The following is a 54215-nucleotide window of genomic DNA, read 5'->3' on the forward strand; positions in this document are numbered from 1 at the left end:
GGGATCGGCGGTGTCCCCCGGGGCCCAGCCGCTGCCCTGGCCCCGGGTGTCCATCACGAAGTGGGCCATGCCGGCCGAGGCCCAGAGCAGGTGGGCGTGGGGCAGGCTGCGTCCGCCGCCGTACCCGATGAACTCCACGAGGACCGGGAGGGGTTCGGTGGTTCCCGCCGGTATGACGAACCAGCCCTTGACGGGGTGGCCGCCGAAGCCCGCGAACGTCACGTCGTACACGTCGACGGTGGTCAGACCCAGGTCGGCGCAGAGTTCGAAGCGGGCGTCCAGGTCGTGGGTCCTGGCCTCGTCGAGGGTGGCGGACCAGAACGCGTCGAAGTCCTCGGGCTCCACCGACCGGCTGCGGTAGGCGTGCAGTTCATCGAGGGGGAGATCGAACAGGGCCATGTGGGACCGCCTCATGTAGCGAGGGTGAATGAATGGTCACACCGTACGACGGTCAGCCCGAACGTCAACACGTGCTCACTCTGCGGGAAAACGCGTTGCCCGGGTGTCCGCCCGCTGTGAGACTCCGGGGATGTCGGATTCCGGACTTCGCGGCTCCCGCCAGGTAGCCGCACTCTTCTCCGGCGGGCGCCTGACGGCGATCCCGCGGAAGCCCGCCCGCCGCGAGCAGTTGCTGACGCATCTCGCGCAGACGCTCTTCGAGCGCGACCGCGTCTACACGGAGCGCGAGGTCAACGACGCGCTGCTCACGGTGCATGACGACTGCTCGGCTCTTCGCCGCTACCTGGTGGTCGCCGGGCTGCTGGAGCGGCCCCGGGACGGAAGCAGCTACCGGCGCGGGCGCTGACGGCACCTGGCCGGGGCCGATCCCGCGCCCGCGGGACATGCCGGGGCGGGCGCGGCGCACCTGCCCCGACAAGCCGACGGCCGGGGTCAGTTGAGGGTGTCGGGGTCCGGGCCGGTGCGCATGCCCCGGTCCAGTCCCGCGATCGCCTCCATGTCGTCCGCCGAGAGCTCGAAGTCGAAGACGTCGATGTTCTGCCGGATGCGCGCGGGCGTGACCGACTTCGGGATCACGACGTTGCCGAGCTGGAGGTGCCAGCGCAGAACCACCTGGGCCGGACTCTTCCCGTGGCGTCCGGCGAGCGAGGTGAGCACCTCGTCGTCCAGCAGCGCGCCCTGCGCCAGCGGGCTCCATGCCTCCGTGGCGATACCCGATCCGGCGTGCAGTGAGCGCAGTTCGCGCTGCTGGAGTCCGGGGTGCAGTTCGATCTGGTTGACCGCGGGGACGAGGGAGCTCTCCTCCCGCAGCCGGCGCAGGTGCGCGGGCTGGAAGTTGGAGACGCCGGCGGCTCGGATCCGGCCCTCGGCCAGCAGCTTCTCCAGGGCCCGCCAGGTGTCGGTGTAGAGGTCGCGGGCCGGGGTGGGCCAGTGGATGAGGTAAAGGTCCACGTGGTCCAGGCCGAGCTTGGCCAGGCTCGCGTCGAAGGCCGTGAGAGTGGCGTCGTACCCCTGGTCCGCGTTCCAGAGCTTCGTCGTCACGAACAGTTCCTCGCGGCCGAGCCCGGACTCGGCCAGAGCGCGGCCGACCCCTGTCTCGTTGCCGTAGACGGCGGCGGTGTCGATGGAGCGGTAGCCCGCTTCCAGCGCCGCGGTGACCGCGGCGGTGGTCTCGTCGTCGGGGACCTGGAAGACACCGAAGCCGAGCTGCGGGATCGTGACGCCGTTGTTGAGCGTGACGGTGGGGACCGTGGACATGGTGCTGCCTCTCGTGGTGCCGGACCGAAGGGATCCGCGTGCGATGGTTACGTGCGTCCACAATAATTGCACACGCGGGCTAAGTGCAAGCGGGGGTAATTCTCCGGTGGGCTCATACGGCGGAGGGCGTACACAGGCCGCGACCGGCCGGGGTGGGGCCGTGTGCTGAACTGTCCGGGAAGCACCGGATATCAGGAGTCGTCTTGAACAGCTATCGCCAGCCCGGCATCGTCCTCACCGACCGACGGTTCACGGTCCCGCTCGACCACGACGACCCCGGTGGCGAGACGATCGAGATCTTCGGACGCGAGGCGGTGGCCGCCGGCAGGCCGTCCGAGGGCCTGCCGTGGCTGGTCTATCTGGAGGGCGGACCGGGCTTCGGTGCCCGCCGCTTCGTCGGTGCGGAGGCGTGGCTCGGGCGGGCGGTGCGTGAGTTCCGGGTGCTGCTCCTTGACCAGCGCGGCACCGGCCTGTCCACCCCGGCCAACCGGCAGACGCTGCCGAAGCGCGGCGGGCCGCGCGAGCAGGCCGACTACCTCGCCCACTTCCGTTCCGACAGCATCGTCCGCGACTGCGAACTGATCCGTCCACGGCTCACCGGCGGCGCGCCCTGGACCGTGCTGGGGCAGTCATTCGGCGGATTCTGCGCCGTCCACTACCTGTCGGCCGCCCCGGAAGGGCTCGAAGCCGTCCTCATCACCGGCGGCCTGCCTTCGCTCGACGCGCACGCCGACGAGGTCTACCGGGCCGCTTATCCGCGGATCGAGCGGAAGGTGGCCGCCCACTACGCCCGCTACCCGCAGGACGTGGCCCGTGCCCGCGCCGTCGCCGCGTACCTGGCCGAGCACCGCCCCGACAGCGCCGGGCACACGCTCACGCCCGAGGGGTTCCAGTCCCTCGGCATCATGCTGGGAAGCGGGAGCGGGAGCCACCAGCTGCACTACCTCCTGGAGAACGCCTTCGTCGAAGGCCTTCACGGCGCCGAGCTGTCCGACACCTTCCAGGAGGCGATGCGCACCTCCACCTCGTTCGCCGGGCATCCGCTGTACGCCCTGATGCACGAGGCGATCTACGGCCAGGGCGCGATGCCCACCGACTGGTCCGCCGAACGCGTCCGCGCCGAGTTCCCGCAGTTCGACGCGACCGCCGCGCTGGCGGGCGACGGACCCGTCCTCTTCACCGGCGAGAGTATTCACCCCTGGCACTTCGCCGTCGACCCGGCGCTCCGCCCGCTGCGCGAGACGGCGGAGCTCCTCGCCGCCCGCACCGACTGGCCCGTCCTGTACGACGCCGAGCGGCTCGCGGCCAACGAGGTGCCCGTGGCAGCCGCCGTCTACCACGACGACATGTACGTGGACACCGGCCACGCGCTGCGCACCGCGTCCGCGATCCGTGGACTGCGGACCTGGGTCACCAGCGAGTACGAGCACGACGGCGTGCGCGCGGGCGGCCCTCATGTGCTGGACCGGCTGCTCGCGCTGGTCCGTGGCGAGGCCGACCGCTAGCGGTCAGCCCTGGAGGGCGTCCAGCGTGGCGTCCAGGCCGGCCGCCTGGTGGGGCGCGCGGTTGTGCGGGAGCCTCGCGAGGGCGGCCGCCATGCCGCAGGTGTTGGTCACGGCGGAGTAGACGAGGCCCGCGCCTATGCCCGCGGACAGCCAGCGCGCCGCCGGGAGGCGTCGGCCCGCCACCAGGCCGGCCACCACCAGTGAACCGGCGGCGAAGCGCACCTGGCGCTCCATCGGCCAGGTGGCCCGGGCGCCCGCCGGGCGCTCCAGTCCGTTCCCGTCGCCCTCCCAGGCGGACGTTCCGCCCGCCAGGGTCGCGGCGTCGATGTCCGCGTCGGCGAGGATCTCGCAGGCCCTGGTGGACCTGACACCGGAGGCGCACACCATCAGCAGCGAGCCGCGGGCGGAGGCCGACTTCAGGGCGGGTACGGCCTCGGGAAGCCGGTCGAGCGGGATGTTCAGGGCGCCGGGTACATGGCCGGAGGCGTACTCGCCGGGAGCTCGCACGTCGATGACGGTGAACTCCTCCAGGCGTGCGGCGGCCTCGAAGGGGGAGAGGGATGCGGGGCTGATCACGGACTGAATTCCTTTCGGTCGCCGGAGCGGGACGTTCCGGGAGGCTGCTCCAGGCAGCCCCGAATTTCAACGATACCCCAGGGGGTATTGAATCGGTCCGGCCCGGCCGGTCGGCGGCACGTCCGACCGGAGCAACTCCTCGGCCCCTGCCCCGAACCGCTCCCGGAATGCGCGCAACCGTCCCCGCGCGCTGGCTAGCCTGCCGTGCATGACGCAACAGCTTGAGCCCATGCCCACGGACTGGCGCCGCGCGCTGGCCGTGGTCGCCCATCCCGACGACCTGGAGTACGGATGTGCCGCGGCCGTGGCCGGCTGGACCGACGAGGGGCGTGAGGTCGCCTACCTCCTGGTGACCCGTGGCGAGGCCGGGATCGACACGATCGCACCGTCCGCGTGCGCGCCGCTCCGGGAGCGGGAGCAGCGTGCGAGTGCCGAAGCGGTCGGTGTGTCCTCCGTGGAGTTCCTCGACCACCGGGACGGTGTGATCGAGTACGGCACCGCCCTGCGCCGCGACATCGCCGCCGCGGTCCGCCGTCACCGGCCGGAGCTGCTCATCACCCTCAACCACCGGGACACCTGGGGCGCGGTCGCCTGGAACACTCCGGACCACCGTGCGGTCGGCCGGGCCACGCTCGACGCCGCGGGTGACGCGGGCAACCGCTGGATCTTCCCCGAGCTGGGGCTCGAACCCTGGGACGGAGTGCGCTGGGTCGCGGTGGCGGGTACCGACCGGCCCACGCACGCGGTCGACGCGACACCGGGGTTCGAGCGTTCCGTACGGTCGCTGCTGGCCCACCGCACCTACATCGAGGTGCTGACGGACGAGGACCCGGAGGCGTACTGCCGCACGTTCCTCGCCGGTACCACCGGGGCGGCCGCGGAGCGCTTCGGCGGCCGCCCGGCCGTCGCCTTCGAGGTCTTCCCGCGCTGACGAGCCCGGCGGCCCCGGGCCTCCGGCGCACATGCGAGGCGCTTTCCCGCGCCTGGACGGCGGGTGCCTGATTGACAAACGGGATTGCTGATTCTGCAATGGACTGCATGAAGGAACAGAACCAGGACGACCCCGGACTCGACGCCGTGCTGACCGGGGTCGGCCCACGTCTGCGCCGGCTGCGCAAGGACCGGGGTGTGACACTCGCGGCGCTCTCCGAGGCCACGGGGATCTCCGTGTCCACCCTGTCCCGGCTCGAATCCGGCGGTCGGCGTCCCAGTCTGGAGCTCCTGCTGCCCATCGCCAGGGCTCATGAGGTGCCGCTCGACGACCTCGTCGGGGCGCCGCCGGTGAGCGACCCGAGGGTCAGGGCGAAGCCCATCGTGCGCGGTTCGAGGACCTCCCTGCCGCTCACCTCCCGGCCGGGAGGCCTCCAGGCGTACAAGGTGGTGCAGAAGGCCCCCTGTACCGAAGTCCCCGAGCAGCGCACCCACGAGGGGTACGAGTGGCTCTACGTACTCAGCGGCCGGCTCAGGCTCAAGCTCGCCGAGCACGACCTGGTCCTGGGGCCCGGTGAGGCCGCCGAGTTCGACACGAGGCTCCCGCACTGGTTCGGTCCCGTGGGTGACGAGCCGGTCGAATTCCTCAGCCTGTTCGGGCCCCAGGGGGAGCGGATGCACGTCAGGGCCAAGCCGAAGCGCTCGTGAGCGGGGCATGGCCGGTACGGGCCGGGGTGTTCCCAGGTGAGCAAGCGACCGCTTAGTATGCGCCGGAGCAGTGGTAATGCCGACAGTGTTGTGGAGGCCCCTCATGCAGGCATGGCGAGTGCACCGGAACGGCGAGCCGAGCGAGGTGATGGAGCTCGAGCAGGCGGACCGGCCGACCCCCGGGGAAGGCCAGGTGCTGATCGCGGTACGCGCGGCGAACATCAACTTCCCCGACGCGCTGCTCTGCCGCGGCCAGTACCAGGTGCGGCCACCGCTGCCCTTCACCCCCGGCGTCGAGATCTGCGGCGAGACGGCGGACGGACGCCGGGTGCTCGCCACCCCCGCCCTCCCGCACGGAGGCTTCGCCGAGTACGTCGTCGCCGACGAGGCGGCCCTGCTGCCTGCCCCCGAAGCCCTGGACGACGCCCAGGCGGCGGCCCTGCACATCGGCTACCAGACCGGCTGGTTCGGGCTGCACCGGCGCGCCCGTCTGCAGGCCGGTGAAACGCTGCTGGTCCACGCCGCCGCGGGCGGCGTCGGGAGCGCGGCCGTCCAGCTCGGCAAGGCAGCCGGTGCCACCGTCATCGGAGTCGTCGGAGGCCCCGAGAAGGCTGCCGTCGCCCGCGAGCTGGGATGCGACCTGGTGATCGACCGACACGGCGAGGACATCGTCGCGGCGGTCAAGGAGGCCACGGGAGGACGGGGCGCGGACGTCGTCTACGACCCGGTCGGCGGCGAGGCCTACGCCAAATCCGTCAAGTGCATCGCCTTCGAGGGCCGTGTCGTGGTCGTCGGCTTCGCGAGCGGCGCCATTCCCACCCCCGGCCTGAACCACGCCCTGGTGAAGAACTACTCGATCGTCGGACTCCACTGGGGCCTGTACAACACCAAGGACCCCGCCGCCGTCCGTGCCTGCCACGACGAGCTCACCGCGCTCGCGGCGAAGGGCGTCGTCAAGCCGCTGATCAGCGAGCGCGTGCCGATGGCCGACGCGGCACGCGCCGTCCAGCGGGTCGCCGACGGCACCAGCACCGGCCGTATCGTCGTCCTGCCGTCAGGAGGAACCCGATGAGTACCGCCGTCGACGCGGCGGGCATCCGCCGCCTCACCCAGCAACTGCTGGCGGACCGTCCGCCGGCAACCACCGACCGCACGGACTTCCTCGAGGCGCGCTTCGACGCCGGTCTGGCCTGGGTGCACTACCCCGTCGGGCTCGGCGGGCTCGACGCACCGCGCTCCCTGCAGCCCGTCGTGGACGCCGAACTCGCCGCGGCCGGAGCCCCCGACAACGATCCGCGCCGCATCGGCATCGGACTCGGCATGGCAGCGCCGACGATCCTCGGCTACGGCACCGAGGAGCAGAAGCGGCGTTTTCTCCGCCCGTTGTGGACCGGCGCCGAGGTGTGGTGCCAGCTCTTCAGCGAGCCCGGGGCCGGATCCGACCTCGCCGCGCTGGGCACGCGCGCGGTCAGGGACGGGGACGACTGGGTGGTCGACGGGCAGAAGGTCTGGACGTCCAGCGCCCATCTGGCACGCTGGGCGATCCTGATCGCCCGCACCGATCCCGACGTCCCCAAGCACCGGGGCATCAGCTACTTCATCTGCGACATGACCGACCCCGGCGTGGAGGTGCGGCCGCTGCGCCAGATCACCGGGGAGGCCGAGTTCAACGAGGTCTTCCTCACCGGCGTGCGCATCCCGGACAGCAGGCGACTCGGCCCCGTGGGCGACGGCTGGAAGGTCGCGCAGACCACCCTGATGAACGAGCGCGTCTCGATCGGCGGAGCCCGCATCCCCCGCGAGGGCGGCATGATCGGCACCGTCGCGAAGACCTGGCGCGAGCAGCCCGACCTGCGCACCCACGACCTCCACCAGCGGCTGCTCACGCTGTGGGTCGAGGCCGAGGTGGCCAGGCTCACCGGCGAGCGGCTGCGCCAGCAGCTCGTCGCGGGGCAGCCCGGCCCCGAGGGCTCCGGCATGAAACTCGCGTTCGCCCGTCTCAACCAGGAGATCAGCGGACTCGAGGTGGAACTCCTCGGCGACGAAGGCTTGTTGTACAGCGACTGGACCATGCGACGCCCGGAACTCGTCGACTTCACCGGGCGGGACGCCGGCTACCGCTATCTGCGGTCCAAAGGCAATTCCATCGAGGGCGGCACGAGCGAGGTCCTGCTCAACATCGTGGCCGAGCGCGTGCTCGGCCTGCCCGTCGAGCCGCGTAACGACAAGGACGTCGCCTGGAAGGATCTTGCCCGATGACCGTACAGACAGAAGCCGTCCAGGCGCCCGACCTGCTCTACTCGGAAGCGGAGGAGGACCTGCGGTCAGCCGTGCGCTCGCTGCTCGCCGACCGGGCCGACGCGCCGACAGTGATCGCCGGCATCGAGTCCGACACGCCGTACGACCTGCGGTTGTGGGAATCGCTGGCCGCGGGGATCGGGGCAGCGGGGCTGCTGGTCCCGGAGAAACTAGGCGGCCAGGGTGCCACCCATCGCGAGGCCGCCGTGGTCCTGGAGGAACTGGGGCGCAGCGTCGCCCCGGCGCCCTACCTGACGAGCGCCGTCGTCGCGACCGAGATCCTCCTCGCCCTGGGTGCCGACGGAGGGCCGGCCGCCGGCCTCCTCGCCGAGCTTGCCTCCGGCCGCAAGGTCGCCGTACTCGCCCTGCCGTTCTCCACACCGCCCGCCGACGCCGGCGCCGCGATGACCGGCACCCTGGAACGGACCGTGAGCGGAGTCGCGGAGGCCGCCGCGGCCGATGTGCTCCTGGTGCCCACGGCTGACGGCCTGTACGCGGTGGAGACCGCAGGGGACGGGGTCGACGTACGGGCCCTCGTCCCGCTCGACCTGACCCGTCCGCTCGCCACGGTCACCCTCGCCGGTGCGACCGGAACCCTGCTCGCGGACGCGGCCCCCGCTGCCGAGGCCGTGAGCAGGGGCCTGCTGGCCGGCGCCGGACTGCTCGCGTCCGAGCAGCTCGGACTGGCCGAGTGGTGCCTGACCGAGACCGTCCGGCACACCCGCGAACGCCACCAGTTCAACAGGCCCGTGGGCTCGTTCCAGTCGCTCAAGCACCGCATGGCCCAGCTCTGGCTGGAGGTCGTCTCCGCGCGCGCCGCCGCCCGCAACGCGGCCGACGCGCTGGCGGCCGGCAGCCCCGACGCCCCGCTCGCGGTGGCCGTGGCGCAGGCGTACTGCTCCGAGGTCGCCGTGCACGCGGCCGAGGAATGCGTCCAGTTGCACGGCGGGATCGGGATGACGTGGGAACACCCCGCGCATCTCTATCTGAAGCGGGCCAAGGCCGACTCCATCGCCTACGGCACCGCCGGCCGCCACCGTGAGGCCGTGGCCGCACTGGTGGAGCTGCCGGCTCCGTAGCGAGGTCATCGGCGGGGACACGTGCGCACACGTGTCCCCGCTCTGCCGTGCCGGGGCGGCGGAGCAGGGGAACAGCAGGCGCACCGCAGCCGACACGAGGGCGACAGCACGCTCAACTCTTGGCAGGTACCTGCCCCTGACGGGGGCGGCGCGCCCATACTCGTCGCGTCCCCCCGTCCGCTCTGCCCGCCCCCACGTCTCAGGGAGACCCCATGGCACACCTGACCCGCCGCAGAGTCGTCACCACCGCCCTCGCCACAGCGGCCGCGGGCGCGTTCGTGCCGGCCCAGGCCGCCGCCGCGGCACCGGCCGGCACCGTGCGCCCGCGCGGCCCCCACCCGCTGGCCCGTGCCCACGCGCACAACGACTACCTGCACCCGCGTCCTCTGCACGACGCACTCGCACACGGATTCACCAGCGTCGAGGCGGACATCTTCCTCGTCGACGGCGAGCTTCTCGTCGCCCACGAGGCCGGGAGCCTGGACCCCGCACGCACCCTCGTCTCGCTCTACCTGGACCCCCTGCTCGCCAGGGTCCGCGCCAACCACGGGTCCGTGCACGCCGGGCACCGTGACCCGCTGCAGCTGCTGATCGACATCAAGACCGAGGGGGCGGCGACCTACCTCGCACTCGACCAGGTGCTGCGCCGCTACCGGAAGATCCTCACCCGCTGCGACCGCGGGAGGGTCCGCCCCGGGGCGGTCACCCCCGTCATCTCGGGCGACCGGGCCGCCCGCGCCCCGATGGAGGCGCAGACCACCCGGTACGCCTTCTACGACGGACGCCCGGAGGACCTCGGCGGCGCGGCTCACGCCTCCTTCATCCCGCTCATCAGCGGCAACTGGACCACGAACTTCGGCTGGCCGGGAACGGGCCCCTTCCCCGCAGCCGAACGCACCAGGCTGCGCGCCTTCGTGTCGGCGGCCCACGCGAACGGACAACGGGTCCGCTTCTGGGCCACGCCCGACATCGCCGGCCCGGAACGTGACGCCGTGTGGAACGAACTCCTCGCCGCGGACGTCGACCACCTCAACACCGACGATCTGGGAGGCCTCGAAAGCTTCCTGCGCCGACGGGAGGACGGCGGCCGGCGCAGCGTCTGACCCCGGCCGGCGACCGGAAGCGCGGTCACCGAGAGTGAACCCCCGTTCGGCGGACACGCCAGTGCGCCGAACGGCCTCCCCGCTGCGCCACACTGGCGGCCGAATGCCGCAATTCCGGCGCGGCGGAGGAGGTTGGCCATGGCCATTTCGATCTCAGTGGTGCTGCTTCTGCTGGTCCTCGCAGCGATCTTCCTGCGAAACGGGGGACTCAAGATCTCGCACGCGATCGTGTGCGCCCTGCTGGGATTCCTCCTCGCGGGCACCAGCATGGCTCCCACCATCCACGAGGGGATCACCGCCACCGCGGACGTCGTCAGCGGCCTCCGGCCCTGACGCACACGTGTCCGGATCGCGGGAGAACGGCGACCCGATCGGGGTACACCGGCGCACATCACCCCACAGGGGCGTTACCGTCGTCAGGGGCCTTCGCGTGCCTCGTCGACATGGCGGGACCCCACCGGTCCTCGCCGCGCACCTGGAGAACGCACCAATGTCCTTCCCGCACCCCGGACGACAGTCGGGCGCCGCCCACCACGAGTACTGCAACAACGCCCTGTGCTGCCGCTGCCAGCAGCGGCAGTGGACGACGAAGCTCGGTGACGAACGCCTGTGCGGCCCCTGCGCGGCCTGCTGCCGGGACTGCGGGCGGGCGCCCGCACCCCATGTGGACGGACTCGACGACGGGCTCTGCGCGGAATGCCGTGGCCGATGCGGCCGGTGCCACAGCGCGCTGCCCGCCGAGGGCCCGTGTCCCTGCCGGAAGTGGCGCGAGCGCGCGGCCGGCGACCCCGTCGCATACATCCTCCAGGCCCTTCCGCAACCGCTGGTCCAGGCGCTCGGCCACCGACACCCCCGGACGGTCCACGACCTGATCCACCGCGAGCTCACCCGGCGCACCCCCGACCAGCTCCTCGAGCGGCTCGAACGCCGGTGGAACGTCCGCTGGTCACACGCCCTCCACGAGAAGGACGAGGACGGCCGGCGTCGCTGGGCACCCCAGGAGATCGCGGAAGCACTCGTGAGTCCCGGCAACTGCGGCGATCCCCAGTGCGAGGACGGCTACCTCCTCACCACCGACACGCCGTGCGGCCGGTGCCTGCGGCCCACCCACCGTTTCGTCACCTCGGTGGCCGACCGTACGGCGACCTCTGACCACGCCCGTGCCACCGCCGCGCAGATCCGGCGCGCCCTCGTGGAAGGCCGCTCCACCAAGCCGGGAAAGCGGCGGCCGACCAGCTGATCGCCCTCAGCCCTTGTCCAGAGCGCCCCGCACCAGCGCGGCGGCGAGCACGGCCGGGTCCTCGTCCCTCTCCAGCCGGGTGAGCGCGGCCGGCGTGCCGGGGAGCCCGAGTCGCTCCGCTCCCTGAAGCGCCTTCTTGTCGAGGTAGGGGGCCGTCTCCGGCCACACCGTCTGCACCTCACGCAGGAAGATGTCGGCGCCCGTGGGCCCGATCCCGGGAAAACGGCGTAGCCCGGAGCGGAGCGCGTGCACATCGCCGCCGGCCTCCCGGCGCAGACGCCGGAGGTCCCCGCCGAAGGCGTCGAGCAGCAGCAGGGCACCGTCCCCCAGCTGCGTCGCCGTACGCTCGTCGTACCTCCGGTAGCCACCCTCTCCCAGCGCGTCCACCCGCTCCTGCCAGGTGGCGTCGGCCATCCGGCGAGGGGTGCGCAGTCCGCGCGAGAACAGCGCCCGCGCGGCGGCCACCGCGATCCCGGCGCGTATCCGCGCGCTCAGCAGGTCGCTGAGGACGAGCAGCTGATACAAGGGCTGAGGCGTGTCACGCAGCCGGATGCCCGCCTCGGCCGCATACGTGGTGCCGTGCCGTTCCAGCAGCGCGTCCAGGGTCCGGCGACCGCTCACGCGAATCCGAAGATGCGGGCGATGAAGAACCCCGCGAAGACCACGGAGCCCAGCAGCACCAGACCGGCCCAGAAGGCAGGATGCTCCCAGATCCCGCCGTCGGGGCGTTCGACATGTGCTTCGCTTATGCAGCCCTCCGCCGGAGGTGTCTCTCCGGGGGGCGTGAGTGAGATAGCCATGTATCCACCATCACTCCAGGTGCCCGGCTTCGCGACAGCGGACGCCGATGGCGGCACGTGTACGTCCGTACGGAGTCCGGGCCGGGCCCCGAGCGGTGCCGGTGCCCCGGACGGGGCACCGTCTAGGAATGCCCGCAGTCGTCACACCCGAGCCCGTCGTCAAACTCGTCCAGCGCACCACCGAGCCCGCCGCGGCCCAGACCCTCAGATCGACGGCCGCCGCCGTCATCGCCTTCGCGGTGGCCCAGTCGGTCCTTCCTGAACCGCACCCGGCGCCGCTGACCGCCCCCCTCACCGCCCTCCTCGTGGTGCAGGTGACGCTCTACGCCACCCTCACCACCGGGATCCGGCGTGTGAACGCCGTTGTGGTCGGGGTGCTGATCGCCAGTGGATTCAGCTCACTGGTGGGGCTGAGCTGGTGGACCCTGGGGCTGACCATCTTCACCTCCCTCCTGATCGGACGGGTGGTGCGGGTCAACGAGTTCGTGCCCGAGGTGGCGATCAGCGCGATGCTCGTGCTCGGCGTCGCGCAGGTCGCCGACACGGCCTGGGAACGCGTACTGGAGACGCTGATCGGCGCCGGGGTGGGTCTGCTCTTCAACCTCCTGCTGGCACCGCCCGTCTGGGTCGAGTCGGCGGGTGTGTCGATCGGCGGCCTGGGGGAGCGGATGGGAAAGATGTTCCGCGCCCTGGGCGAGGAGATCGGCGGCAACCACCCGGTGCGGGAGGCAGCCGCACGCCTGCACGAGGCCCGCCGTCTGGACCACGACATCGTGGAGGTCGACGCGTCGCTGAGGCAGGCCGAGGAGAGCCTGATGCTCAACCCCCGCGTCAAGGAGGGTCTGCTCAACCGCGTCGTCCTGCGAACCGGACTCGACACGCTGGAGATCTGCGCCGTGGTGCTGCGTGTCCTGACCCGGACGCTGACCGATCTCGCCAAGGCGCGGACGGAGGAAGCGCTCTTCCCCGAGGACGTGGCCACGGACCTCCGGGAACTCTTCGGCCACATGTCGGACGCGATCGAGGGCTTCGCTCTGATGATCACCACACCGATGGCGCAGAGCGGCGAGGAGGCGGAGGAACGCCTGGCCGAAGCCCTCGTCCGCAGTCGCAGGACGCGTGACCACGTGGCCGACCTGCTGCTCGAGGACGTGCAGGAACACCCCAGGCAGTGGCAGCTGCACGGTGCGCTGCTGGCCGAGGTCGACCGCATCCTCGACGAACTCGACATCGACAAGCGCACGGAGCGACTGGCCGAGGAACTGGACCGCCGCTCGGCCGAGGCGCACGACCGCCACCCGAGGCTGCGGGCGATCTCCCGGCGGCTGCGCGGCGCCGCCCAGGCGCGGCGGAGGGAGGGTGGGTGAGGGACGTCAGCCGGTGTCCCGGCGGGACTTCTCGCCGGGCTGTGTGCGGCGCCGGTGACTGGTGTCGCACCACGGATACATCCGGCTCCTCCGGCACATGCACAGGGCGACGACGAACCGGTCGGAGACGGCCACGGTGCCGTCCGCGCACGTGACCTCCACGGGGCCTTCCACCAGGAGGGGACCGTCGTCACCGATCGTGATCCGGCAAGGGTGTTCAGAGCTGTTCGGCACGGATCACCACCAGTTCCTCCGCCGTGTCGCCCGCGCCCACCAGCCCCGTGTCCCGGAGCCATCGAAGCCGGGAACGCAGCACGGGCCCGAGGGGCACGAGCGCGCGGTCACTGACACGCGCACGCAGTCCCGCGTCGGAGAGCCGCCGCACGGTGATGTCGCTGTCGCACAGGCCGGAGTGCACGAGGAGGAGGCGGCCTCCCGGGCGCAGCGCCGCCGGGGCCGTCTCGCACATCCGGTCGAGGATCGCCCGGCCGTCACACCCCGCGTCCCAGGCCCGAGCAGCCCCGTGTCCCGGAATCCGGTCCAGGGGCGACGGCACATAGGGCGGGTTGCAGATCACCAGGTCGTAGGAACGTCCGGGCAGCGCCGACAGGAGGTCACTGCGCTGCACGGTGATGCGTCGGCGGTGCAGCAACGCGTTCAGCCGGGCCGTCGCCACGGCGCGCCGCGCGATGTCCACGGCCGTCACCCGCGCGCCCAGCCGTGCCGCGTGCAGGGCCAGGGCACCGCTGCCGGTACCGACGTCCAGAACCTCGGTCCCGGGGGTTATGCCCTCACGGTTCAGGGCGGCCACGAGCAGCCGCGTGTCGTGCTGGGGCGCGTACACGCCCGGCAGCGTCATCAAGGGAAGGGCGCGGGGGGCCTGGGCCAGATCTGCGGACATCTGTGACTCCGTTCGACGTTCCGGAGGGGAGGGTACGGACCCGGGTGGCGGTTCAGACCTTCCAGTCCGCCAGCATCCGGTCCCCGAGCCGTTCCTCGAGGTAGGAGGTGGCGGTGATGCCGAACGCGATGTCCGTCGCCATCGCGGGTTCGTCGTCGAGCAGACCGCCGATCACGTCGCGGCGCACGACCTGTTCGTGCACCGCGTCGGCCTCGACGTGCTCGGTGTAGAAGAACTCGGCCGCGGGGCCGGCGCCGTTGCGCTTCATGGCGTGGGCGAGGCGCCGCGAACCGGGGGACGAGGTGATCTCGACGGCGGCGAAGTGGCCCACCAGGGCCCCGCGCAGCCGGCGGTGCAGGCCGAACAGCGACATCACGTTCACCAGCGCCAGCATGGGGGCACAGCCCTGGTCCAGATAGCGGCCGTACGCGGTGTCGAGACCCAGATCGCTCATGAGACCGGCGAACAGCCCCGCGTGGACGCGGTCCGCGCGACCGGCGCCGAACTCGTCGTACTCGATCGCCGCCATCCCCGCCTTCGCCCGCCCGCTGAGCCGGGGCAGCACCCAGGCATGCGGGTCGGCCTCCTTGAGGTGGTACAGCGAACGCTGTATCGCGTACTCCCGCAGATGCCGCAGCTCGCCGAGGTCCTGGAGGAACCAGGAGACACCGGAACCGCGGATTGGTTCCACCAGGAGACCCTCCAGGACGCCGTCCAGCTCGTCGGTCGCGGGGACGTCGTGCCGCAGCGCCGTCAGGAAGCGGTCCTCGAGCGCGCCGCGAACCGTGAGCAGAGGAGGGTCCCACTCCAGCTCGGGACGGACACCGGCGAAGCCGCGGTAGTGCAGTTCGTAGCAGACGTACAGGGCGAGCTGCAGGTCGTCGCCGTAGGGATCGGCGTCCCGGGCGGCGCCGGGGTCCGGCAGGGCTCCGTCGTCCCGAAGGAAGGCGATCACCCCGGCGGAGAGCTCCCCGCGCGCTCGCGGGAGGGGAGGGCCTGCGCGGTGACGTGTCATGGTCCTCCTTCTGCCCCGGGTGTCCCGGAAGCCACATGGACAACCGCGATCGACTGTACGCCGAACCGCCGGGACCGGCCTGTGCTGGCTAGCTCCGTGCCGCCTTCCCACCGGTCCACTCCAGGAGGCGTTCCATGGTCCACGAGGTGACCACACGATCCACGGGGACGCCGCACTCCTCGGCCCGCGCGCAACCGTAGATCTGCCAGTCCAGCTGGCCCGGAGCGTGCGCGTCGGTGTCGATCGACAGAAGGGCACCCGACGCCACCGCCTGCCGGAGCAGGCCGCGCGGCGGATCGAGCCGTTCCGGGCGGCAGTTGATCTCCACGGCCGTCCCGGCCTCGGCGCACGCCGCGAAGACCCGTTCGGCGTCGAACAGCGACTGCGGCCTCTTCTTCCCGCCCAGGAGCCTCCCGGTGCAGTGCCCCAGGATGTCCGCGTGCGGATTGCGCACGGCCGCCAGCATGCGCGCGGTCATCGCCGCGGCGTCCATGCGCAGCTTCGAATGCACGGAGACGACCACCACGTCGAGCCGCCTCAGCACGTCCGGATCCTGGTCGAGCGAGCCGTCGTCCAGGATGTCGCACTCGATACCGGTGAGCAGACGGAAGGGCGCCCACCGCTCGTTCAGCTCCGCCACGACGGCCAGCTGATCGAGGAGCCGCTCGGTCGACAGCCCGTTGGCCACGGTCAGTCTGGGGGAGTGGTCGGTCAGCACCGCCCACTCGTGTCCCAACTCCTTCGCCGTCCGGCCCATATCGGCGATCGGGCTGCCCCCGTCGGACCAGTCGGAGTGCAGGTGGCAGTCGCCCCGGAGCGCGGCGAGGAGGGACTCACCGCCCGCGGCCAGGGGCGTCGACGCCTCCTCCTCCAACGCCTCGAGATACGCGGGCGTCGCGCCCTCCACGGCCTCACGGATCACCTTGGCCGTCTTCGGCCCGATGCCGCGCACGGACTCCAGCGAACCGCGCCTCACCCGGTCGTCGATCTCCTCACCGTCCATCGAACCGATCGCGTCCGCCGCCGTACGGAACGCCTTCACCCGGTACGTGGCCGCCTGGGACCGCTCCAGGAGGAACGCGATACGCCGCAGGGCGTCTGCCGGATCCACGGTCAGGGCCGAGCCGTGTGCTGCGGATGCCCACGCGTACGGCGGACCTCCTTCATCTGCGCCTCGTAGAGATGGCGCCGCCCTCCCACGAGTTCCTGCCGCACCCGCTCCTCGACCTCCACGAACGGCCGGTAGTACGTGTCGTCGTACGCCTCGACGAGCTGGAAGGTCCAGCAGCCCGGGATGACGTTGCGGCCCACGATCTCCCGCTCCACCAGGTCGGCGTGCTCCGGGTGGCCACCCATCCGCAGCAGTTCGACCGCTCTGTCCAGCGTCAGGTCCGCGCCGCCCATGAGCTGATGGAACCCGTAGAGCTGCCCCCGGGCACGCTCCACCTTCTCCAGGGCCTCGGACAGCGCTCCGAGCGCCTCGACGGTCGTGTCCCCCGTCCCGGGCGGCCGTACGTGCTCTTCATCGGGCCCACCGCTCTCACTCATGCATACGACTGTGCACGCGCAGCCCGCGGCACGTCGGTCCTGGACGCCGAAAGGGTGAGGGCCCTCCTGCCCCGGCCATCCTTCGAGATGCGCCGGAACCGAACCTGGCCAGACTGGATTCCATGGCAGAGAACAGGCCCGCCCGGTCGGGACAGACGGCGAAAAGGGCAGCGAAGAAGACAGCGAAGAGGGCGGCCCCCCGCTCGTCGGCCCGGCGCGGTCCCGAGGACGCTGCCCACGCCGCCTGCGAGAGCCTGGAACGGCTGATCTGCCACGCCGCGGAGGGCGTGTCCGCAGTGCGGCGGAAGGACGACGGATGGTGCGTCGTCGTCGACGTGCTGGAAGTCCCCCGCATCCCCGACACCACGAGCCTGCTCGCCTCCTACGAGGTGCAGATCGACGAGCGGGGCGAACTCATGGAGTACAGCAGGGTCCGCCGGTACCGGCGCGGCTCCGCAGACGAATGATCCGCTCGCCTCTCACCCGGAAGGACCCTTCATGACCACGACCATGTACGCCGACGAAGTCGCCCCGTGCCCGCCGAGGGCCGGCACGCTCTACGACGTTCTGGAACTCATCCTCGACCGCGGCATGGTCATCGACGTGTTCGTCCGGGTGTCGCTCGTGGGGATCGAGATCCTCAAGATAGACGCGCGCATCGTCGTCGCCAGTGTGGACACCTACCTGCGCTTCGCCGAGGCCTGCAACCGCCTCGACCTGGAGCGTGACTCGGGCAGCACCACCATTCCCGAACTGCTCGGCGGACGAGCCGCCAAGTCGGTCGGCAAGCGCAAGGTGCGCCAGGCGGCGGAGTCCGTCGGCGACACCGTGCGCAAGGCGGTGGGGGGCGACGACGACGAGGACGACGACGGGAACGAGCGGCCGAAGAAGCGCCGGGCCCCCGCACGCGACGGATCGAGCCGGCGCCGACGCGTGGAGGCATGATCCGTGTCCGGCAACGATGTGTACGTCTACGCGATCATTCCGGCGGGGCAGGCGCTCCCGCCCGGCGCGGTGGGGGTGGGAAGCCCGGCCGCCGCGCTGCGGCTGGTGGACGAGGGACGGGTCACCGCGGTGGTGAGCGCCGCCCCGCCACAACTGCGCGCCAGACGAAGAGATCTGATGGCGCACCAGGAGGTCCTGCAACGCCTCACGGACACGGGCCCCGTCCTGCCCATGCGCTTCGGGACGGTCGCACCGGACGACGAGTCGGTACGTGCCCAGCTGGCCCGATCGCAGGCGGAGCACCGCGCCACGCTGAGCCACCTGCGCGGCGGCGTCGAGTTCAACCTCAAGGCGCTCCCCGCCCAGGACGCGCTCGCCGCCGTCGTCGCCGAGGAGAAGAACGTGCGAAGGCTGCGCGAGGCGGTGCGCAGGCGTCCCGGGTACGAGGCGAACGTCAGGCTCGGTGAGGCCGTGTCCGCCGCCCTGTCCCGTCGTGCGGCCGAGGCCGGGAGGAAGATCCTCCACGAGCTCACCCCCCTCGCCCGTGAGACGGCCCCCGGTCCCGAGGTCCACGGGTGTGTACTCAACGTGTCCTTCCTCGTCGACCGGAGCCGCGGCGACTCCTTCCGGACCACGGTGCAGCGGTTCGCCGACAGACATCGCGACCACCTCGAACTCCGGGTGGCCGGGCCGCTGCCCTGCTACAGCTTCGTCTCCTCCCGTCCTCAGCGGACGCCTGTGGCGGGGGGCTGACATGGGACTGCTCTCCGGCGTGCTCCTGCTCCCGCTGGCGCCGGTCCGCGGCGTCATCTGGGTCGCGGAGAAGGTGGAGGACGTCGCCGACCGCGAACTCCACGACCCGGGCGTGATCCGGGCCCGGCTCGCCGAGCTGAACCAGGAGCTTGAGGACGGCAACGTCGGCCTGGAGGAGTTCGAACGGGAAGAGGAGGAGCTGCTCGACCGGCTCCATGCCGGAACGGTCCGCTCCTCACCGAACCATCGAAGGTGACTCACTCATGGAAGATCAGACCAAGGTGACGCTCGCGGCAGCCGTGGTGGGCGGATACGTACTGGGCCGCACGAAGAAGGGCCGTCTCGCGCTCTCCATCGCGACCTATCTGGCGGGCAGGCGCTTCGGCCTCGAACCGCGACAGATCGCCGCCGAAGGCGTGCGCCGACTGAGCGAAATGCCGCAGTTCGCCGAGCTGCAGGACCAGCTGAAGGGCGAAGTCCTCGAATCCGGCAGGAAGGCTCTGACGGCCGCGGCGGACCGCGGCATGAACTCGCTGGCTGACGCACTCAGCGACCGTACGGCCCGGCTCGGGGCGCCGGAGGAGGGGGAAGAGGAGGAGAACGAGGAGCACGAGGGCGAGTACGAGGACGAGGAGGAGCCCGAGGACGAGGAGGGCGACGAGTACGAGGAGGAGGACGAGGAACCGGAGGAACCCGAGGAGGAGGACGAGGAAGAAGAGCCCGAAGAGGAAGAGGAGGAGGAGTCCGAGGACGAAGAGCCGGAGGAGCCTCGACGGACCAAGTCCTCCGACGGGGCTTCGGGGCGCGGTGCCGGACCGAAGCCGGCCAAGAAGCAGCCGGCGGCCAAGAAGGCCCCGGCCAAGAAGGCGCCTGCGAAGAAGGCCGCGGCGGAGAAGCCGGCCGCGAAGAAATCGGCGCCTCCGAAGAAGACGGCAGCCAAGAAGTCCGCACCGGCGAAGAAGGCGGCGGCCAAGAAGGCGCCCGCGAAGAAGGCCGCGTCCGCTTCCAAGAAAACGGCAGCCAAGAAGTCCGCACCGGCGAGGAAGGCGGCGGCCAAGAAGGCGCCCGCGAAGAAGTCGGCGGCCCGGAAGGCCACTTCGGCCAAGAAGACGACGTCATCGAAGCGAACCGCGTCCAAGCGCGGCGAACGGCGGAGGTAGGCAGCCATGGCCAGGACGGACAAGGACGAACCCGAGGCGGGCGAGTCGGGTATCGACCGGCTTCGCGGGGAGTTCACGAATTTTCTGGGTGCGCAGACGGACAAACTCGCCCAGAAGGCAGGTGACAAGCTGACCGGTCTCACGGGTCAGCTGACCGACATCGCGGACAACGGCGGTTCGCTGCCGTCGATCGCGTCCCGCGTCATGCAGGGCGAATCCCCGGCCAAGGCCTTCGTCTCGGAGAAGGCCGGAAACGTCAAGGACAAAGTCGTGGACAAGGCGAAGGAAGCCTTCGGGGGCGGGAAGGGCAAGAGCCAGTCCGGCGGGGGCAAGTCCATGAACATCATCGAGGTCCTCGATGTGGGAGTGCCCCTCCGTGACGCGTACGACCACTGGACGCGGTACGACAAGTTCGGCAGTTTCACCAAGGGCGTCCAGAGCGTCTCCATGGACGAGGAGATGTCGAGCGACTGGAAGGTCAAGATCGGACCGTCCTCGCGCGGCTTCAAGGCGACGGTCCAGGAGCAGGTGCCCGACGACCGCATCGTGTGGACCTCCGAGGGCGCCAAGGGCTCGACGCGTGGCTGCGTCAGCTTCCACGAACTGGCGCCGAGCCTGACCCGGATCGTCCTGGTGATCGAGTACTACCCCTCCGGATTCTTCGAGAAGACGGGGAATCTGTGGCGTGTGCAGGGCCGTCGTATGCGGCTTGACTTCAAGCACTTCCAGCGCTTCGTGACGCTCACCGATGAGGAGCCCGAGGGCTGGCGTGGTGAGATCCGCGACGGTGAGGTCGTGGTGACGCACGAAGAGGCAATGGAGAAGGAGGAAGCCGAGAGCGAGGAGTCCGACGAGTCCGACGACTCCGAGGACTCCGAGGACGAGGAGTACGAGGACGAAGCGGGGCCGGAGGACGACGAAGACGAAGACGAGGAAGAGGAAGAGGAAGAGGAGGACTACGAGGACGAGGAAGAGGAAGAGCCCGACGAAGACACCGAGGAGGACTACGAGGACGAGGAGGACGAGGAGGAGGAACCGGAAGAGGAGGAAGAGGAAGAGGAAGAACCCGAGGAAGAGGACGAGGAAGAAGAGGAAGCCGCCCCCAGGAAGCGACGGGGCCGAAGGGCGTCAAGGTGACCGATCTCGACTTCGGGCCGGAGGCCTACCCCATTCCGGGGCCGCCGAACAGCAGCCTCGCCGACATCCTCGAACGCGTCCTCGACAAGGGCATCGTCATCGCCGGGGACATCAAGATCGACCTTCTCGACATCGAGTTGCTCACCATCCGCCTGCGTTTGTTCGTTGCGTCGGTCGACACCGCGAAGAAGGCCGGAATCGACTGGTGGGAGACGGATCCCGCGCTGAGTTCGCGCGCCGCCCAGAACTCCCTGCTGGACGAGAACCGCGCACTGCGTGAGCGTCTGGACGCGCTCGAGGCGAAGACCGGTGAGAAGGAAGAGACGTCGGACCGCACATGAACAAGGAGAATCGAGCCAGATGACGGACCGGGAAACCGAACAGGTCTCGGCTGAAAGCGCCCTCTACGTATTCGCGGTGTGCAGGCTGCCCGATCCGACGGCTTTCGCGGGCCTTCCGGGAGTCGCGGTGGGCGAGGCGCTGCGCCGGCTGCGGTTCGGTGAGCTGACCGCGATCGTCCAGACCGTCCGGGCGGCCGACTTCACGGACGAGGCGTGGCAGGCGCGTATGGCCGACCGGGGCGAGCTCGAACGGTACGCACGTGCGCACCACGACGTGGTCTCGGCAGCCGCCGCGTCCTGCCCCACGGTGCCGCTCCCCATGGCCACGCTCTACCACGGCGAGGAGCGGGCCCAGCAGGCGCTCCTTGCCGAGACCGAGCGCTTCCTGGCCGCTCTGCGGCGCACCGCTGATCACTCCGAGTGGGGGGTGAAGGTCTACACGGCCGCGCCCGCGGTATCGGTCCCGGCCCGGACCCGCCCGGCGACATCGCCCGGAAGTTCCCGCCCCACGCCGGGAGCGGGCCTCGCCTACCTGGAGCGAAAACGAGGAGCGCAGGCGCGGCGCGAACGGCGGCACGAGGACTCCCTCCGGCTCGCCGAGACGGTGGATGCCGCGTTCCAGGGCCTTGCCGCCGCAGGACGCAGACTGCGGCTCCACGTTCCTGAAACGACCGGAACGAGCCACGTCCAGGTGCTCAACGCTACGTACCTGGTGGCGGAGCACCGAGCGGCCGAACTCGGACCCCTCACCCGCGCGCTGCAGGAATCGACCGGTGCCCGGATCGACGTCTCGGGTCCCTGGGTGCCGTACTCCTTCGTCGGTGAGGTGTGATGGAACGCGAGGTGGTGCCCTGGGACAATCCCGAACCCTTGCGTGGCCCCGTCGGGGTCCCTCTGGTCGACCTGCTGGACCGGGTCCTGGCGACCGGGGTGGTGGTCAGCGGTGATCTGGTGATCGCGATCGCGGACGTGCCCCTCGTGCGGCTGTCGCTCCACGCCCTGCTCTCCTCGGTCAACGAGAGGGTTCCGGCCCCCTGGGCGGACGGAGGCCCGCTGTGACCGGCTCACGACTGGACGTCGACTCGGGCGAGCTGGGGCGTGACCTGGTGGCCCTGGTGCTGACGGTGGTGGAACTGCTGCGGCAGCTCATGGAGCGGCAGGCGATCCGCCGCATCGACCAGGGCGACCTCACCGACGGCCAGGTGGAGGAGATCGGTACGACGCTCATGATGCTGGACCAGCGGATGGCGGAGCTCTGCGAGCAGCACGGGGTGCGCCCCGAGGATCTCAACCTCGACCTCGGACCGCTCGGCTCACTGCTGCCCCGCGAGTGACGTACGCCGACCGGGCTGGCCCGACGGTGGGCCGCACGGCCGTGCGTGCAGCAGCGATCAGGGCATATGCTCATATATACGCACACTCTTCGCGCGCGGCATCGTGACCGGAGGCAGTCATGATCATCGTTGGGGCCATCCTTCTGATTCTCGGTCTGGTGACAGGACTCGGGGTCCTGTGGACCATCGGCATCATTCTTCTGGTGGTCGGGCTCGCCCTCTGGCTCCTCGGGGCTGTGGGGCATGCGGTCGGCGGCCGTCGCCACTACTGGTGATCCCGCCGGAGGCACGTTTGGGGCGGGGGTGACCGGGCATGGGGGGAGTGGTGCGGGAGCGCTCCCACACCGATCGACGAGTCCCCCCACCTCCACGAGAAGGAGATCACGGAATGAGGAAAAATTGTCATGAGCGCGTCAGTTTAGTCGGTTGGGCGCGGCGCGTCGGTGGCGTGTGCGTCGCCGCCGTCCTCTGTCTGCTCCCCTGGACGGGCACCGCGAGCGCCCACGGTTCCGTCGTCGACCCCGCTTCCCGCAACTACGGCTGCTGGCTGCGCTGGGGCGACGACTTCCAGAACCCGGCCATGGAGCAGGAGGACCCCATGTGCTGGCAGGCCTGGCAGGCCGACCCGAACGCCATGTGGAACTGGAACGGCCTGTACCGCAACGGCTCGGGCGGCGACTTCCCCGCGGCCGTGCCCGACGGGCAACTGTGCAGCGGTGGCCGCACGGAGAGCGGACGGTACGACTCGCTCGACTCCGTCGGTGCGTGGAAGACCACGGACATCACCGATGACTTCACCGTGAAGCTGTACGACCAGGCCAGTCACGGCGCGGACTACTTCCAGGTGTACGTCACCCGGCAGGGATTCGATCCTGCCGCGGAGGCGCTGACCTGGAGCGACCTCCAACTGGTCGCCGAGACCGGCCGCTACGCGCCGAGCCAGAACTACGAGATCCCCGTGACCACCTCGGGGCTCAGCGGCCGGCACGTGGTCTACACGATCTGGCAGGCGTCGCACATGGACCAGACGTACTTCCTGTGCAGTGACGTGAACTTCACCTGACCCGCCCCCGGCGCGTTGCCCCGCCGGCCGCTCCACGTCCGGCGGGGCGTACGACGACCCGCTGCACGAGCGCCCGCAGGTCCGCCAGATGATCGATTGGCGGTGCCGACGGGCCCGTCCTAACGTCGATGAGTGAGCTTTTCCGCTCACTCGTCGACGGTTTGGCATCGAGCACCATGACTGGATCCCGAGCTGAATCCGCGCAGGTCGCCGACTCCCCGGAACGGGGGCACGGCAAGGGGATCGCGCTGCTCATCATCGCGTCATGCCAGTTGATGGTGGTTCTCGACATCACCATCGTGAACATCGCCCTGCCGCACATCCAGTCCTCGCTCGGCTTCTCGACCGAGAACCTGTCGTGGGTGATCAACGCCTACACCCTGACGTTCGGCGGGCTGCTCCTTCTCGGCGGCCGGCTGGGCGACATACTCGGGCGCCGCAGGGTCTTCGTCTTCGGCGTGCTGCTGTTCGTCCTGGCCTCCCTGCTGGGCGGCCTCTCCCAGGAGTCCTGGCAACTGCTCGCCGCGCGTGCGCTGCAGGGCGTCGGTGGTGCGATCGCCTCACCGACCGCACTCTCCCTCATCACCACGACCTTCCGGGAAGGGCCCGAGCGCAACCGGGCGTTCGGGGTGTTCGCCGCCGTGTCCGCGGGCGGGAGCGCGATCGGCCTGCTCGCGGGCGGCGTGCTCGTGGAGTGGCTCGACTGGCGTTGGGTCTTCTTCGTCAACGTCCCCATCGGGCTGCTGATCGCTTTCGCGACGCCCCGGTTCATCAAGGAATCCCAGCGCCACCCCGGCCACTTCGACCTTCTGGGTGCCCTCACCTCCACACTGGGCATGGTGCTGCTCGTCTACGGTTTCATCCGGGCGTCCGAGGACGGGTGGACCGATGTCCTGACCATCGGTGCCTTCGCGGGCGCGGTGGTCTTCATGGCGGTCTTCCTGACCGTGGAGCGCCGGTCGAGGCAGCCCATCACGCCGCTGCACATGTTCCGTGACCGCAACCGGGCCGGGGCCTACGGGATGATGCTCAGCCTGGCCGCGGCGATGTTCGGCATGTTCTTCTTCCTGACGCTCTTCGTGCAGAACATCCTCGACTTCAGCCCGTTGCGGGCGGGGCTGGCCTTCCTGCCGGTCAGCGTGATCATCGCGATCAGCGCGGGACTCGCCTCACAACTGCTGCCCCGGTGGGGGCCCAAGCCTTTCATGGTCACGGGTGCGATCCTGGCCGCGGGAGGGCTCGCGTGGCTCACGCAGACCGATGTCAACAGCACCTACCTGGGCAGCATCCTCGGCCCCATCCTCGTGTTCGGTTCCGGTATGGGCATGCAGTTCGTGTCCCTGACGCTGATGGCCGTCTCCGGGGTCGAGCCCAGAGAGGCGGGGGCCGCGTCCGGCGTGCTCAACGCCACCCAGCAGGTGGGCGGTTCCCTGGGGCTGTCCATTCTGGTCACGGTCTTCGGAACGGCCAGCCGTAACGAGGCGATGGACCAGATACCCCGTTTCCTGGCCGAGGCCACCCCGGCTCAGCAGCTGCGGTTCCGTCGGACGGGCGAGCTGCCCGCGCCGTGGGGTGACCAGGTGCTGGCCTCGGGCGTCTCCACCGCCTTCGTCGTCGCCGCCGTGATCGCCGGCGTCGCGGCACTGATCGCTCTGTTCGTCATACAGGTGCGGTCCTCCGACCTGGAACGACTGCGCGGCGGAGGGGTTCCGGTGCCGGTGGACGAGCCGGAGGACGCCCTCGACGGCGCGGCGGGGGACCGCCCGGGGCACGGCGGTACGGACGGACCCCGGGGTCCCGCGGTCCCGCCCCACAATCGGGGCGGTTCCCCTCCGCCCGGATAGGGCCGGAGTCAGGCCAGGTTGACGAGACGGATGTAACGCACCCAGTCCCAGTTGACCCCGGGATCCGTGTGGTCGCTGCCCGGCACCTCGTGGTGGCCGATGATGTGCGCGCGGTCCTTGGTCAGACCGTGGCGGTCGCAGATGTCCGCCGTGAGCCTCGCCGAACGCTCGTACATCGCGTGCGTGAAGTACGACGGCTGATCGACCCAGCCCTCGTGCTCGATGCCGATGCTGCGGGTGTTGTAGTCCCAGTTGCCCGCGTGCCAGGCGATGTCCCGCTCCCGCACGCACTGCCCCACGAAACCGTCCCCCGAGCGCACCACGTAGTGGGCGGAGACCTGCTTGGCCGGATTCTGGAAGATGCCGATCGTCTCGGTGAACGTCTGCTGGGCGACATGGATGATCACGCGCTCGACCGGATAGGCCGAAGGCCGGCTCGACACCGTGTAGTTGGACGCGGAGGCGGGATACCACTGCGCCGAGGGGAAGTCCGTTCCCTCCGTCGGCGCGGCCACGGCGCGCACCGAGGCCGGCAGGAGCGCCGCGGCGGCGGTGACCGCGGCGCCCTGAAGAATCCGTCTGCGCTGCATCGGCACTCCCGGGTGTGAGGTGTGGTTCGGTCCACGGCACAACACGCACCGAACCACGGTACGGTTCCGGGCCGATGCGTACCCCCGGTTCTCAGGAGCCGGCCGGTGTCCCGGCCAGCGCGGCCGCCGGATCGTCCTCCGCCGGCCCGGCCGGCGTCCAGCGGCCGTGCTCCTTGACGAACGGCCACCACCGCCCGTCCCGCCCGTACCGCAGTTGCGCACCGGACCCGATCACGGTCCAGCGGTTGTCGGTGCCGCGCAGCCGCGGCCCCTCCCCGTCCTCCCACGCGGCGGCCAGCTGAGCCCTGGCCCGGGCGAGTTCGGCGGGGCCGGGCCGCCACTCCTCGTCGCACACCTCCAGCGCCGCCGTCCCGCCGTACCGCCAGGCCCGCACAGCGATGTCGAGGCCCGCCGGTGTACGTCCGGCGGCCGCCGCGAGGCGCGCCGTGAGACGTGGGTCGGGCCGGCCGTCGGCAGTGAGCCGTACCGCGTCCTGCTCCGGCGTCAGCCCGGCTGCCGGCGGCTGCCGTTCGTGACCCACGGCCATGGCCTCGGCCAGCATCGCGTACGCGCGTACGGCGCTGTCCGCCGCCAGGTACTCCAGGCCCGAGGCGTCGACACCCGCAGCCGGGGTGGTCCCGGTGTCAAGCGACGGCGGAAGGCCTGGTTCCGTGGGCAGGGGCGGGGGAGAGGGCAACGGCGGCAGGATGTCCCGTGCCGCGTACGCCTCGTCGGCCCGTACCCCTCGCGGTGCCGGGCCGACGGCCTGATCCTCCGCCGCCTCGGCCCCCGGTACACGGACGGCACGTGCCGCGCTGCGTACCTGCAACTCGTCCAGCAGCCGTCGCTCGTCCCGGCCCCGCAGCAACAGCAGCACGAAGGGGTCCTGGTCGAGCAGCCGCGCCACCTGGTAGCACAGGGCACCCGAGTGCGGGCAGTGGTCCCACGCCCCGCAGCCGCACTCCGGCTCCAGGTCGCCTATCCCCGGGAGCAGATGGAGGCCCGCCGCGGCCGCGTCCTCCACCAGGTGCGGTGGCATCTCACGGTCGAGCAGGGCGGCGATGTGACCGGACCGTTCCGACGCCATGTCCAGGAATCGGTCCCACTCCTCCTCGCTCAGCTCCTGCAGCAGCACATCACTGCGGCAGGCCGTCGCATCGTGGTCCTGGACGACCGCCGTGAGCCGGCCGGGCCGGACGGACACCGCACCGACCCTGCCCCCGCGGGCCAGCCGCCGGCCCCTCTTGAGCTGCTGACCGTCGAGCGCCGTGTCCTCCAGCGCCTTCAGCCACGCCCGCCCCCACCAGGAGCAGGCGAACCCGCGGCCCTGAGCGGGCGGAAGCGCGGCGAACGTACGCTCCGGCTCGTCACCCTTGTTCATCGTGCGCCCCCTCGTAGTTCGACCAGCTCGGCCAGTTCCGCGTCGCTCAACTCGGTCAGCGCCGCCTCGCCGCCTCCCAGCACCGCGTCCGCGAGCCCCTGCTTCCGGGCCAGCATGGCGGCGATCCGGTCCTCGATGGTGCCCTCGGTGATGAGCCGGTGCACCTGGACCGGCCGGGTCTGGCCGATCCGGTACGCGCGGTCGGTGGCCTGGGCCTCCACCGCCGGGTTCCACCAGCGGTCGACGTGCACGACGTGTTCCGCCCGCGTCAGGTTGAGCCCGGTGCCCGCGGCTTTGAGGGACAGCAGGAACACCGGAACCCGGCCGGCCTGGAAACGGTCGACCATGGCCTCCCGCTCGGCGACCGGGGTCCCGCCGTGCAGGAACTGCGTCGGAACACCCCGAGCCGCCAGATGCCGCTCCAGCAGGCGCGCCATCTGCACGTACTGCGTGAACACCAGCACGCCGGCGCCCTCGGAGAGGATCGTGTCGAGCAGTTCGTCCAGCAGCTCCACCTTCCCCGACCGGTCCGCGATGCGCGGCTGTTCCTCCTTGAGGTACTGCGCCGGGTGGTTGCAGATCTGCTTGAGCGCCGTCATCAGCTTGACGATCAGCCCGCGCCGCGCGAAACCGTCGGCGCCGGAGATCTCGTCGAGCGTCTCGCGCACCACCGCCTCGTACAGACCGGCCTGTTCCGCGGTGAGCGAGACGGCCCGGTCGGTCTCCGTCTTCGGCGGGAGCTCCGGCGCGATGCCGGGGTCGGACTTGCGGCGCCGCAGGAGGAACGGGCGTACCAGCGAGGCGAGACGCTCGGCCGCGGCCGGATCGTTGCCGCTCTCCACCGCACTCGCCCAGCGGGTACGGAAGGTGCCGAGCCGTCCGAGGAGCCCCGGGGTCGTCCAGTCGAGGATCGCCCACAGCTCGGACAGGTTGTTCTCGACCGGGGTGCCGGTCAGGGCGACGCGGGCCCGCGCACCGATGGTGCGCAGCTGTCTCGCGGTCGCCGAATGAGGGTTCTTGACGTGCTGTGCCTCGTCGGCGACGACCATGCCCCAGGTCACCTCGGCCAGCCGTGCGGTGTCGAGACGCATGGTGCCGTACGTGGTGAGGACGAACTCGCCGTCCGCCAGGCCCTCCAGGGAACGCGAACCGCCGTGGAACCGGCGTACCGGTGTGCCCGGGGCGAATCTCTCGACCTCCCGCTGCCAGTTGCCCATGAGGGAGGCGGGGCACACCACGAGCGTGGGTCCCGCAGCCGCTTCGATGGTCCGGCGGTGCAGATGGAGTGCGATCAGAGTGATCGTCTTCCCCAGTCCCATGTCGTCGGCGAGACAGCATCCGAGCCCGAGCGACGTCATGGTGTGCAGCCAGTTCAGGCCGCGCAGCTGGTAGTCGCGCAGAGCCGCGTCCAGGGCCTCGGGCTGTCCGACCGCACGGAGGTCCCCGGACTCCGGGTCCGCGATACGCGCCCGCAGTTGTTCCAGCCAGCCCGTCGCGGCCACGTCCACCCTGCGGCCGTCGACCTCGGTAGACCCGGTGAGCACGGCGCCCAGGGCGTCGATGGGGGTGACCTTGCGGTCCCGGGACTCACGGGCGCGCCGCGCGTCCTCCGGGTCGATGAGCACCCACTGGTCGCGCAGCCTGACCAGTGGTCTGCCCGCCTCGGCCAGCCGGTCGAGCTCCTCCCGGCTCAGTTTCCGGTCACCGAGTGCGAACCACCAGTCGAAGGCCAGCAGTGCGTCGGCGGAGAGGAAGGACGGCGTGTCGGACTCGGTCCGGGCAGCGGTCGCGTCCTCGTCGTCCTGTGGGCCGATCACCGCCCGCGCGGTGAGTTTCCTCGCCAGCTCCTTGGGCCAGTGCACCTGGACGCCCGTCGCGGCGAGTGCCCTGGCCGCCGGGCCCAGCAGCTCCGCGATCTCGTCGTCCGCGGGCTCGATCGCGTCCGGTACCGCGGCCGACAGAAGGGGCGTCAGCGGAGGCCAGGCGCGCGCGGCGCGACGCAGGGCGAGCAGGGCGTCCATGCGTGCGCGCGGGCCGAACGACGAGGCGGCCGGGGAGCGGTCGGCCCACACGTCCGCCGCGTCCGCGACCAGGGCCGGGTCCTGGATGCTGTGGATCTGCAGCACCGCGCGGAAGGAGGGGGCGCCCTCGGCATCCCCCTCACCCGCCGCAGCAGCGAGTCCCGAGACCTCGACGCGCAGCGAGAGACGCACCCCCGCATCGTGGCCGGCGGCCACATCGGCCGCCCACGTGCGCAGTCGGGGCAGCCGCTGCGCGCCCCGGGCGGCGAACGCCGGTGTGCCGGTGACGGCCGTGGCCGCGGGGGTGCGGGGCAGGCCGTCCGCCACCGCGTCGAGGAACGACCGCAGCAGCGACTCCGGATCGGGCAGCATCACAGGGCCGGCCGCCGCGTCGAGCGGGACTGCGTGGGCCTCCGGCGGCATGGACGCGGCCAGCACCCGGATCCGCTCGATGTCGTCCGCGGTCAGCGGGCCGGCACGCCAGGCATCGTGGTCCGCGGGGCTGAGCCCGGGCAGCAGCAGCCCCCGCGCGACGAGTTGGAGCGCGAGCAGCCCCGCCGCGCCCCAGAACGCCGTGGAGGGCGATGATCGCGCGCCGGTCCTGGCCCGTGTGAGGACCGGCAGTGCCTCACTCACGGGCAGCAGCAACGCCGGTACCACGTAGGGGCGGACGTCACTCCCGACGATCGTCAGGTCCGTCCGGCCACCCGCGGCGCCGGGGGGACCCTCCCCTTCGTGGAGACGAATCCCCGGATGACCGGGAGGGGTGCTACCGTCCGCATTCCAGAACGCGATCAGGCCGGTACGGGCCGGATCCGCGGGGAGGAAGACTGCGGAGCAGCGGGACAGTTCGGAGATCTCGTCGAGCGTTTCCGCAGGGAGCCTGTGCACAGCGATGTCAGATTCCTCAAATTTGACTAGTGAGCCCGGGGTCGCCGAGGGTACCCCACCCACGGCCCGTTCCGGGAGAAGCGCACAGTGACCCACCTCACTCGTTTCTGCCTTCTGAAGTCTGAGGTGCAGGTTCCACCACCACCGGACACGGGGGATTTCCCCCGCACGGCCGGGGTGATGGCGCCATGGCTGCCGCAGGCCCGCCCTCCGTACGTTTGACGAGGTCAGCGCAGATGCCGAGGAACCGGAGACATCATGCCCCAGGCGGTAACAGCAACCGTTGCGGAACACATACGCGACGGATCGGACGGCCCGGGGAGCGCCCAGGCTCCCGGGAGCGATTTCGCTCCGCTCCTCAAGGCGGTCCGGGGGCAGGGACTCCTGGAGCGGCGCACCGGCTGGTACGCCGCGGGCATCGCGGTCAACCTGGTCGCTCTCGGTGCCGTGATCACGGGCATGTTTCTCCTCGGCGACACCTGGTGGAACCTGCTGCTCGCGCTGCCGCTCGCCCTTCTCTGGACCCGCACCGCCTTCTACGGTCACGACGCGGGCCACGCCCAGATAACCGCCGGCCGCAAGGCCGGACGGGTCGTCGGACTCGTGCACGCCAATCTGCTCCTCGGTATGAACGAAGCCTGGTGGAACGACAAGCACGTACGCCACCACGCCAACCCGAACCACGTGGACAAGGACCCCGACGTCGGTGTCGGCGCCCTGGTGTGGACACAGAAGCAGGCCGCCCAGCGCGAGGGATTCGCCCGCTGGCTCACCCGCAACCAGGCGCGGCTGTTCTTCCCGATGCTGCTCCTCGAAGGCATCGCCCTCAAGATCTACGGCTTCCAGTTCCTCCGGCGGCAGCCCGCCCGTGAGCGCGCGCTCTCCGGCCTGCTCCTGACCGGCCACCTCGCCCTGTACGCCGCGCTCCTCCTGACCGTCATGTCGCCCGGGAAGGCCCTCGTCTTCGCCCTCGTGCACCACGCGCTGTTCGGACTTCACCTCGGCATGGCCTTCGCCCCGAACCACAAGGGCATGGAGATGCCCGACCCCGACGGCGACCGCTGGGGGCATCTCCAGCGCCAGGTCCTCACCTCGCGCAACGTCCGGGGAGCCGTCCTCACCGACTGGCTCCTCGGCGGTCTCAACTACCAGATCGAGCACCACCTCTTCCCCAGCATGCCCCGCCCCCACCTGCGTCTCGCCCAGCCCCTGGTGAAGGCCCACTGCGCGTCCATCGGGATGCCGTACGCCGAGACGGGGATCGTCGAGTCCTACCGACAGGCCCTGCGGCACATGCACGAGGTGGGCGAGCCGCTCCGGTAACCCCCGCCGACTCGTGCCGCGCGGCCGGAACCGACAGGGGCGCGCGAGCGTTCACACATCAGGAGCGGCTCAGGCCGCGGAGGAGGCACGGATCATGTCGAACGGTGCAAAGATCGCCATCGGGGGAGTCGTCGCCGCGGTCGTCCTGATTCCGTTCATCGGTTTCTGGTGGTCGCTGCTGGTCCTCATCGGCGTACCCGTGGTCGGGTACCTGATGCTCGACCCGTCCCAGCGGCGCCGGCTCCGGAGGATCAGTCGCAAGGAGATAGGACGCTGAACAGCACGGTCGCCTCGGTGAGCAGCAATGACGTGTACTCCTTCACCAAGCCGAGCAGGGACAGCGTCACGCTCCTGGCCGGACTTGGTGTGGAGGGTGACGTCCACGCGGGAGTCACGGTGAAGCACCGCTCGCGTGTCGCCCAGGATCCGACGCAGCCCAACCTGCGCCAGGTCCACCTCATCCACCAGGAACTCTTCGCCGAGCTCAGGCAGGCCGGATTCGAGGTCTCCCCAGGGGACCTCGGGGAGAACATCACCACGGAGGGGATCGATCTTCTCGGCCTCCCCGTGGGCACCCTGCTCCACCTCGGGGACGAGGCCGTCGTCGAGGTGACCGGACTGAGGAATCCGTGTCTGCAGATCGACACCTTCCAGGCCGGGCTGCTCAAGCAGGTCGTCGGGCGCGCGGACGACGGCACCGTCGTGCGCAAGGCCGGGATCATGAGTGTCGCACGGACCGGCGGAGTGGTGCGGCCCGGTGACGTGATCAAGGCCGTTCTGCCGGTCGGGCCCCATCGTCGGCTGGAGCGTGTGTAGTACCCACGATCCGTGCCGTCCCGGCCGTGCGCACCACACACGGTCAGGACGGACGGACCGCCAGCTCGTCGAGGGTCTTCAGCAGTTTCGGCAGCTCCGGGCCGCGGCCCACCGGAATGATCTCTCCCGGCTCCTCGTCCAGCAGCACGAAGGCGATGTCGTCGGTCCGGGCCACCAGGGACCAGCCCGGTCCGTCGACCCGCAGTGTGCGTGCCCCGCCCGGAGCGAACGCGGAGCGGATGCGGCCGGCCGGGGGCGGGGAGTCGATGTAGGCACCGGCCGCCTCGAGCGCCATCCGTACCCCGGGGTGCCGAGCCGGTCCGGCCGAGTCCGCCGGGCCTTCACCGGCCGGGCCGCCGTCGGTCCTCTCCCCGGCATCCGTCGCGTCGGACCGGCCGAACGCGGTCTCGTCGTCGATCCGGCCGCGCCAGGCCGACCACTGCAGGGCTATCTCGTCCGCCCCGAGGCGCCGCTGCGGAGGCCCCCACACGTCCGTGTCCGGCGGTGTCAGCGGCGCCGGATCGTCGCCGTCCGGTCCGGGTGGCGGGTCGTGGGGCTCGGGGACCCCGGGTGCGGCCACCGCCAGCGCGAGCGGCCATCCGGGGAGCGCGCAGACCACGGAGCGGTCATCGGGAGAGAGGTCGTACTCCATCCCGCAGTCCCACGAGGCGATGGCGACCGCCACCAGCGAGACGTCCTCCACGACGACCGTCCACCGGGCGCCCCCGCTGTCCTGGCCGAGCACCAGGCCGTACCCCTCGGCGTACGGTTCGAGACCGAGCGCGCCGCACGCGGCCACGTAGTCGTCGCCGAGCACGCTGGGGAACTGCGCGGGAGTCAGCAGCACCGCGGTCAGCACGAACAGTGCGTCGTCGTCGGCGGCCGTCCCGTCCGTCCCAGCCACAGCACCCACCCTCATCCCTCATTCCTTGTCGCTTGGTCCGTCGGCGCACCTTAACTACTCGGTAACCCTGGCGTCGAGGCCCTGACAAGCGATGACGGTCAGGGCACCCGGGGACGGCAGCCGACGGGGACGCGCGCCTCGGAGCCCCTCACACCGTGGTGCCGGCGCACCCGGCACCGTAGGGTTGTGGATCCGGACTACGAGGGGACAGCGTGGTGCAGCGGTACGAATGGCTCAAGGAGATCCAGCGCCTCGACCCGGAGCGGGACTTCCTCGAGATCTACCGGCTCACCGTGACGTACGAGTTCCCCTGGGACATCACCCGCGCTCTCGAACTGGCCCTGTACCGCACCTACGCCGTCCCCAGCATCGGACGGCTCCTCGCGGAGACGGCCGAACTGACGGAACGTTCACAGAAGAGGTACGACGACACCGCACTTCTTCTCGACGCGGTCGTGGAGCACGGCTTCGACAGCGAGAGGGGCCGTACGGCCGTCCGGCGGATCAACCGGATGCACCGCAGCTACGACATCAGCAACGACGACATGCGTTATGTGCTCTGCACCTTCGTCGTCACCCCCAAGCGCTGGATCGACGCGTACGGCTGGCGCCGGCTTTCGGGCCACGAACTGCGTGCCTTCGCCGCCTACTACCGCACCCTCGGCGCACACATGGGCATCCAGGACGTCCCGCAGACGTACGAGGACTTCGAACGCCTCCTGGACGCCTACGAGGACGAGCACTTCGGGTGGGACCGGGGAGCGCGCGCCGTCTCCGACGCCACCCTGGCGCTCATGGGCTCCTGGTATCCCCGCCCCCTCGCCCCGGTGGTGCGGAGAGCCAGTCTTGCCCTGCTCGACGACTCGCTGCTGCGCGCCTTCCGGTACGCACGGCCGGGTCCGCTCACCCGCGGGCTGACCCGCGGGCTGACCCGCGGGTCCCTGCGTCTGAGGGCCCGTGCCGTACGGCTCCTGCCGCCGCGCCAGAGCCCTCACTACGCCCGGCAGAACCCCGAGATCAAGGGCTACCCGCACGGGTACGAGCTGGCACGGCTCGGCACGTTCCCCACGCCGGGCGTGCGCGGCTGCCCGGTGCCGCACGGGCGGCCTCCCGAGGAACCGGCCGGGTGAAGCAGCGGCCGGCCGCCGGGGCGGCAGCACCCGCTCAGCCCGTCCGCACGGCCAGTGCCAGGAAACGGCTGTCCTCGTCGGTGTAGGCGTCCAGCCGCCAGCCGGCGTCCGCCAGCAGCGGCGTGAGACGCGGCTCCGCCCTGAGATCGTCGTCCGACAGGGGCCGGCCGTGCCGTGCGGCCAGCGCGGCCCGCCCGATGGGGTGGAACAGGGCGAGCCGGCCGCCGGGACGCACCACGCGTGCCAGTTCCACCAGCCCTCGCCCGGGGTGCGGGAGATGCGAGACGAGCCCGGCGGCGAGGACGGCGTCGGCAACCCCCGAAGGCAGCGGAAGCCGTGCGACATCCGACAGCAGCAGGGCGCCGCTCGCCTCTCTTCCCGCACGACGGGCGGCATCCAGCATCTCGCGCGTCAGGTCGACGCCGATCACCGTGCCCCCGGCGCCGACCGCCTCGCGCAGGGCCGGCAGCGCCCGTCCGGTTCCGCAGCCCGCGTCGATCGCCGTGTCGCCGGGCCGCAGGCCGAGCTCGCGGACGGCCGCCGCGTAGGCGGGGCCGTCGTCCGGGAAGCGCGTGTCCCAGCCCGCCGCCCGCGGGGCGAAGAAGTCCTGGACGTGTGAGTGGTCGTCGGCCATGAGGACATGATCGCGCAGTCCCCGACCGAGCGGAACGGTGCGAAGCAGTGCACTCGTTCGAGCGGTGCCCGATCGTCCGGGGGCATCTCTCTGTCATATGTCAGCACATTTCGAAATGAGCCCCCTGTGTGCGCCCATGGGCGGGCTAGCGTCCCGGACCCATGGGACACCTGGACCACGCCGCCTTCGGCTGGCTGACCCCCGTGCTGTCGTACGCGATGGCAGCGATCGGGGCCGCACTCGGACTGCGCTGCACGGTGCGCGCCCTCGGCTCCCGTGGCCGTTCACGCCGCAACTGGCTGATCACGGCGGCCTCGGCCCTCGGGACGGGCATCTGGACCATGCACTTCGTCGCCATGCTCGGCTTCGGCGTCACCGGTACCGACATCCGCTACGACGTCCCGCTCACCCTTCTCAGCCTCCTGGTCGCCATGCTGGTGGTGGGGGCGGGCGTCTTCACCGTGGGCTACGGAAAGGACCGCCCGCGCGCGCTCGTCGTCGGCGGTCTCACCACCGGTCTCGGTGTGGCGAGCATGCACTACCTGGGCATGGCGGCCCTGCGCCTCCACGGCTCGGTCGCCTACGACCCGTTGCTCGTCACCGTGTCCGTCGGCATCGCCGTCGTCGCCGCCACCGCCGCTCTGTGGGCGGCGCTCAACATCAGGTCGGCCGGGGCCGTGGTCCTCGCCTCCCTCGTCATGGGTGCCGCGGTGAGCAGCATGCACTACACCGGCATGCTGGCGGTCGACGTCCGGGTGGCGCCCTCGACGTCCGCGCTCCCGGGGGCCACGGTGATGCAGTTCATCTTTCCCCTCGCCGTCGGCCTCGGTTCCCACCTCTTCCTCACCTCGGCGTTCGTCGCCCTCTCTCCGGCCGCCCGGGAGCACACGGCCGCACCGCCTCCTGCGGTCGTCGAGGACGCCTCGGCCGAGCGGCACACGAGGACGACCGCGAGCTGACCACCGCCGGACCCGCGGCTCACACACCCCGCTCGCGGCGACCTGGCCCGCAGCTCACCCCTGGCGCCCGGCCTCCGGGCCCGAAGCCCGCTCCCGATGACCGGCCTCCGGGCCGAAGCCCACTCCCCGCGCCCGGCGTCCGGGCCTGGATCCCCCTGTCCGGAACGAGGAGGACATGCGCACACCCCGCACGACGACCCCGGGACCCGGCGCGCCCGCCGGCCGGCCCGCGACACCGCCGCGCGGACGGCGCGCACACGCCGGACGGCCCGCCGACGAACGTCCCGAGCCGGAGACCGGAGCGTCCGCAGGGCGGCGGCCGAGACACGGATCGCTGCGCCCCCGAACCGTACGGGCGAAGATCATCTCGCTGCTGATGGTTCCCATCGTCTCCCTTCTCGCCCTGTGGGGTTTCGCCACGGTCACCACGGCGCAGGACGTGGCGCGTCTCCGGGAGGTCCGGCGTCTGGACACCACGGTCCGCGGTCCGGTCACCGAGGCCGTCCGCGCGCTGCAGGACGAACGCACCGCGGCACTGCGCCAGCTGGCCGCCCCCGGCACCGGACATGCCGCGACCCTGCGGGAACGGGCCGGGCGAACGGATGCCGCGCTGAAGGCACTGAGCATCGGCGGCGGACACACCGTCGCCGACGCGGGCCTCCTCCCGGTCGGTACCGCCGCCCGGCTCACCGCGTTCCTGGACGAGGTGAAGCAGGTGCGCACAGTGCGCACCCGGCTCCTGAGCCCCTCGCGCAACGGTTCCGGCGCACCCCCGGCCACCGGTACCGGTGGGCCGGACACGGCTGCGGGGAGACCCGCGGGCACCGAGACGCCGAGCGCCTACACGCAGTACGGCGACGCCGTCACCGCGGCTCTCGGCGTCTGCGGATCGCTGACGGGAATTCAGGAGGCCGAGACCGGATCGAGGACACGTGTCCTGCTCGAACTGACCCGCAGCGGAGAGATGCTGGCGCGTGAGGAGTCACTGCTGGCATCGGCCGCACCGAAGGGCACGCTCGACGCGGAAGGACTGCGCGCGTTCGCCGGCGCCGTTGCGGCCCGCAGGGCCTTCGCCGACACGGCCGGCGCCGACCTGCCCGGCCCCGGGCGCCAGGCGTGGCGCGAGCTCACCGGACGCGACAGCTACGCGCGACTCGAAGCGGCCGAGGACACCGTGCTCGCCGTACCGGCCGGGCGCCGCGCGAAGGCGGTGCCCGTCGCGTCCTGGGAGCGGGACGCGGCCGCCGTGCGCACGGAGCTGCGTGCCATCGAGACGGCGGCCGGCCAGGGCTTCGCCGGCCGGACCGATCCTGTCGCGCGCGCCCTGCTCAGCCCGGCGGCAGCGGCCGTGCTGCTCGGATTCCTCGCAGTCGCGGCCTCGTTGGTGATCTCCGTGCGGATCGGACGCGGGCTCGTCGTCGAACTCGTGGGGCTTCGCGACAGCGCGCTTGACATCGCCCGGCGCAAACTGCCCCACGCCATGAGGCGTCTGCGCGCCGGCGAGGAGATCGACGTACGCGCCGAGGCACCGCCCGGCAGGATGTCCCACGACGAGATCGGACAGGTCGGTGAGGCGCTGGACACGGTGCACCGCGCGGCCCTCGACGCCGCCGTCGAACGTGCCGAACTCGCCGACGGTATCTCCGGGGTGTTCGTCAACCTGGCCCGGCGCAGCCAGACCCTGGTCCACCGCCAGCTCGCTCTTCTCGACGCCATGGAACGCCGCGCCGACGATCCGGAAGAACTCGGGGACCTCTTCCGCCTCGACCACCTCACCACCCGCATGAGGCGGCACGCCGAGAGCCTGATCATCCTTTCCGGTGCTGCCCCGGGGCGCGCCTGGCGGATGCCCGTGTCCCTGACCGACGTCGTACGCGCAGCGGTCTCCGAGATCGAGGACTACGCCCGGGTGGACGTGCCGGCGTTGCCCGACGCCGCTGTGCAGGGCGGGGCGGTGGCCGATCTCACCCATCTGCTGGCCGAACTCGTCGAGAACGCGGCCCAGTTCTCACCCCCGCACACCAGGGTGCGGATCACCGGCGAACCCGTGGGGAACGGTTACGTCCTGGAGATCGAGGACCGAGGGCTCGGAATGGGCAGGGAGGTGCTCGACGAGGCCAACCGCCGCATCGAGCAGGCCGGGGCCCTGGACCTCTTCGACAGCGACAGGCTCGGTCTGTTCGTGGTCAGCAGACTCTCCGCCCGCCACAGCGTCAAGGTCCAGCTGCGCACCTCGGCCTACGGGGGCACGACCGCGGTGGTGCTTCTGCCCACCGCGCTTCTCCAGGGCGGACTTCCGAGGGGCTCCGAGGCCCGCACGGCGGACGGCGCGGCCCCGGAGGACGTGGTGGGGGCGGGCGACGGCGGCCCGAGGACCGGACACCCCGGGGCAGCTGCCCGCACCCGCATCCCAGGTTCTCCGCGCCCCACCGCACGTACCGCACCGATCGCCCTACCCGCTGTCGGGCCGGGCGGCCGTCCCGCACCCCGCGAGGAGGGGCCGGTGCCGGCCCGGACATCCGCCCCGCACCGGCGCCCGGCATCCACCGAGGACGGCGAGCTGCCCCGCCGTGTCCGGCAGGCCAGCCTCGTACCCCAACTGCGCGACGGACCCGGGCCGCAGGACAGCGGGCAGTACCCCGGCCGGCGGGCTGTCCCGGCCGCATACACGCCCGAACAGGCGCGCGACCGGATGTCCGCCTACCGCGCGGGTTGGGTACGCGGCGGTGGGGCCCCACCGGGGAGCCCCGCCGAGGGCCGATCCGTACCCGTATCCCTCTCCCGCAGGCACACCGAAGGAGACCGGTCATGATCGTGAACGAGAGGCCCGGCAAGGCTTCCGGCCATTCCGGCGAACTCGACTGGCTGCTGGACGATCTGGTCGCCCGGGTCGCCGAGATCCGGCACGCGGTCGTGCTGAGCGACGACGGCCTGACCGTCGGAGCGTCCTGCGCGCTGAGCCGTCAGGACGCGGAGCACCTCGCGGCCGTGGCATCGGGCTTCAACAGCCTGGCCAAGGGCACGGGGCGGCACTTCGGGGCCGGGAGCGTCCGCCGGACGATGGTCGAGATGGACGACGGCTTCCTGTTCGTCGTGGCGGCCGGGCACGGGTCCTGTCTGACCGTGCTCAGCACGGCGCTCACGGACATCGGCCTCGTGGCGTACGAGATGGCGCGTCTGGTGAAGCGGGTGGGCGAACACCTCGTAGCCCCCGTCAGGTCCGCCGGGCCTCCGGCGACGGGCTGAGGACGGGCGCGTGCGGATGACCGCGGACGGAGAACCTCCGGAAAACACGGTCGGCCTGTCAGCGGGGAGCGGTCACCGTCCACCGCCGGGTGCCGGGCCTCCCGCACAGCCGGCTGCCGAGCGGGGTGTACCCGCCGCCGAGGAGGCCGTGCCGCCCGGCAGCCAGTGGTACGACGCCGAGGCCGGGCCGCTCGTCCGTCCCTACGCGGTCACCGGCGGCCGGACGCGGTCGGGGCCCGGCGGCGTGCGATTCGACCTCATCGCCCTCGTGGAGGCCGACGACGCGGCGGCCGACCGCCGGGGCGCTTCGCTGCTGGGGCCCGAACACCGGGCCTTGCTCTCGCTGTGCGGCCAGGACGCCCGGTCCGTCGCGGAGCTGTCCGCCGACGCCGATCTGCCCGTGGGCGTGGTGAGGGTACTCCTCGGCGATCTGCTGGAAGCCGGCTGCGTGCGGGTCAGCAGGCCCGTCCCGCCGGCCCGGCTGCCGGACGAGTGGGTGCTGCGTGAGGTGATCGACGGACTCCGGGCGCTCTGAGGGCTTCTGGAATCGTTCGCCCAACCATCCGTTCCCGACGGATTGCAGCCCTGTCCGGGCAGCGAACGGCTCCATCCGTACACATAAGTGAAAATCCGTTCACCGCCCTCGGTGATCCCCTCTGGTTGCCATGCTGTCGCCCCTACTGACGGCACTCGTGAGAGAAGAGATGGATGTCCTTGGAGCATGTGCACAGCACGGACGGGGAAGAGGCCGGGGACTCCTCGTCCCTCGCCCTGAAGATATTGGTCGCCGGCGGCTTCGGTGCCGGCAAGACGACCCTGGTCGGTGCCGTGAGCGAGATCCGGCCACTGCGGACCGAGGAACTCCTCAGCGAGGCCGGACAACTCGTCGACGACACCGGTGGGGTGGATCAGAAGACCACCACGACCGTCGCGATGGACTTCGGCCGCATCACCATCAGGTCGGGGCTCTCGCTCTACCTGTTCGGCACGCCGGGGCAGGACCGGTTCTGGTTCCTGTGGGACGAGCTGTCGCAGGGAGCCCTCGGAGCCGTCGTCCTGGCCGACACCCGGCGTCTCGAGGACTGCTTTCCCGCCGTCGACTACTTCGAGCACCGCCGGATTCCGTTCGTGGTAGCCGTCAACTGCTTCTCGGGCGCACGTACCTACGCCGAGGAGGATGTGGCGCGCGCCTTGGACCTGGACCGGGGCACGCCCGTCGTGCTGTGCGACGCACGTGACCCCGCCTCGGGAAAGGACGTTCTGATCCGCATGGTCGAGTACGCCGGCCGGATGCACACCGCGCGGCTCCTCGAATCCGTCGGCCAGGGCGCCGGACCGGAATGAACCGAGAACGCGGTGAGTCCGGCCCCCGGCCCCGCCCGGGGGCGGATTCCGGGCCGTGCGAAGGCCATCCGGTGGTGCGCGGACGCCGGTCCTCGGTGCGGGTCGGGCCGTGGCGCGAAGCAACGCCCCCGGGGAGGGGAGGCGCTTGCCCGCAGGGGAGCCGTGCGCAAGGCTTGCGCGCAACGCGGGGAACTGATGAACGGGGAGGACGAGCACATGGCGCTGGACCGGGGACTGGACTGGCTTCTTGACGATCTCACCAGCCGGGTGGAACACATCCAGCACGCACTGGTGCTGTCCAACGACGGGCTGGTGACCGGGGCCAGCACGAGCCTGGCCCGGGAGGACGCGGAGCATCTGGCGGCGGTCTCGTCGGGGCTGCAGAGCCTTGCCCGTGGCTCCGGCCGCCACTTCGGGGCGGGACGCGCACGCCAGACCATGGTGGAGTTCGACGAGGCGCTGCTCTTCGTGACGGCTGCGGGCGACGGCAGCTGCCTGTGCGTACTGACCGCCGCCGAGGCCGACATCGGCCAGGTCGCCTACGAGATGACCCTGTTGGTGAACCGGGTCGGCGAGCACCTCGGTGTGACGGTACGGCAGGGTGCCGACAGCGTCGACCACCTCTGACCTGCGGATTCAGTGGACAGCCAGGAGTTGTCCACAGGCGCGGCGCGCCCGTTCCCCTGACGCTACCGTGGTCACACAGAGTATGCGACCTCACGGGGGAGGAAGATCATGACTGTTACCGGGGCCGGACGGGCTCTCGCCGCAGGGACGGGGGCGCCCGTGTCCCTGGGCCGTGCCGCCCAGGAACTGGCACTGCGGCGGGGGGACTTCGATCTCGCCGTCCAGCTGGGGCTGATCCGTGCGGAGCCGCCGGGAGGCGGGACGAGGCCGCGCATCCGCAGGGAGGAGATCGACCGGCTGCGCGCACTGCCCGGATTTCCCGATTCCCTGCGGGAACAGGTGCGCACAGCGGGCACGGCGGAAGGCGCGTCCCTGCTCGGGGTAGGCACCTCGCGCTTCACCGGCCTGGCCCGCATCGGGTGCATCTCCCCGGTGGCGTTCTGCCTGAACCGCTATCGCACGGTGGTCTGGCTCTACCTGGTGGACGAACTCCTCGCCTTCGCCGCCCGCGAACCCCACCTCATCGCCGGGCAGAGCCCGGTGGGCATGCGGACCATGCTGGATTCCGGTACCGACCGGCGCGCGCGCAACTGGCGTTCACGCAGGATCGACCGGTTGCTGAACCGCACGGAGGACCCCTGGAGGCGTGCAGCCCTGCAGGCCACCGCGCTGGACCCGGTCCAGCTGGCCGAGGTGGTGGACGACCCTTACGAGCGGGCGTACCTGGCCCGGATGGCTCCCGATCCAGCCTTCGGGCGCCCGGCCTCCGTATCCGGCAGGGAGGCGATGGCGAGGCTGATACTGGCGGACGATCCCGACGAGATTCTCTGGAGGCGGGTGAATCTGACTCTGGAGCTCGAGCAGGCGCGCGAGACACGTTCCGCTCCTCGGCCCGGATACGATCCCGCGCTCCGGCCGCTCGAAGCCGGCTCGGCCCGGTCTCCGCGTGAGGCGAGGGCGCGGGACTTTCCGGTGCCGGACGGCCGCAGCTCCGCGTCCCGCGGGCCGGGCCGGTCGTCCCGAGGTCCCGCCGCACGGCGCGCTGCCTGCCGGGGGCTGCTCGTCAGGATCGGGTTGCGCGGCCACGGTCGCCGAGCAGGGTAAAGCGATTGCGTGGTGGTGCCCGCCCTGCCATCTTGCCCCCATGCTGATCAGAGAAGCCACGGAGAAGGACTGGCCTTCCATCTGGCCGTTCTTCCGTACCATCGTCACGGCCGGGGAGACCTTCACGTACCCGACGGATCTCGAAGAGGACCAAGCGCAGGGCTGGTGGCTCCTCGAGGAACCGAACCGCACCGTCGTCGCGGTCGACGACACCGGAGCCGTTCTCGGCACGGCCAAGATGAACAGAAACCATATGGGGAACGGCTCGCACATCTCCAGTGCCAGCTACATGGTTGCCCCGGAGCACTCCGGCAAGGGCGTGGGCCGTTCCCTCTGCGAACACACCCTGGACTGGGCTCGGGAGGCGGGATATCGCGCCATGCAGTTCAACGCCGTGGTGGAGACGAACACGAACGCCGTGAAGCTGTACCGGTCTCTCGGATTCGAGATCATCGGAACCCTGCCCGAGGGATTTCGTCATCCCGAACACGGCTACGTGGGACTCCACATCATGCACAAGTCCCTTTGACGCGCCCTCACGCTCCGCGGCGTCCCACGGTGAGAACAATGGCTTCCAGCCATCCTGGAGTGTCCGTGATGTCCCAAGTAACGGTGATGTGTGTGTGGTTGATGTGTCGTTGATGTGTGGGGCGGGTGCGCTTCCCGCGGCAGGGGGCAGTACTGTGCGCCCCACCGCCATCTCAGCGGTGCACTCATATGGAGGACGAATTTCATGACCATACCCAGGAGATCGTGGCGTGGCGCGGGAGCATTCGCGGCCGCCGCGGTCGTCGGTCTGGCCGGTGGAGTCATCTCCGCCGCGCCGGCCGCAGCTCACACACCCACCTGGGCCGTGACCTGCTCCGAAGTGACGCTCAACCTGACGGCCTATTCGAGCAAGGCCACCAACGAGGTGACCGTGTCTGTCGTGGGCGGCGAGGATCTGCTCGCCACGACCGAGTTCGGCCGTGAGTACCACACCAAGACCCCGCTCCAGCTCCCGAAGCACGACAAGGAGCTGCAGGTCCGCCTGGTCGTCAAGGCCGGCGACGACGACAAGTACTCCTTCGAGCAGACGAAGACCGCTCCGGTGTGCGAGGACGACGAGACCCCGCCGCAGGAGACGCCTTCGGAAACGCCTTCGGAGACGCCTTCGGAGACCCCGAGCACGGAGCCGTCCGCCTCGGAGACCGCCGAGCCGAGCGCGGAGCCGAGTGAGACCGCCACGGAGGCAGCGCCTGCCCCCGCGGAGTCGAGCAGCAGCGCGCCGGACCTGGCCGAGACCGGTTCTTCGTCCGCCACGCCCGTCATCGGTGGAGCCGCTCTCGCGGTTCTGCTCGCAGGCGGCGGCATCCTCTGGTCCGTCCGCAAGCGCCGCGGCGTGCAGCACTGACGCGTCCGGACTCTCCGGCACGACGGTTCTGATACACCGGCGGGCCGGGAAGGGGGCGCACCGCACCGAATCCGGTGCGGTGCGCCCCCTGTCGCGTTCGACTCCTGCCCGTCCGGCCCGGGTGCCCTGCGACACGTGACCCCCGGCAGCAGTCGCAGCACGTGCTCAGGCGTCGGGGCCGATCTCGCACCAGACGGCCTTGCCCTCGCCGCGAGGCTCGATGCCCCAGCGTTCGGCGACCGCGTCCAGCAGGAGCAGACCACGCCCGGAGGTCGACGTCTCACCCGGAGTGCGCCGCCGCGGCCAGACACTCGAACGGTCCTGAACCGAAAGCCTGATGCGCCGAACAGGTTCCGGCAGGACCTCCAGTGTCAGCACCGCCCCGCCCTCCGTGTGGAGCAGCACGTTGACCAGCAACTCCCCGGTGACCGTCTCGGCGTCGTCGGCCAAGCCGGCGAGACCCCAGTCCGTGAGAGCCTGGCGCACGATCGCCCGGGCCTCGGAGAGCCCCTGCGGATCAGCCTGATGGATGTACTGGTGCAGCCGGGGAGCCTGAGGGGAGCCGAGATCCGGGCTGCGCCGCAGTACCAGCAGGGCCACGTCGTCGCCCGAACCCCACCGTTCCCACAGCCGGTCGGACAGGTGGTCCGCCAACGCCTCTGCCCCGTCGGGCCCTTCGCTCACCTCGTGGATCAGTGCCGCGACCCCCGCGTCGACGTCCGCGCCCGGCTCCTCGACGAGCCCGTCGGTGTACAGGACGAGGGTCTCGCCCGGCACCAGGTCGAGACGGGTCTCCGGATACTCCTCGTCCCCGAAGTCCGAGGAGATTCCCAGCGGCAGCCCCCCACGCACCTGAGGAACACCGACCCGGCCGTCGGTATGGCGGATCAGCGGCCCGAAATGCCCCGCGCGCGCCACCCGCACCTCTCCCGTGGCGAGATCCACCTGCGCGTACGTCGACGTGGCGAACCGGTCGGTGTCCAGTTCCGCGAGGAAGCGGGACGCCCGCGCCAGGACCGTGGCCGGTGGGTGGCCCTCGGCGGCGTACGCGCGCAGGGCGATCCGCAGCTGCCCCATGATCGCCGCGGCGTGGGTGTCGTGTCCCTGCACATCACCCACCGCGACGCCGATACGGCCCCGGGGCAGCGTGACCACGTCGTACCAGTCGCCGCCGACCTCGCGCCCGCTCCACGCGGAGTGGTAACGGACCGCGATCTCGCCGCCCTCGATCTCCTGGATCCGCCGGGGGAGCATGGCCGACTGGAGACCTGTGGCGAATTCGCGCTCCTCGTCGAAGAGGATCGCCCGCTGCAGCGACTGGGCCACGATCGCGGCCAGGCCCAGACACAGGATCCTCTCGTCCGCGCTGAAGGCCGTGCGTTCGCGGTAGAAGAGGGCGAGGCCGCCCAGGGGGCGAGCCTGAGCGATCAACGGGAGGTACGCCACCGCACGGAACTTCAGCTCCCCGATGTGCGGTTCGAGGGCCGGATAGCGCTGGACGAGTGCCCCGAGCGACGTGATGAACCGAGGGCGCCCGCTGAGGATCGTGTCACCGAGCGGAAGCGTCGCGTCCAGCCGTCCCGCCCCGAGGCCTGCCAGTACCTCCACCGAGTCCCCGCTCAGTGCGATGATCTTGAGCGCGGAGTTCTCCACCAGCCCCAGCGCGAGCCCGTCGGCGCCGATGCCGACCAGGCCCCCCGGACCGGTGAGCGCCGCGGTGACGTCGTCCACGGTCACCGCGCGTGACATCGCCGTCGTGGTGCGTTCGACGATGCTCGTCTGACGCCGGCGCCGCTTTTCCAGATCCAGCACGAAGGCCGAATGGGTGACCTCGGCCGTCGCGTCCCGCACCACACCGATGACCCGGTGTGCCCGGCCGTCCTCGGACCGCAGGATCCGTGCCTGGACGTGCGTCCACTGGTGGGTCCCGTCCTCCATGGGCATCTGGAAGTGGACGCTGTAGGAGTTGCTCCCGTCGGCCACCGCCTCGTCGATGGTGGTCTCCAGGCGGGCCCGGTCCGCGGGGTCCAGTCGGTCGATCACGGCCGAGGGGGAGGCGTCGAAAGTCGCGGGATCCAGGCCGAAGACCATCAGCCCCGCATCGTCGACGTCCACGGTCCGGGCGTCCAGATCCCACTCGAAGCTGCCGGTCCGGTTCAGGGCAAGGCGTTCCACCGTCCCCGTCTCGCCGGCGCGATGCCGTTCGAGCGGGAGCCGCGACAACGCGTCGCCGTCTGCTCGCCGTGAAGAGTCGGTCATGCGTGCTCCGGAGGTCGTCCGGCGGGGCTGCTGGGCGCCGCGGCCCGTAGAAGTCAATTGTCGAGCCCGCGATGCGGGAGTGCCACAGCGATATCTGCGGGAGACCCGGCTCCGGCGCCCCGCGACACCCGTCGCAGAATGGCACCGAGAGATCGTCCACGGCTGACCGGAGCGCACACATGAACGATGACGAGCCCGTCCTGCTGCACACCGAGGGTCACATCCTCCACCTCACCCTCAACCGGCCGCGGGCCCTGAACGCACTGACCCACACCATGGTGCGCGGCATCGACGAAGCGCTCGTCCGGGCCGCGGACGACGACGCGGTCACCGCCGTCGTGATCGACGGAGCCGGCGGTCGAGGACTCTGCGCGGGCGGCGACATCCGCTCGATCTACGAGGACGCCCGCGCGGGCCGCAGCGCCTCCGTGGACTTCTGGCGCGACGAGTACCGGCTCAACGCCCGCATCGCCCGCTTCCCCAAGCCGTACGTGGCGCTCATGGATGGCATCGTGATGGGCGGCGGGGTAGGCGTGTCGGCCCACGGCGACGTGCGCGTCGTCACCGAGCGTTCACGTGTCGCGATGCCCGAGACGGCGATCGGCTTCGTACCCGACGTGGGCGGCACCCATCTGCTGGCCGCGGCCCCGGGGGAGCTCGGCACCCACCTCGCGCTCACCGGCCGGACGGTCGGCGCCGCCGACGCCGTCCTGTGCGGGCTGGCCGACCACTTCGTCCCGTCGCAGCACCTCGCCGACCTCGTCACCGAGCTGGCACGGAGTGCGACACCCACCGAGGTGCAGGAGACCGTGCGGCGGTACGCGACCACCGCACCCGAAGGGGAACTGGCCGCGCAGCGCACATGGATCGACGAATGCTACGCCGCCGACACCGTCGAGGAGATCATCGACCGGCTGTCCAACAGCGGTGTGACGGCCGCGAAGGAGACGGCCGCCGCGCTGCTCACCGCCTCACCCACGGCGCTCAAGGTCACGCTGGCCGCCGTACGCCGGGCCGCGCGGCTCGGCAGTCTCGAAGCCGTCCTCGACCAGGAGTTCCGCGTCTCCTGCCGGGCCTTCACCGGACATGACCTCACGGAGGGCGTACGCGCACGGATCATCGACAAGGACCGCACACCGCGGTGGAGCCCGGCGGAGATCCATGAGGTGACCGCTGCTGAGGTCGCCCGGCACTTCGAGCCGCTCGGGGACCGGGAACTGGGCCTGTTCACGAGCTGAACCCCCGGTCGGAGCACGGCACGGGCATACCGAAGCGCCCGGTCCGCCCCAAGGACGCCGCCCCGTCCCGTGCTCCGGCCGTGCACGAGGGCCCCCTCGGACCGCCGTCCTCGTCGGTTGCGCCGCCGGGCCCGCCTACGCCCGTGCCGTCAGACGGTCCTCCGCCCGGTCCCACGCCGCGGTGTCCCCCCGGGGCGCGTAGTGGCGGAGCTCCTGGGTGCGGGCGACCAGTCCCCGCATCTCCGTCAACCCGCCGACCAGCCCGTGGGCCCGCGCCTGGAGCAGTACGTTCCCGAGCGCGGTGGCCTCGGCGGGCCCCGCCGTGACCGGCAAACCGGTCGCGTCGGCCGTCCACTGGCACAGCAGTTCGTTCCGCGAACCGCCGCCGACCAGATGGACGCGGGTCAGCTCGCGGCCTGCCAGCCCGGCGGCCCGGCGCAGCGTCCTGCGATGCGCCAGCGCCAGGCTCTCCAGCACGCACCGGACATAGCCGCCGGGCCCGTCCGGGACCTGCTGCCCGGTCCGGACCAGTGCGGCGTCGATGCGGGACGGCATGTCGCCCGGCGCCAGGAACACCGGGTCGTCCGGGTCGATCACGGCGGCGAACGGCCGGACGCGCGCCGCGTCCCAGAACAGGGATTCGAGATCGGTCGCCACGCCGTCGCGCTCCCAGGTGCGCCTGCACTCCTCCAGCAGCCACATCCCCATGATGTTGCGGAGAAAGCGCACCGTGCCGTCCACACCGCGCTCGTTGGTGAAGTTGGCCGCCCTCGACTCCTCCGTCAGCACCGGCGTGTCCAGTTCGAGACCGGCCAACGACCAGGTTCCGCAGGACACATACGCGAACCCCGGCCCGGTCGCCGGGACCGCGGCCACGGCCGACGCGGTGTCGTGCGAGGCGACCGTCGTCACCGGAGTGTCCGCCGGGAGACCGGTGAACTCCGCGACGTGCGGAAGGAGGGTGCCGGCCGGCGCACCCGGTTCGCGGAGGGCAGGGAACAGGGAGCGTTCCAGCCCCAGCCGTCCCATCAGCGCGTCGGACCACTCACCGGTGCGCGCGTCGAAGAGCCCTGTCGTCGACGCGTTGGTCACTTCGGCTCCCACCGTGCCCGTCAGCCAGTACACCAGCAGATCGGGCATCATCAGCAGGGTCCGCGCCGCAGACCACTGCGCGGTGGAACGATGGGCCTCCAGTTGGAAGACGGTGTTGAACGGAAGGTGCTGCAGCCCGCCGACGCCGTACAGCTCCTGCGCGTCGCAGCGGGCCAGGACCGCCTCGGCGGCGGCGGCGTTACGTGCGTCGCGGTAGTGGAAGGGCAGCCCGAGGAGCGACCCGTCGGCATCCAGGAGGCCGTAGTCCACGGCCCAGGTGTCGATGCCCACCGACGTCACAGGGCCGCCGCGCGCCGCCACCCGCAGCCCGTCCAGCATGCCCTGGTACAGAGCGAGTACGTCCCAGTGGAGTCCGTCGGGCAGGTGCACGGGCGTAGTGGCGAAGCGGTGCGCCTCGGTCAGCACCAGTTCGTCGGGGCCGACCCGCCCGGTGATCACCCGGCCGCTGGTGGCGCCCAGGTCCACCGCGGCGAAGGCCGCGTCGTGTCGTGAAGTCGCAGGCATGGGAACTCTCATCCGATCAGGGCGAAGCCGCGCCCCGGTCATGCGCGGAACGGCGTCCGGGGTGCGGCAGGGTGGTGCACGGTCAGCGCAGGAAGGCCGCGGCCACACCGGCGTCGACGGGGATGTGGAGACCGGTGGTGTGTGTGAGATCCCCGCCCGTCAGGGCGAAGACGGCGTTGGCGACGTGCTCCGGGAGCACCTCGCGCTTGAGGATGGTGCGCTGGGCGTAGAACTCGCCCAGCTTCTCCTCCTCGATGCCGTAGGTCGCCGCGCGCTGGGCTCCCCAGCCGGCCGCGAAGATGCCGGAACCGCGCACCACACCGTCCGGGTTGACCCCGTTGACCCGTATACCGTGCTCGCCCAGCTCGGCCGCCAGGAGGCGTACCTGATGAGCCTGGTCGGCCTTGGTCGCCGAGTAGGCGATGTTGTTCGGGCCCGCGAAGACGGCGTTCTTGGACGTGATGTAGACGATGTCGCCGCCCAGGCGCTGTGCCCGCATCACCCGCGCCGCCTCGCGCGAGACCAGGAACGAACCGCGCGCCATGATGTCGTGCTGAAGGTCCCAGTCCCGGGCCGAGGTCTCGAGCAGGGGCTTCGAGATGGAGATACCGGCGTTGTTCACGACCAGGTCCACCCCTCCGAACGCGACCGCGGCGGCCTTGAACGCCTCTGCGATCTGCTCCTCGGACGTGACGTCGACGGTCACCGCGACGGCCTTGTCCGGACCGCCGAGCTCCTCGGCGACTGCCGCCGCGGTCTCCGTGTTCAGGTCCGCGACGACGACACACGCGCCTTCCCCGACGAGGCGGTGGGCGATGGCCCTGCCGATGCCCGACCCGGCGCCGGTGACCAGCGCGACCCGGGTGGCCAGCGCCTTCGGCCTCGGCATCCGCCGCAGTTTGGCCTCCTCCAGTTCCCAGTACTCGATGCGGAACTTCTCCGACTCCTCGATCGGCGCGTACGTGGACACGGCCTCGGCGCCGCGCATCACGTTGATCGCGTTGAGGTAGAACTCCCCGGCGACACGCGCGGTCTGCTTGTCCTTACCGAACGAGAACATGCCGACACCCGGCACCAGCACGATCGCCGGGTCCGCTCCGCGCATCGCGGGGGAGTCCGGTGCGGCATGACGCTCGTAGTAGGAGCGGTACGCCTCCCGGTACTCCTCGTGCAGCACCCCGAGCCGGGCCACCGCCTCCTCCAGCGGTGCGTCCGCCGGCAGGTCGAGGACCAGGGGGCTGACCTTGGTCCTGAGGAAGTGGTCGGGACAGGACGTGCCGAGCGCGGCGAGGCGGGGGTGCTCGGCACGGGCGAGGAAGTCCAGCACGGGAGCCGCGTCGGTGAAGTGCCCCACCTGCGGGCGGTCCTCCGACGCCAGACCGCGGATCACCGGGGCGAGCGCGGCGGCCCGTTCCAGCCGCGCCTCCCGGTCCAGCGCCTCCCTGCCGGGAAGGACGGCGCCGAAGGGCTCGGCCTTTCCACGCTCCTCCAGGAACGTCTCCGCGGTCCGGATCATCCAGAGGGCGTTGCGCTCGCACTCCTCCGAGGTGTCGCCCCACGCGGTGATGCCGTGGCCGCCGAGGATCACGCCGACCGCCTGGGGATTCCGCTCCTTGACGGCCGCGATGTCGAGTCCCAGCTGGAAGCCGGGCCGGCGCCAGCCGACCCAGGCGACCTGGTCGCCGAAGCACTCGGCGGTCAGCTTCTCACCGTCGGCCGCGCACGCCAGCGCGATCCCCGAGTCCGGGTGCAGATGGTCGACGTGCGTGGCCTCGACGAGCGCGTGCATCGCGGTGTCGATCGACGGGGCCGCGCCTCCTTTGCCGTGCAGGCAGTAGTCGAAGGCGGAGACCATCTCGTCCTCGCGGTCCACCCCCGGGTACACGTCTTTGAGCGCCCGTACCCGGTCCAGCCGGAGCACGGCGAGACCGGCCTCGGTCAGCGTCCCGAGGTCCCCGCCCGAGCCCTTGACCCAGAGGAGCTCGGCCTCTCCACCGGTGACCGGATCGGCCGCCGTCGCCTTGGCCGAGGCGTTGCCGCCGGCGTAGTTCGTGTTGCGGGGGTCGGAGCCGATCCGGTGGGCGCGCTCCAGGAGCGCGGCGACTTCGGCGTGCGTCGCGGACGTCATGAGTGTTCCTTCGCGAGGAGTGAGGGACGGGCGGGTGCGGCTGGACGTACGGAGGCGGGGGAGCGGGACTCAGGCGCCCCAGCCCGCCTGCTCGCCGCCGACGCGGTCGGCGGCGATGCGCTCCTGGTTGCCGGAGGCGAGGTAGGCGGCGAACGGGTCCGGGGCCAGGCCGAGTTCCTCGCGGACCGCGGCCAGCAGCGGCCGTACGTCCGTGTTGAAGGCGTCCATCAGCACCCCGTTGGCAGCGAGGACGTCACCGGAGAGCTGGGCCGCGGCCAGCGCCTCGGCGTCGATCAGCAGTGCCTTGGCGGTCGCTTCCTGGACGTTGGTGACCGAGCGGATGACGGCCGGGATCTTCGCCTCGATGTTGTGGCACTGGTCGAGCATGAAGTTCACGCCGGTCTCGCTCTTCAGCCCGCCGTTCTTGACCACCTCGTGCATGATCCGGAACAGCTGGAACGGGTCGGCGGCTCCCGCCATCAGGTCGTCGTCGGCGTAGAAGCGGGAGTTGAAGTCGAACGCGCCGAGCTTCCCCTCGCGCAGCAGGAAGGCCACGATGAACTCGATGTTGGTCCCGGGCGCGTGATGTCCGGTGTCGACGACGACCTGGGCCTTCGGCCCCAGCTTGAGGCAGTGGGCGTACGAGGTGCCCCAGTCCGGGACGTCGGTGGTGTAGAAGGCCGGCTCGAAGAGCTTGTACTCCAGCAGCATCCGCTGGTCGTCGCCGAGCCGTTCGTAGACCTCGGCCAGAGCCTCGGCCAGACGGTCCTGGCGGCCCGCTATGTCGTCCTGGCCCGGGTAGTTGGTGCCGTCCGAGAACCACAGCTTCAGGTCGGGGGAGCCGGTGGCGTCCATGATGTCGACACACTCGAGCAGATGATCGGTGGCCTTGCGGCGGACCTTCGGGTCCGGGTGGGTGACCGAGCCCAGCTTGAAGTCCTCGTCCTGGAAGACGTTGGAGTTGATCGCGCCGACCCGCAGTCCGAGCTCCTCGGCGTACCGGGTCAGTGCCGTGTAGTCCTCCACTCTGTCCCACGGGATGTGCAGCGACACCTTGGGAGCGACGCCGGTGTGGGCGTGCACCTGCGCCGCGTCCGCCAGCTTCTCGAAGGGGTTGCGCGGGACACCGGGCTGGGCGAAGACCTTGAAGCGGGTTCCGGAGTTGCCGTAACCCCAGGAGGGCGTCTCGATGACCTGAGACTTCAGAGCTGCCTTGACGGCCGACACATCAGACATGAACACCTCGTAAGCAGAGTCATCCGGCGACCGGTCACGATCGGGATGTGAAACGTTTCATCCAGGACGTACGCTAGATTTGGGCGACGCTGCTCGTCAAGCAGCTGGTCAGGTTACTTCTCGGTTTGAATCAATTCACCACATCGTGGCGGACAGCTTCCCAGCGACTTGTCCGCGGTGGCATGTGACCAAAAGGTCACCTATTTTGGGTGTATGGACGCTGTGTTCAAAGCCCTGGCCGATCCGACACGACGCCGCCTGCTCGACGAGCTGTTCCGCGACGACGGACAGACACTGGGTGCGCTGGAGGCCCGCTTCGCGATGACGCGGTTCGCGGTCATGAAGCACCTCAAGCAGCTGGAGGCGGCGGGGCTGGTCGTCACGCGACGGCGGGGGCGGGAGAAGCTGCACTTCCTGAACCCGGTGCCCATCCGGCTTGTCCACGACCGGTGGGTGAGCAAGTACGCCGAGCCCTGGGCAGCCGGGCTCGGCGATCTCAAGAGCCGACTGGAGAATCCCATGGAGAAGGTCTTCGAGATCTACATCCGTACCACTCCCGAGCGTCTCTGGGAGGCGATCACCGACCCCGAGATCAGGAGCAAGTACAACTTCGGCGCCCGTGTCGTCTCGGACTGGACCGAGGGCTCACGCTTCGAGATGGGCGCTCCCGGTGCCGCCGGCCCGCTGGGCGAGGGCAAGAACCTGGAGGTCGATCCGCCGCACAGGCTCGTACAGAGCATGGTGGCGCTCTGGAGCGACGACGTGAGGAACGAAGGGGCGACCCGCATCACCTGGGAGATCGAGCAGGTCGCGGACTCCTGCAGGCTGACCGTCACCCACGACGAGCTCCGCGACGGCGCCCACGAGGAGCTGTACGGCGGATGGCCGATGATCCTCTCCGGGCTCAAGACCTGGCTGGAGACAGGGGAACTGCTCACCACCCCCGGCTCGCTCATGTACGGCGACCAGTGACCGGAGTGCCGGCGTGACGGGCTCGCCCGAAAGGCCGCCCGTCACGCGGGCGCACGGAACCCGTCAGCGATCGGAGCCCGTCAGGGTCGGCTGAAGTTGCCGCACGAGAGCGAAGAACCGGTCCTCGTTGCCCGTCAGACCGGCGCTCCGCAGAGCCTCGTCGGCCTCCTCCATCGGCGAGGCCAGCACGGACATGTACAGCGGCGCCACGTCCGGGTCGGCGAGGGCGGCGCGGGTGGCGGCCATCAGACGGATGTACGCCTGAGCCGCGGTGATTTCGGCTTGGTGCATCTCAGCATCTCCCGGTCAGAGGTGTCGGACCGTCAAGCATTCCTCACGGGTCTGACAGTGAGTTCACGAACGGGCCGAGGGCGGCGCCTCGACCTCGAGGAAGCGCCGTCGCCGCGGTCCGCGGTACGACAGCGCCGTCCAGCCCAGCCGCCGCAGGACGGTGACACACCGGCCCAGTGCCTCCTCCTCGTCGTGCGCCGCTCCGCTGCCCGGTGGTCCGGCCCACTCGACCCGCACCGAACCCGGGGCCTCACCGTCACACACGCGGTAGCCCGAGGCGACGCGTTCACCGGACGTGCCGACCGCGGAAGCGGGAATCCCCGCCGCCTCCAGGGCCAACGCCACGGCCCGGAGGGGCCGGTTCAGCTCCCACGGGGCCGGGACGCCTTCGGGATCCGCGAGATCCGCACGGGTCAGGCGTCTGATCTGCAGCATCCCCTCGAAGGCGGTCCGCACCTCCGCGGCCCGCACCTCGGCGTCTGCCGGGTTCTCGGGACCGTCGCCGGTGGCGGGCTCGAACCCTCTCTCCTGCTGCGACGCACTCACGTCCCGTCCCCTTCCTCACCGTGCCGAGTTCCGCGGTCAAGTGTGCGCCCGGCCACTGACAGCGGCCGCCCTGTGGCCGTACCGCGCGCCCGTAAACTTGGCCGGTACCGCACAGAGGAGGACCAGGCACGTGCCCGACCACGATCCGACCGCCCCGGCAGATCTGCGCGCCGACTGCGCCAACTGCTTCGGACTCTGCTGT

61 protein-coding genes (2 of these 61 cut by a window edge) are annotated in these 54215 nt (G+C 71.0%); 40 read left to right on the top strand and 21 right to left on the bottom strand.

What is annotated here, in order from left to right:
• Window positions 1-399, bottom strand: partial view of an acetylxylan esterase gene (locus IA22_RS0126135; RefSeq protein WP_015580085.1) — the beginning only. Its footprint begins 576 nt before the window's first position; 399 of the gene's 975 nt are visible here — the first part of the coding sequence; its start codon is at window positions 397-399; its stop codon lies beyond the left edge, outside the window.
• 130 nt (window positions 400-529) lie between these two features.
• Here IA22_RS0126135 and IA22_RS0126140 point away from each other — a divergent pair, with 130 nt between their 5' ends.
• Complete coding sequence (locus IA22_RS0126140) at window positions 530-805, top strand: DUF2087 domain-containing protein (RefSeq protein ID WP_030125032.1); 276 nt, start codon at window positions 530-532, stop codon at window positions 803-805.
• 86 nt (window positions 806-891) lie between these two features.
• On the opposite strand, the gene IA22_RS0126145 is transcribed toward IA22_RS0126140, so the two are convergent.
• Window positions 892-1716, bottom strand: coding sequence for an aldo/keto reductase (locus IA22_RS0126145; RefSeq protein ID WP_015580086.1), 825 nt, complete (start codon window positions 1714-1716; stop codon window positions 892-894).
• 203 nt (window positions 1717-1919) lie between these two features.
• Here IA22_RS0126145 and IA22_RS0126150 point away from each other — a divergent pair, with 203 nt between their 5' ends.
• Window positions 1920-3221 carry an alpha/beta fold hydrolase gene (locus tag IA22_RS0126150; RefSeq protein WP_030125033.1) on the top strand — a complete coding sequence of 434 codons (1302 nt, stop codon included), beginning with the start codon at window positions 1920-1922 and terminating at the stop codon, window positions 3219-3221.
• A 3-nt stretch (window positions 3222-3224) separates the two neighbouring features.
• On the opposite strand, the gene IA22_RS0126155 is transcribed toward IA22_RS0126150, so the two are convergent.
• Window positions 3225-3797, bottom strand: a complete 573-nt coding sequence (locus IA22_RS0126155) for a rhodanese-like domain-containing protein (RefSeq protein WP_014152419.1) — start codon at window positions 3795-3797, stop codon at window positions 3225-3227.
• Between the two features lie 208 nt (window positions 3798-4005).
• Here IA22_RS0126155 and IA22_RS0126160 point away from each other — a divergent pair, with 208 nt between their 5' ends.
• The 8 genes from IA22_RS0126160 to IA22_RS0126195 all read left to right on the top strand — a co-directional run bounded on the left by IA22_RS0126160 (window position 4006) and on the right by IA22_RS0126195 (window position 11155).
• Complete coding sequence (locus tag IA22_RS0126160; RefSeq protein ID WP_030125034.1) at window positions 4006-4728, top strand: PIG-L deacetylase family protein; 723 nt, start codon at window positions 4006-4008, stop codon at window positions 4726-4728.
• 107 nt (window positions 4729-4835) lie between these two features.
• Entirely contained in the window at window positions 4836-5435 is a 600-nt protein-coding gene (locus tag IA22_RS0126165) for a helix-turn-helix domain-containing protein (RefSeq protein ID WP_030125035.1), read from the top strand.
• Between the two features lie 103 nt (window positions 5436-5538).
• On the top strand, window positions 5539-6507 hold the full coding sequence (locus tag IA22_RS0126170) for an NADPH:quinone oxidoreductase family protein (RefSeq protein ID WP_014152416.1): 969 nt from the start codon (window positions 5539-5541) through the stop codon (window positions 6505-6507).
• A complete protein-coding gene (locus tag IA22_RS0126175) occupies window positions 6504-7694 on the top strand; it encodes an acyl-CoA dehydrogenase family protein (protein ID WP_030125036.1) in 1191 nt (396 codons plus the stop codon). Before IA22_RS0126170 ends, IA22_RS0126175 begins: the two co-directional genes overlap by 4 nt.
• Complete coding sequence (locus IA22_RS0126180) at window positions 7691-8812, top strand: acyl-CoA dehydrogenase family protein (protein WP_014152414.1); 1122 nt, start codon at window positions 7691-7693, stop codon at window positions 8810-8812. The genes IA22_RS0126175 and IA22_RS0126180 overlap by 4 nt, the downstream gene beginning before the upstream one ends.
• A 212-nt stretch (window positions 8813-9024) precedes the next feature.
• Window positions 9025-9915: a phosphatidylinositol-specific phospholipase C/glycerophosphodiester phosphodiesterase family protein gene (locus tag IA22_RS0126185; RefSeq protein ID WP_030125037.1), complete on the top strand. Its 891-nt coding sequence runs from the start codon at window positions 9025-9027 to the stop codon at window positions 9913-9915.
• 138 nt (window positions 9916-10053) lie between these two features.
• On the top strand, window positions 10054-10248 hold the full coding sequence (locus IA22_RS0126190; protein WP_014152412.1) for a hypothetical protein: 195 nt from the start codon (window positions 10054-10056) through the stop codon (window positions 10246-10248).
• 157 nt (window positions 10249-10405) lie between these two features.
• Window positions 10406-11155, top strand: a complete 750-nt coding sequence (locus IA22_RS0126195; protein WP_014152411.1) for a hypothetical protein — start codon at window positions 10406-10408, stop codon at window positions 11153-11155.
• A gap of 6 nt (window positions 11156-11161) precedes the next feature.
• Here the strand turns inward: IA22_RS0126195 and IA22_RS0126200 are convergent, their stop codons facing one another.
• Both IA22_RS0126200 and IA22_RS0126205 read right to left on the bottom strand, forming a co-directional pair.
• Window positions 11162-11776: a hypothetical protein gene (locus tag IA22_RS0126200; RefSeq protein ID WP_030125038.1), complete on the bottom strand. Its 615-nt coding sequence runs from the start codon at window positions 11774-11776 to the stop codon at window positions 11162-11164.
• Complete coding sequence (locus tag IA22_RS0126205) at window positions 11773-11955, bottom strand: DUF6480 family protein (RefSeq protein ID WP_014152409.1); 183 nt, start codon at window positions 11953-11955, stop codon at window positions 11773-11775. Before IA22_RS0126205 ends, IA22_RS0126200 begins: the two co-directional genes overlap by 4 nt.
• Before the next feature lie 128 nt (window positions 11956-12083).
• On the opposite strand from IA22_RS0126205, the gene IA22_RS0126210 reads away from it, so the two are divergent.
• On the top strand, window positions 12084-13322 hold the full coding sequence (locus IA22_RS0126210; protein ID WP_015580093.1) for an FUSC family protein: 1239 nt from the start codon (window positions 12084-12086) through the stop codon (window positions 13320-13322).
• Between the two features lie 6 nt (window positions 13323-13328).
• Here IA22_RS0126210 and IA22_RS0126215 read toward each other — a convergent pair whose 3' ends face one another.
• The 5 genes from IA22_RS0126215 to IA22_RS0126235 form a co-directional block, all read right to left on the bottom strand.
• Complete coding sequence (locus tag IA22_RS0126215) at window positions 13329-13556, bottom strand: CDGSH iron-sulfur domain-containing protein (RefSeq protein WP_014152407.1); 228 nt, start codon at window positions 13554-13556, stop codon at window positions 13329-13331.
• Window positions 13540-14223 (bottom strand): HemK2/MTQ2 family protein methyltransferase, encoded by a 684-nt coding sequence (locus IA22_RS0126220; protein ID WP_015580095.1) that lies wholly within the window; start codon window positions 14221-14223, stop codon window positions 13540-13542. The genes IA22_RS0126215 and IA22_RS0126220 overlap by 17 nt, the downstream gene beginning before the upstream one ends.
• Before the next feature lie 52 nt (window positions 14224-14275).
• Complete coding sequence (locus tag IA22_RS0126225) at window positions 14276-15238, bottom strand: iron-containing redox enzyme family protein (RefSeq protein WP_030125039.1); 963 nt, start codon at window positions 15236-15238, stop codon at window positions 14276-14278.
• Between the two features lie 88 nt (window positions 15239-15326).
• Window positions 15327-16349 (bottom strand): PHP domain-containing protein, encoded by a 1023-nt coding sequence (locus IA22_RS0126230; protein ID WP_030125040.1) that lies wholly within the window; start codon window positions 16347-16349, stop codon window positions 15327-15329.
• Between the two features lie 2 nt (window positions 16350-16351).
• Window positions 16352-16786, bottom strand: coding sequence for a hypothetical protein (locus IA22_RS0126235; protein WP_030125041.1), 435 nt, complete (start codon window positions 16784-16786; stop codon window positions 16352-16354).
• Between the two features lie 122 nt (window positions 16787-16908).
• On the opposite strand from IA22_RS0126235, the gene IA22_RS0126240 reads away from it, so the two are divergent.
• The 13 genes from IA22_RS0126240 to IA22_RS0126300 all read left to right on the top strand — a co-directional run bounded on the left by IA22_RS0126240 (window position 16909) and on the right by IA22_RS0126300 (window position 25363).
• Complete coding sequence (locus IA22_RS0126240; RefSeq protein ID WP_014152402.1) at window positions 16909-17253, top strand: gas vesicle protein GvpO; 345 nt, start codon at window positions 16909-16911, stop codon at window positions 17251-17253.
• 31 nt (window positions 17254-17284) lie between these two features.
• Window positions 17285-17731 (top strand): gas vesicle protein GvpJ, encoded by a 447-nt coding sequence (gene gvpJ / locus IA22_RS0126245; protein WP_015580100.1) that lies wholly within the window; start codon window positions 17285-17287, stop codon window positions 17729-17731.
• 3 nt (window positions 17732-17734) lie between these two features.
• Window positions 17735-18484: a GvpL/GvpF family gas vesicle protein gene (locus IA22_RS0126250; protein WP_030125042.1), complete on the top strand. Its 750-nt coding sequence runs from the start codon at window positions 17735-17737 to the stop codon at window positions 18482-18484.
• A gap of 1 nt (window position 18485) precedes the next feature.
• The gene (locus IA22_RS0126255; protein ID WP_030125043.1) at window positions 18486-18740 is read left to right on the top strand and encodes a gas vesicle protein GvpG; all 255 of its coding nucleotides are present in this window, start codon (window positions 18486-18488) and stop codon (window positions 18738-18740) included.
• Window positions 18741-18747: 7 nt separating this feature from the next.
• Window positions 18748-19644, top strand: a complete 897-nt coding sequence (locus IA22_RS0126260) for a histone H1-like repetitive region-containing protein (protein ID WP_030125044.1) — start codon at window positions 18748-18750, stop codon at window positions 19642-19644.
• A gap of 6 nt (window positions 19645-19650) precedes the next feature.
• On the top strand, window positions 19651-20781 hold the full coding sequence (locus tag IA22_RS0126265; protein ID WP_030125045.1) for an SRPBCC family protein: 1131 nt from the start codon (window positions 19651-19653) through the stop codon (window positions 20779-20781).
• Window positions 20778-21122 carry a gas vesicle protein gene (locus IA22_RS0126270; protein WP_015580104.1) on the top strand — a complete coding sequence of 115 codons (345 nt, stop codon included), beginning with the start codon at window positions 20778-20780 and terminating at the stop codon, window positions 21120-21122. Before IA22_RS0126265 ends, IA22_RS0126270 begins: the two co-directional genes overlap by 4 nt.
• 19 nt (window positions 21123-21141) lie before the next feature.
• On the top strand, window positions 21142-21954 hold the full coding sequence (locus IA22_RS0126275) for a GvpL/GvpF family gas vesicle protein (RefSeq protein WP_015580105.1): 813 nt from the start codon (window positions 21142-21144) through the stop codon (window positions 21952-21954).
• Window positions 21954-22181 (top strand): gas vesicle protein, encoded by a 228-nt coding sequence (locus IA22_RS0126280; RefSeq protein WP_014152394.1) that lies wholly within the window; start codon window positions 21954-21956, stop codon window positions 22179-22181. Before IA22_RS0126275 ends, IA22_RS0126280 begins: the two co-directional genes overlap by 1 nt.
• The gene (locus tag IA22_RS0126285; protein WP_014152393.1) at window positions 22178-22456 is read left to right on the top strand and encodes a gas vesicle protein K; all 279 of its coding nucleotides are present in this window, start codon (window positions 22178-22180) and stop codon (window positions 22454-22456) included. Before IA22_RS0126280 ends, IA22_RS0126285 begins: the two co-directional genes overlap by 4 nt.
• A 119-nt stretch (window positions 22457-22575) precedes the next feature.
• Window positions 22576-22731 (top strand): DUF6131 family protein, encoded by a 156-nt coding sequence (locus IA22_RS37200; RefSeq protein WP_014152392.1) that lies wholly within the window; start codon window positions 22576-22578, stop codon window positions 22729-22731.
• A 113-nt stretch (window positions 22732-22844) separates the two neighbouring features.
• The gene (locus tag IA22_RS0126295; RefSeq protein ID WP_030125046.1) at window positions 22845-23519 is read left to right on the top strand and encodes a lytic polysaccharide monooxygenase auxiliary activity family 9 protein; all 675 of its coding nucleotides are present in this window, start codon (window positions 22845-22847) and stop codon (window positions 23517-23519) included.
• Window positions 23520-23695: 176 nt separating this feature from the next.
• On the top strand, window positions 23696-25363 hold the full coding sequence (locus IA22_RS0126300) for an MFS transporter (RefSeq protein ID WP_030125047.1): 1668 nt from the start codon (window positions 23696-23698) through the stop codon (window positions 25361-25363).
• Between the two features lie 8 nt (window positions 25364-25371).
• Here the strand turns inward: IA22_RS0126300 and IA22_RS0126305 are convergent, their stop codons facing one another.
• From IA22_RS0126305 to IA22_RS0126315, 3 genes are all read right to left on the bottom strand, one after another.
• Complete coding sequence (locus IA22_RS0126305) at window positions 25372-25953, bottom strand: N-acetylmuramoyl-L-alanine amidase (protein WP_015580109.1); 582 nt, start codon at window positions 25951-25953, stop codon at window positions 25372-25374.
• 91 nt (window positions 25954-26044) lie between these two features.
• Entirely contained in the window at window positions 26045-27334 is a 1290-nt protein-coding gene (locus IA22_RS0126310) for an SWIM zinc finger family protein (RefSeq protein ID WP_030125048.1), read from the bottom strand.
• Window positions 27331-30246 carry a DEAD/DEAH box helicase gene (locus IA22_RS0126315; protein WP_030125049.1) on the bottom strand — a complete coding sequence of 972 codons (2916 nt, stop codon included), beginning with the start codon at window positions 30244-30246 and terminating at the stop codon, window positions 27331-27333. The genes IA22_RS0126310 and IA22_RS0126315 overlap by 4 nt, the downstream gene beginning before the upstream one ends.
• Before the next feature lie 258 nt (window positions 30247-30504).
• Between IA22_RS0126315 and IA22_RS0126320 the strand changes: the two genes are divergently transcribed.
• The 3 genes from IA22_RS0126320 to IA22_RS0126330 all read left to right on the top strand — a co-directional run bounded on the left by IA22_RS0126320 (window position 30505) and on the right by IA22_RS0126330 (window position 32385).
• A complete protein-coding gene (locus IA22_RS0126320; protein WP_014152386.1) occupies window positions 30505-31569 on the top strand; it encodes a fatty acid desaturase family protein in 1065 nt (354 codons plus the stop codon).
• Window positions 31570-31663: 94 nt separating this feature from the next.
• Window positions 31664-31846 carry a hypothetical protein gene (locus tag IA22_RS0126325; protein ID WP_014152385.1) on the top strand — a complete coding sequence of 61 codons (183 nt, stop codon included), beginning with the start codon at window positions 31664-31666 and terminating at the stop codon, window positions 31844-31846.
• A gap of 17 nt (window positions 31847-31863) precedes the next feature.
• Entirely contained in the window at window positions 31864-32385 is a 522-nt protein-coding gene (locus IA22_RS0126330; RefSeq protein ID WP_421702137.1) for an MOSC domain-containing protein, read from the top strand.
• A 43-nt stretch (window positions 32386-32428) separates the two neighbouring features.
• On the opposite strand, the gene IA22_RS0126335 is transcribed toward IA22_RS0126330, so the two are convergent.
• Window positions 32429-33289, bottom strand: a complete 861-nt coding sequence (locus tag IA22_RS0126335; RefSeq protein WP_030125051.1) for a hypothetical protein — start codon at window positions 33287-33289, stop codon at window positions 32429-32431.
• A 212-nt stretch (window positions 33290-33501) separates the two neighbouring features.
• On the opposite strand from IA22_RS0126335, the gene IA22_RS0126340 reads away from it, so the two are divergent.
• The gene (locus IA22_RS0126340) at window positions 33502-34419 is read left to right on the top strand and encodes an oxygenase MpaB family protein (protein ID WP_030125052.1); all 918 of its coding nucleotides are present in this window, start codon (window positions 33502-33504) and stop codon (window positions 34417-34419) included.
• Window positions 34420-34453: 34 nt separating this feature from the next.
• Here IA22_RS0126340 and IA22_RS0126345 read toward each other — a convergent pair whose 3' ends face one another.
• Window positions 34454-35053, bottom strand: coding sequence for a class I SAM-dependent methyltransferase (locus IA22_RS0126345; protein WP_014152381.1), 600 nt, complete (start codon window positions 35051-35053; stop codon window positions 34454-34456).
• Between the two features lie 161 nt (window positions 35054-35214).
• On the opposite strand from IA22_RS0126345, the gene IA22_RS0126350 reads away from it, so the two are divergent.
• The 9 genes from IA22_RS0126350 to IA22_RS0126390 all read left to right on the top strand — a co-directional run bounded on the left by IA22_RS0126350 (window position 35215) and on the right by IA22_RS0126390 (window position 43726).
• Complete coding sequence (locus IA22_RS0126350) at window positions 35215-36012, top strand: MHYT domain-containing protein (RefSeq protein ID WP_030125053.1); 798 nt, start codon at window positions 35215-35217, stop codon at window positions 36010-36012.
• A gap of 175 nt (window positions 36013-36187) precedes the next feature.
• Window positions 36188-38824: a sensor histidine kinase gene (locus tag IA22_RS0126355; protein ID WP_038273017.1), complete on the top strand. Its 2637-nt coding sequence runs from the start codon at window positions 36188-36190 to the stop codon at window positions 38822-38824.
• A complete protein-coding gene (locus tag IA22_RS0126360) occupies window positions 38821-39258 on the top strand; it encodes a roadblock/LC7 domain-containing protein (protein WP_014152378.1) in 438 nt (145 codons plus the stop codon). The genes IA22_RS0126355 and IA22_RS0126360 overlap by 4 nt, the downstream gene beginning before the upstream one ends.
• A gap of 148 nt (window positions 39259-39406) precedes the next feature.
• Window positions 39407-39793 (top strand): DUF742 domain-containing protein, encoded by a 387-nt coding sequence (locus tag IA22_RS0126365; RefSeq protein WP_014152377.1) that lies wholly within the window; start codon window positions 39407-39409, stop codon window positions 39791-39793.
• 173 nt (window positions 39794-39966) lie between these two features.
• Complete coding sequence (locus IA22_RS0126370; protein ID WP_030125056.1) at window positions 39967-40602, top strand: GTP-binding protein; 636 nt, start codon at window positions 39967-39969, stop codon at window positions 40600-40602.
• Between the two features lie 216 nt (window positions 40603-40818).
• A complete protein-coding gene (locus IA22_RS0126375; RefSeq protein WP_014152375.1) occupies window positions 40819-41229 on the top strand; it encodes a roadblock/LC7 domain-containing protein in 411 nt (136 codons plus the stop codon).
• A gap of 108 nt (window positions 41230-41337) precedes the next feature.
• Window positions 41338-42333, top strand: a complete 996-nt coding sequence (locus IA22_RS0126380) for a DUF6397 family protein (protein WP_038273024.1) — start codon at window positions 41338-41340, stop codon at window positions 42331-42333.
• 40 nt (window positions 42334-42373) lie between these two features.
• Complete coding sequence (locus tag IA22_RS0126385; protein ID WP_030125058.1) at window positions 42374-42862, top strand: GNAT family N-acetyltransferase; 489 nt, start codon at window positions 42374-42376, stop codon at window positions 42860-42862.
• A 204-nt stretch (window positions 42863-43066) separates the two neighbouring features.
• Entirely contained in the window at window positions 43067-43726 is a 660-nt protein-coding gene (locus IA22_RS0126390) for an LAETG motif-containing sortase-dependent surface protein (RefSeq protein ID WP_014152372.1), read from the top strand.
• 165 nt (window positions 43727-43891) lie between these two features.
• Here IA22_RS0126390 and IA22_RS0126395 read toward each other — a convergent pair whose 3' ends face one another.
• Complete coding sequence (locus IA22_RS0126395; RefSeq protein WP_030125059.1) at window positions 43892-45985, bottom strand: SpoIIE family protein phosphatase; 2094 nt, start codon at window positions 45983-45985, stop codon at window positions 43892-43894.
• Window positions 45986-46164: 179 nt separating this feature from the next.
• On the opposite strand from IA22_RS0126395, the gene IA22_RS0126400 reads away from it, so the two are divergent.
• The gene (locus IA22_RS0126400; RefSeq protein ID WP_014152370.1) at window positions 46165-47223 is read left to right on the top strand and encodes an enoyl-CoA hydratase/isomerase family protein; all 1059 of its coding nucleotides are present in this window, start codon (window positions 46165-46167) and stop codon (window positions 47221-47223) included.
• A gap of 135 nt (window positions 47224-47358) precedes the next feature.
• Here the strand turns inward: IA22_RS0126400 and IA22_RS0126405 are convergent, their stop codons facing one another.
• The 3 genes from IA22_RS0126405 to rhaI all read right to left on the bottom strand — a co-directional run bounded on the left by IA22_RS0126405 (window position 47359) and on the right by rhaI (window position 52204).
• Window positions 47359-48840, bottom strand: a complete 1482-nt coding sequence (locus tag IA22_RS0126405; protein WP_030125060.1) for a rhamnulokinase — start codon at window positions 48838-48840, stop codon at window positions 47359-47361.
• An 82-nt stretch (window positions 48841-48922) separates the two neighbouring features.
• Window positions 48923-50968, bottom strand: coding sequence for a bifunctional rhamnulose-1-phosphate aldolase/short-chain dehydrogenase (locus IA22_RS0126410; RefSeq protein WP_014152368.1), 2046 nt, complete (start codon window positions 50966-50968; stop codon window positions 48923-48925).
• Window positions 50969-51037: 69 nt separating this feature from the next.
• The gene (rhaI, locus tag IA22_RS0126415) at window positions 51038-52204 is read right to left on the bottom strand and encodes an L-rhamnose isomerase (protein ID WP_030125061.1); all 1167 of its coding nucleotides are present in this window, start codon (window positions 52202-52204) and stop codon (window positions 51038-51040) included.
• Window positions 52205-52417: 213 nt separating this feature from the next.
• Between rhaI and IA22_RS0126420 the strand changes: the two genes are divergently transcribed.
• Window positions 52418-53176: an ArsR/SmtB family transcription factor gene (locus tag IA22_RS0126420; RefSeq protein WP_014152366.1), complete on the top strand. Its 759-nt coding sequence runs from the start codon at window positions 52418-52420 to the stop codon at window positions 53174-53176.
• A 63-nt stretch (window positions 53177-53239) separates the two neighbouring features.
• Here IA22_RS0126420 and IA22_RS0126425 read toward each other — a convergent pair whose 3' ends face one another.
• Window positions 53240-53467: a hypothetical protein gene (locus IA22_RS0126425; protein WP_014152365.1), complete on the bottom strand. Its 228-nt coding sequence runs from the start codon at window positions 53465-53467 to the stop codon at window positions 53240-53242.
• A gap of 63 nt (window positions 53468-53530) precedes the next feature.
• A complete protein-coding gene (locus IA22_RS0126430; protein ID WP_030125062.1) occupies window positions 53531-54013 on the bottom strand; it encodes a hypothetical protein in 483 nt (160 codons plus the stop codon).
• 130 nt (window positions 54014-54143) lie between these two features.
• Between IA22_RS0126430 and IA22_RS0126435 the strand changes: the two genes are divergently transcribed.
• A protein-coding gene (locus IA22_RS0126435; protein ID WP_030125063.1) for a pentapeptide repeat-containing protein crosses the window boundary here: on the top strand, window positions 54144-54215 show its 5' portion. It continues 774 nt past the right edge of the window; the window shows 72 of its 846 coding nt (coding positions 1-72); its start codon is at window positions 54144-54146; its stop codon lies off the right edge, out of view.

Source organism: Kitasatospora papulosa (genome assembly GCF_000717245.1).
GTDB classification, from domain to species: domain Bacteria; phylum Actinomycetota; class Actinomycetes; order Streptomycetales; family Streptomycetaceae; genus Streptomyces; species Streptomyces papulosus.

What these genes read in the sequence shown, in the direction of transcription:
- IA22_RS0126210 (WP_015580093.1), top strand. Translation starts at nt 12,084, where the DNA reads ATGCCCGCAGTCGTCACACCCGAGCCCGTCGTCAAACTCGTCCAGCGC.
- IA22_RS0126220 (WP_015580095.1), bottom strand. Translation starts at nt 14,223, where the DNA reads ATGTCCGCAGATCTGGCCCAGGCCCCCCGCGCCCTTCCCTTGATGACG.
- IA22_RS0126185 (WP_030125037.1), top strand. Translation starts at nt 9,025, where the DNA reads ATGGCACACCTGACCCGCCGCAGAGTCGTCACCACCGCCCTCGCCACA.
- IA22_RS0126390 (WP_014152372.1), top strand. Translation starts at nt 43,067, where the DNA reads ATGACCATACCCAGGAGATCGTGGCGTGGCGCGGGAGCATTCGCGGCC.
- IA22_RS0126355 (WP_038273017.1), top strand. Translation starts at nt 36,188, where the DNA reads ATGCGCACACCCCGCACGACGACCCCGGGACCCGGCGCGCCCGCCGGC.
- IA22_RS0126400 (WP_014152370.1), top strand. Translation starts at nt 46,165, where the DNA reads ATGAACGATGACGAGCCCGTCCTGCTGCACACCGAGGGTCACATCCTC.
- IA22_RS0126195 (WP_014152411.1), top strand. Translation starts at nt 10,406, where the DNA reads ATGTCCTTCCCGCACCCCGGACGACAGTCGGGCGCCGCCCACCACGAG.
- IA22_RS0126395 (WP_030125059.1), bottom strand. Translation starts at nt 45,985, where the DNA reads ATGACCGACTCTTCACGGCGAGCAGACGGCGACGCGTTGTCGCGGCTC.
- IA22_RS0126260 (WP_030125044.1), top strand. Translation starts at nt 18,748, where the DNA reads ATGGAAGATCAGACCAAGGTGACGCTCGCGGCAGCCGTGGTGGGCGGA.
- IA22_RS0126265 (WP_030125045.1), top strand. Translation starts at nt 19,651, where the DNA reads ATGGCCAGGACGGACAAGGACGAACCCGAGGCGGGCGAGTCGGGTATC.
- IA22_RS0126190 (WP_014152412.1), top strand. Translation starts at nt 10,054, where the DNA reads ATGGCCATTTCGATCTCAGTGGTGCTGCTTCTGCTGGTCCTCGCAGCG.
- IA22_RS0126225 (WP_030125039.1), bottom strand. Translation starts at nt 15,238, where the DNA reads ATGACACGTCACCGCGCAGGCCCTCCCCTCCCGCGAGCGCGCGGGGAG.
- IA22_RS0126180 (WP_014152414.1), top strand. Translation starts at nt 7,691, where the DNA reads ATGACCGTACAGACAGAAGCCGTCCAGGCGCCCGACCTGCTCTACTCG.
- IA22_RS0126300 (WP_030125047.1), top strand. Translation starts at nt 23,696, where the DNA reads ATGACTGGATCCCGAGCTGAATCCGCGCAGGTCGCCGACTCCCCGGAA.
- IA22_RS0126375 (WP_014152375.1), top strand. Translation starts at nt 40,819, where the DNA reads ATGGCGCTGGACCGGGGACTGGACTGGCTTCTTGACGATCTCACCAGC.
- IA22_RS0126160 (WP_030125034.1), top strand. Translation starts at nt 4,006, where the DNA reads ATGACGCAACAGCTTGAGCCCATGCCCACGGACTGGCGCCGCGCGCTG.
- IA22_RS0126320 (WP_014152386.1), top strand. Translation starts at nt 30,505, where the DNA reads ATGCCCCAGGCGGTAACAGCAACCGTTGCGGAACACATACGCGACGGA.
- IA22_RS0126370 (WP_030125056.1), top strand. Translation starts at nt 39,967, where the DNA reads ATGTCCTTGGAGCATGTGCACAGCACGGACGGGGAAGAGGCCGGGGAC.
- IA22_RS0126310 (WP_030125048.1), bottom strand. Translation starts at nt 27,334, where the DNA reads ATGAACAAGGGTGACGAGCCGGAGCGTACGTTCGCCGCGCTTCCGCCC.
- gvpJ (WP_015580100.1), top strand. Translation starts at nt 17,285, where the DNA reads ATGACCACGACCATGTACGCCGACGAAGTCGCCCCGTGCCCGCCGAGG.
- IA22_RS0126205 (WP_014152409.1), bottom strand. Translation starts at nt 11,955, where the DNA reads ATGGCTATCTCACTCACGCCCCCCGGAGAGACACCTCCGGCGGAGGGC.
- IA22_RS0126425 (WP_014152365.1), bottom strand. Translation starts at nt 53,467, where the DNA reads ATGCACCAAGCCGAAATCACCGCGGCTCAGGCGTACATCCGTCTGATG.
- IA22_RS0126410 (WP_014152368.1), bottom strand. Translation starts at nt 50,968, where the DNA reads ATGACGTCCGCGACGCACGCCGAAGTCGCCGCGCTCCTGGAGCGCGCC.
- IA22_RS0126420 (WP_014152366.1), top strand. Translation starts at nt 52,418, where the DNA reads ATGGACGCTGTGTTCAAAGCCCTGGCCGATCCGACACGACGCCGCCTG.
- IA22_RS0126165 (WP_030125035.1), top strand. Translation starts at nt 4,836, where the DNA reads ATGAAGGAACAGAACCAGGACGACCCCGGACTCGACGCCGTGCTGACC.
- IA22_RS0126380 (WP_038273024.1), top strand. Translation starts at nt 41,338, where the DNA reads ATGACTGTTACCGGGGCCGGACGGGCTCTCGCCGCAGGGACGGGGGCG.
- IA22_RS0126295 (WP_030125046.1), top strand. Translation starts at nt 22,845, where the DNA reads ATGAGGAAAAATTGTCATGAGCGCGTCAGTTTAGTCGGTTGGGCGCGG.
- IA22_RS0126240 (WP_014152402.1), top strand. Translation starts at nt 16,909, where the DNA reads ATGGCAGAGAACAGGCCCGCCCGGTCGGGACAGACGGCGAAAAGGGCA.
- IA22_RS0126170 (WP_014152416.1), top strand. Translation starts at nt 5,539, where the DNA reads ATGCAGGCATGGCGAGTGCACCGGAACGGCGAGCCGAGCGAGGTGATG.
- IA22_RS0126325 (WP_014152385.1), top strand. Translation starts at nt 31,664, where the DNA reads ATGTCGAACGGTGCAAAGATCGCCATCGGGGGAGTCGTCGCCGCGGTC.
- IA22_RS0126145 (WP_015580086.1), bottom strand. Translation starts at nt 1,716, where the DNA reads ATGTCCACGGTCCCCACCGTCACGCTCAACAACGGCGTCACGATCCCG.
- rhaI (WP_030125061.1), bottom strand. Translation starts at nt 52,204, where the DNA reads ATGTCTGATGTGTCGGCCGTCAAGGCAGCTCTGAAGTCTCAGGTCATC.
- IA22_RS0126305 (WP_015580109.1), bottom strand. Translation starts at nt 25,953, where the DNA reads ATGCAGCGCAGACGGATTCTTCAGGGCGCCGCGGTCACCGCCGCCGCG.
- IA22_RS0126175 (WP_030125036.1), top strand. Translation starts at nt 6,504, where the DNA reads ATGAGTACCGCCGTCGACGCGGCGGGCATCCGCCGCCTCACCCAGCAA.
- IA22_RS0126235 (WP_030125041.1), bottom strand. Translation starts at nt 16,786, where the DNA reads ATGAGTGAGAGCGGTGGGCCCGATGAAGAGCACGTACGGCCGCCCGGG.
- IA22_RS0126385 (WP_030125058.1), top strand. Translation starts at nt 42,374, where the DNA reads ATGCTGATCAGAGAAGCCACGGAGAAGGACTGGCCTTCCATCTGGCCG.
- IA22_RS37200 (WP_014152392.1), top strand. Translation starts at nt 22,576, where the DNA reads ATGATCATCGTTGGGGCCATCCTTCTGATTCTCGGTCTGGTGACAGGA.
- IA22_RS0126275 (WP_015580105.1), top strand. Translation starts at nt 21,142, where the DNA reads ATGACGGACCGGGAAACCGAACAGGTCTCGGCTGAAAGCGCCCTCTAC.
- IA22_RS0126360 (WP_014152378.1), top strand. Translation starts at nt 38,821, where the DNA reads ATGATCGTGAACGAGAGGCCCGGCAAGGCTTCCGGCCATTCCGGCGAA.
- IA22_RS0126140 (WP_030125032.1), top strand. Translation starts at nt 530, where the DNA reads ATGTCGGATTCCGGACTTCGCGGCTCCCGCCAGGTAGCCGCACTCTTC.
- IA22_RS0126405 (WP_030125060.1), bottom strand. Translation starts at nt 48,840, where the DNA reads ATGCCTGCGACTTCACGACACGACGCGGCCTTCGCCGCGGTGGACCTG.
- IA22_RS0126280 (WP_014152394.1), top strand. Translation starts at nt 21,954, where the DNA reads ATGGAACGCGAGGTGGTGCCCTGGGACAATCCCGAACCCTTGCGTGGC.
- IA22_RS0126350 (WP_030125053.1), top strand. Translation starts at nt 35,215, where the DNA reads ATGGGACACCTGGACCACGCCGCCTTCGGCTGGCTGACCCCCGTGCTG.
- IA22_RS0126345 (WP_014152381.1), bottom strand. Translation starts at nt 35,053, where the DNA reads ATGGCCGACGACCACTCACACGTCCAGGACTTCTTCGCCCCGCGGGCG.
- IA22_RS0126255 (WP_030125043.1), top strand. Translation starts at nt 18,486, where the DNA reads ATGGGACTGCTCTCCGGCGTGCTCCTGCTCCCGCTGGCGCCGGTCCGC.